We start from the raw sequence: 57,671 nt of genomic DNA, 5'->3' as shown, positions 1-57,671 counted from the left end.
TCCGCTCCACCACCACTACGGCTGCGTCATCCAAATGCGGCACCAACCTTGCAAGCACGGCGCTCAAAGCCGGCTCATCCAGAGGATACGGCGGATCAAGGAAGACCAGGTCCCACATATCCCCATCCCCCGCACGCTCCAAGAATGACTCCACCTTGGAACGATGAACCGAGACCCTCTTACCGCCCAGGAGTTGGTTCACCAGATCCGCATTCCGCTGGCAAACATCGCTTGCCTTGGCATCAAACTCCACCAGATCCACGGTCCGGGCCCCTCGGCTGGCACTCTCAATGCCCAGGGATCCAGAGCCTGCATAGAGGTCCAGGACCCGGGCATCGTCAATGATTGCCAAGGACTCCAAGCGGGAAAACAGCGCTTCCTTGACCCTGTCCGTAGTGGGACGCGTGGCCGTTCCGGGGACGCTGGTCAACGGGTTTCCGCCACCAACCCCTGCGATGATCCGACTCACAGGGCTTCTCCCGCCGCGCTCATCCGTGGACCTCTAACCGCGTTCAAGGAACGCCTCCTTCTCCGGGTTCAAATATTCATCAATCGCGGCGGCAAGTGCCGGCTGATGCCGTAGGCCAGGATCTTCCGACACCAGGCTCTGCGCGTCAGTACGTGCACGGGCAATGATGTCCTCATGCTCAAGGACGCGGAGCAACTTCAAGGTGGAGCGTCCACCGGACTGCGAAGCACCCAGAATGTCGCCTTCACGGCGGAGTTTCAAGTCCTCCTGGGACAGCTCAAAGCCGTCCGTCGTTGAAGCAACGGCATCAAGCCGGCGACGACTTGGGTGGCCGGGTTCCAGTGTGGTCACCAGAAGGCAAGTGCCCGGCAGGCCTCCACGACCCACCCGTCCGCGCAGCTGGTGAAGCTGTGAGATCCCAAAACGGTCGGCGTCGAGAATCACCATGAGGGTAGCGTTGTGGACGTCGACGCCCACTTCAATGACGGTAGTCGACACCAGCACTTTGGTGTTGTTGGCCGCAAAGGAAGCCATTGTCTCGGACTTCAACTGCGGATCCTGCCGCCCGTGGAGCGGCGCCACCGGTACGCCAGCCAGTGCCGGCTCGTCCAAAAGGCTTTCGACGACGGCGGTCACGGAGGCGAGCTCGCGCGCCGGGCCCTCGTCCGCGAGATCGGCGTCGTTTGGTTCCGTTTCCCCCGGGCTGAAGTCGCCGTCGTCGTCGGAGCCGATCTTGGGGCACACAACGTATACCTGATGGCCCGACTCGACTTCTTCGCGTGAACGCTTCCAAATGCGGTCTACCCAGCCGGGGTTCTCGGCCAGCCCCACCACATGCGTCGAGATCGGTGCACGCCCGGCCGGAAGCTCATCAAGGATGGAGGTCTCAAGATCACCGAAAACCGTCATGGCCACCGTGCGGGGAATCGGCGTGGCTGTCATAACCAGCAAATGGGGGGGCCGCTGCGCTTTGGCACGGAGGGCGTCGCGCTGCTCCACGCCAAAGCGGTGCTGCTCATCCACCACAATCAACCCGAGGTCCTGGAAAGTGGTTTTGTCGCTCAGCAAGGCATGCGTGCCAATGACGATTCCCGCATTTCCGGATGCCGCATCAAGCATTGCCTGTTTCCGCGCAGCGGTGGGCATGGAACCAGTCAGGAGCGTGACTTGCACGGCTTCCTGGGCGGAGTCACCGCCAAGCATGCCGGCACCGCCGAAGATGTGATCACGAGCCAGCTCCCCCAGCGTCTTGCGGATGGAGTGGAAATGTTGGGCCGCGAGGACCTCCGTGGGTGCCAAAAGCGCAGCCTGGCCACCTGCGTCCACAACCTGCAGCATGGCCCGCAGGGCGACGATCGTCTTGCCCGAGCCCACTTCACCCTGCAGCAGCCGATTCATGGGAGTGTCACGTCCGAGTTCTTCAGCCAGCGTCTTTCCGACGGCGGATTGGCCGGCAGTCAGCGTAAAGGGCAGGTTTTGGTCAAACTTACTGAGCAAACCGCCCACGCGAGGACGTCGCGCAGTGGCTTCCTCTGCAGCCAACTGGGCTCGTCTGCGTGCCAAAGCCGTCTGCAACACCAAAGCTTCCTGATACCGGAAACGTTCCTGGGCGCGTTGCCAATCCTTGGCAATCGCCGGTGAATGGATAAGCCGGTATGCCTCAGCCACACTCAGCAGCCCGTCCCGGCGGACGATGCTTTCCGGAAGCGGATCTTCCAAGGAGTCCAGGTCCATGGTTTGGAGCAAGGCAGTGATGACTTTATGGATGGACCAGCTGGTCAGCTTGGCCGTTGCCGGATAGACAGGGATGGGCATGGCCGCGAGCTTTTCGGGATCCATGGAACCCTCGGCTTCGGGGTCCTCATCCAGAAGAAGGAAGTCCGGGTTGGTTAAGCCCAGGGTCCCGCCGTAGCGGGTCACCTTTCCCGAGAACATGGCCCGACGGCCGGCCAGGAGTTCGGCCTTCGCCCGGAACCCGTTAAAGAAACTGACCTTCAAAGTTCCTGGAACACCGCTGCCGCCGGCTTCGTCCGTCACCACAACGTCGGTGATCGAACCTCGCCTGGCCCGCATTTGGCGTGTGCTGTTGGACAGCACACGGGCAATCAGCGTGACCTCTTCATCCAGCGGAAGATTGCTGATGGGTGTAAGTTCACCGCGGCTCAAGTACCTCCGGGGAAAGTAGTTCAGCAAAGCTCCGGCCGTTTTGAGACCCAAGTGCTTGTCAATGACAGCCGCCGAGCGCTTGCCGATCCTGCGTTCGAGGGGCAGGTCCAATTCAGTATTCATGCCGTGACTGGCCTGAGGCATTGGAGGCTTCGCTGATGCTGGTGGTTTCGCTGCCTGCCGGTTCTTCGGTGGCCAGGTCCTGGGCGGCCGCCTCCTGCACGTTATCACGGGGTATCGCCAGCTGGCTTACGGCGATATCCGTCGGCTCTCCCAGCGAACGTATGAGTGCGACGGCCGGCTCAGGGTCGGGGACATGCACATGGACGCGCCAACGGTAGCTGATCTCCACGCTCGACTCGTCGTCGTTATCATCGGCGCCCTGGGTACCGCCTACTTGGCTCATGATGACCGAATCACCCATTTCGTCCAGGCGTTGCCGGAGGATGGCCGCATTCAGCGGTGAGAGACTGATGGTACACATGACTTCCACGCCGTCGTCAGCCGGCATGTGTTCATGGATATGGGGATCCTGCAGTTTGTAGCCATGGAGGCCATCAAGCATCTCGTCCTGGAGTTCCTCGCCGAGGACGGCAGCACGGAGGCAGTCCAACACCAACAACATGCCCACCCCCCCTGCGTCCACTACATGCGCCTCGTGGAGCTGCGCGAGCTCATCTTCGGTCCGGACAACGGCCTGATAGGCGGCCTCCACCACGGCGTCAAGCGAGAGCCCCAAAGCATGGTTGCTGTCGTCGCCGCTTTGGGAGGCATCTACGGCTTGTGCAGCATGGGCGGCTGCTTCCAGGACCGAGAGCATGGTGCCTGCCACAGGTTCGCTCAAGGCCGACCAAGCCCGAATCTGCGCCCTGTGCAGCGCAGCGGCAAGCAGGGGCGCGCTGAGGCGCGACTTTCCGGCCAAAGGTTCGGCCGCGGCGCATAGGAACACAGCAAAAAGTGTGCCCGAATTACCGCGTGCTTGCTCCATGGCTGCCTGCCCCGCGCGGGACAGGACGGCACCGACATCGTTGCCTGTCTCCGTGGTGTCCGGTCCGGGTGCGCCCAGGGCAGCTACTGCCGCCCGCACGGTCAGATAGAGGTTGGTTCCGGTATCGCCATCCGCGACAGGGAAAATGTTGATCGCGTTGAGGCGGTCGCTGTGGTTGCCGAGGACCACCTCCGCCTTGCCGAGCCAACGTTTCATGGCGTGCGCATTCGCGGCGATCTTAGTCTGCAAAGTGATCCCATCCAACGGTGTCAGCAGTTTGCCCGGCAATCCGGACGCCACTGCCTGGCGGCTCGACAACGGCTTGCACCGAGCCTATCGCAGTGAAGCCCTGCGGAAGCTGAATTCCTGCCGGGAAGGTAGCAAGCAAACCGTGATCTTCTCCCCCGCCGAGCACCCACCTTATGGCTTCTTCACCCAGCAACGCAGCGGCTGGCTCCAAGGAGAGGGCGTGAATCTTCAATGCCACCGGATCGAAATCAAGGACCACGCTGCTGGCTCCGGCCAGGCGGCTGCCATCCCGCAGCAGGCCGTCGGAAATATCCAACATGGCCGTAGCACCCGTCTGCGCAGCCAAAGGTCCGGCAGCCAGCGGCGGCAACGGCCGGCATTGGTTGTCCACCAAGCTCCGCAACTCAGGAGAGAGACTCTCCAAGGGAATGTCGCTTTCCAACAGCGCCCAGCCGGCAGCTGCCCTTCCCAGAGTCCCTGAAATTGCCACGACGTCACCGGGACTGGCTCCGGACCTCAGCACCGGTGCCGCACCGCCAAGGGTTCCGACGACGGCGACGGTCACGGCCAGCTCGCGGCCCCGTCCGAGGTCTCCGCCGGCCACCGAACAATCCGGGGCGCCCAAGCCAACAATTGCCGCAGTGAGGCCATCGGCAAACGCTTCAACCCATTCGACCGGCGTTTCCGGTGGCATGGTGAGGCTTACCACCAGACTTGTGGCGCTGCCGCCCATGGCGTTGATGTCGCTGAGGTTTTGCGCCGCAGCCTTCCAGCCGACGTCGTAGCCTGTGGTCCGGTAACCATTTCGCCACTCAAGCCTGAAGTCCTGGTCCTGGGTTTGGGTGTCGATGGAGATCAGAGTCCGGCCATCCGGCGCTGAGATCAGCGCGGCATCGTCACCGGGCCCCAGCAGGACACCGGGGCTATGGTGCAGGCGCGGAAATATCCGGGCAAGGAGCTCGGACTCCGAAAGGTCTTGGACGGTCAATTGTTCTGCGGGCACTGCTCTCAACTCTTCTCTCGACACTGCACCACAATCTTCTCGTGACACTGCACCACGCTATCGCGATCCACCGACAGAATATTGCGGCGCTCCGCGTGGGGGTTGCTGCAGTGATGTGACCGGGACAATGCGAATCTGCCTGTCAGCGCTTGCGGGATAGGCTGGATGAATGCATCGAAAGACACTTCGCCGGACCGCTCTGACCATCACCCTGGCGTCCGTATCCGTTGCCGCTTTGTCGGCTTGCGCGGCTGCCGTCGACGTCACAGCCGCCGGCGACGCCGCCAATCCTGCCTGCGCACCAATGATGGTGGCCCTGCCGGACCAGATCGGTGATGCAGCCCTCCGCAAAACCAACAGCCAGGCCACAGCTGCTTGGGGTGATCCCTCGCAGGTCATTCTCCGATGCGGCGTGAACGTCCCCGGCCCCACCACGGATCGCTGCGTGAGCGTCAATGACATCGACTGGCTCATCAAGGAAGGCGACCCCGTCTACACCCTGACCACGTTCGGCCGCGAGCCGGCCACCGAGATCCTGATCGATCCGGTGAAACTGGAGGCGGCCAACATCAGTTCAGCAACTGTCCTGACCGAGCTGGCAGCCGCGGTTGGCAAGATCAAGGCAACCGGGAAGTGCGTGGGACAGGAAGACCTGCAGAACCTGCCGTCCGGCAAGTAGTGGCGGTCCTGCAGGCCGCGGGCTAGCGCAACCCGGTCTTGCGGGTCAGCGCAAGATGGATCAGTTCGTCGATCAAGTCCCCGTAAGACAGGCCGGATGCGGCCCACATCTGCGGGTACATGCTCTTTGGCGTGAAGCCCGGCATGGTATTGATCTCATTGATGATCAACTCACCGGCCGGGGTGTAGAAGAAATCGACACGGCTGAGGCCTTCCGCCCCCACGGCGTCGAAAGCGACGGCAGCGAGTTCACGTACCCGCGCGATTGCCTCATCGGGCATGTCAGCCGGGCAACTCAGGGCAGCGGCCCCGTCCTCAACATACTTGGCAGCAAAGTCGTAGAACTGATGCTCTCCGGCTGCCACCGCAATCTCGCCCGGCATTGAAGTGCGGGGGGCATCCGTGCCGCGTCCCTGAAGGACAGCACACTCGATTTCCCGGCCCACGATGCCGGCTTCAATGACCAGCTTCAGGTCGTGGCGGCGGGCTTCCTCGATAGCAGCGTTCAGTCCCTCCATGGCGTCGACCTTGGAGATACCCATGGACGAACCTGCGCGGGCAGGTTTGACGAACACGGGGAATCCGAGCTTGTCCACCCGCTTCCGAACAGCTTCAGCGTCAGTGCTCCATTCGCGGTCGGTGACAGCGACGTAGGGGCCAACGCTCAGTCCTGCCGATTCAAACACGACTTTCATGAAATGCTTGTCCATCCCGACGGCCGAAGCCAGCACGCCGGCGCCGACGTAGCGCGTGTCTGAAAGCTCAAGGAGGCCCTGGATGGTCCCGTCTTCGCCCCATGGCCCATGAAGCAACGGGAAGACGACGTCCACCGAACCCAGTTCCTGGGGAACCGCATTGGGTTCGGTCACGATGAGCTGATGCTCACCGCCCACTTCGGCCAAGGTCACGGTCCTGCCCGACGGCGCCACCTCAGGTAGCGCGGCAGAGCTCAAGGACCACTCGCTGGTGTCGCCAGCGGCGAGAACCCACTGCCCCGATTTGGCGATGCCAATGGGTATGACCTCGTATTTGTTCTTGTCGATCGCTCCCATGACTCCAGCCGCGGTAACGCAGCTGACGGCATGTTCGCTTGAGCGCCCACCAAAAAGAATCGCTACACGGGGGCGGCCGGTTGCGGGGGTGGATTGGTCAGTCACCATCAGTAGTCGCCTTCGGACTTCAGTGCCCGGGCCAACAGTCGTGGCCCAAGGTCATCAACGGACATTCTGCCTTCAAGCACCGCCACGACGGCAGCCGTAATGGGCATTTCAACATTTAACTTACCGGCGAGCTCGTGCACAGCCGGGCCTGATTTGATGCCCTCTGCTGTCTGTGTCATCTGTTCGGCAACTTGCTCAAGGCTTAGACCTTCGCCGAGCAACCTGCCGGCGGTGTGGTTGCGTGAGAGCGCTGAGGAGCACGTGGCAACAAGATCGCCGAGTCCGGCGAGCCCGGCCATGGTGTGGGCTTCTCCGCCAAGGGCCAGCGCAAGCCGGGACGTCTCGGCGAGTCCGCGGGTGATAACGGAAGCCTTGGTGTTGTCGCCCATCTGCCGGCCTTCGCAGATGCCCACAGCAAGCGCAATCACGTTCTTAACGATCCCACCAATTTCCACCCCTACAACATCAGTGCTGGTGTATGGACGGAAGTAAGGCGCCGTGCAGCACAGCGCTATGGCAGCAGCAGTGTCTGCGTCGCTGCAAGCGACAACCGAAGCCGTTGGCTGCTCCCTGGCGATTTCCATGGCCAGGTTGGGGCCCGAAACCACTGCAACGCGGGAGGCGGGAAGACCTAATTCCTGGGCAATGACTTCGCTCATCCGGGCATCAGTGCCCAGTTCCAGGCCCTTCATCAGGGACACAACCACAGCGTCCGGGGTAAGCAACGGCTTCCACTCCCCGAGCTGCGGCCGCAGGGACTGGGCCGGCACAGCGAGGACCACCAGGTTTGCATCCTTGAGCACTTCTTCCACATCCGTGGACGCTGTGACGGACGGCGGAAGCTCAATGTTTTTGAGGTACTGCTCGTTTCGGTGCAAAGAGTTGATCTGCTCCACGACTTCAGCGCGACGTCCCCAGATCCGGATGCTGCGCTCTGATCCGGTAGCTGCAGCGGCGTCGGCCAGCACCTTGGCAAACGTCGTTCCCCATGAACCGGCTCCCAAAACAGCCACAATGTCCGGAGTGTTGAGGGTGCTGTCCACTGCGGTCATTTGCTGTCCTCACCTTCGTGGGCATCAGGAGAACCGCCCTGGATGAAGCGGCCGTGCCTGGACTGCTTGTGGATGGCCGGATCCCAGCGTTCAGCCGGGGCCTCTTCGCCTCGAAGAGTTTCCAGGAGTTCCGTAATGGCGTCCATGATGACTTCAGTGGCCGCAGTCAATGTGGTGCGATCCAGCGGGCGGTCACTGAACGCACTGAGGTCCACTGGCTTCCCGATAAGCACCCGGACAGTTTTGCGGGGGAAGATGTGGAATCGCTTGGCATACCGGGGGAAAACCTCCTGGGCACCCCAGTGCGCCATGGGCACCACGGGCGCTCCAGTCTGCAGGGCAAGCCTGGCCGCTCCGGTGTGGCCCTTCATCGGCCACAATTCAGGGTCGCGGGTCAGTGTGCCCTCGGGATAAATGATGATGGCACCTCCGGCATCCACCACCTCTTTGGCGACGTGAAGCGAGCGGTTCGCTCCCGCCGTCGAGCGTTCAACAGGAATCTGCCGTGTGGCATGCAGCAGGGCACCAAGCACGGGGACTTTGAAGAGGCCCGTCTTGGCGAGGAAGTGCGGTGGCCGCTTCTGGTTGTACACCATATGTCCGATGACGATGGGGTCGATCTCGGTGCAGTGGTTTGGTACTGCGATGAAGCCTCCGGGTGGAAGGTTCTCCAGGCCATCCCACTTCTTGGCCATCAGGATGTTCATCAACGGGCGCGCAAGACCCGCCAGCAGCATGAACGTTGCACGGCTCTTGGCCGATTCCTTCAAGGGATCCCCCGCTACTTGGTGGTGGTGATATCGAAATCGGCGCCCAGACCGGCCAGCTTCTCAGTGAAGCGCTCGTAACCGCGGTTGATGATGTCGATGCCCGTAACGCGTGAAGTGCCCGTAGCGGCCAGCGCAGCGATGAGGTGGCTGAAACCACCCCGGAGGTCAGGGATGTCGATGTCGGTGCCCCTGAGCGGAGTGGGACCTGAAATCACTGCAGAGTGGTGGAAGTTGCGCTGTCCGAACCGGCAGGGAACACTACCCAGGCACTCGCGGTGCACCTGGATGTTCGCACCCATCCGTGCGAGGGCTTCGGTGAATCCGAAACGGTTCTCATAGACAGTCTCGTGGACGATGGAGACGCCCTCGGCCTGTGTCAGGGCAACCACCAGGGGCTGCTGCCAGTCCGTCATGAACCCCGGGTGGACGTCCGTCTCCAGGACGAGCGGGGAGAGCTTGCCGCCCTGGTGGTAGAAGCGGATGCCGTCGTCGCCGATGTCCATTCCGCCACCCACTTTGCGGTAGGTGTTCAGGAACGTCATCATGTCGCGCTGCGAAGCGCCCTCAACAAAAATATCGCCGCGGGTAACCAACGCCGCAGAGGCCCAGGACGCGGATTCGTTGCGGTCCGGGAGCGCGCGGTGGTTGTAGCCACGAAGGTCCCTGACGCCCTCAATCCGGATGGTCCGGTCGGTCTGGACGCTGATGATGGCGCCCATTTTCTGCAGGACCGCAATGAGGTCGATGATCTCAGGTTCCGTGGCCGCGCCAATGAGTTCCGTGATGCCCTCCGCACGAGTTGCGCTGAGCAGCACCTGCTCGGTAGCACCGACCGACGGGTACGGCAGCGAAATCTTGGCTCCATGCAGACCGTTCGGGGCGGAAATGTGGATGCCCCCCGGCCGCTTTTCCACCACGGCACCGAACTGGCGCAGCACGTTCAGGTGATAGTCAATGGGCCTGTCGCCGATCTTGCAACCCCCCAAATCCGGGATAAAGGCTTCGCCGATCGCATGGATCAGCGGTCCGCACAGCAGGATGGGAATCCGCGAATCGCCTGCATGCGCATCGATTGCGGTGCTGGAGGCGGTCTTTGCATCTTTGGGATCCAGGGTGAGGTCACCAGAGACGGGATCCTTCACAACGGTCACGCCGTGCAACTGCAACAGGCTGGTGACAACCTCGACGTCCTTGATTTCCGGCACGTTCCTCAGCACCGATGGTTCACTGCCCAGTAACGCCGCCACCATGGCCTTGGGCACCAGGTTCTTGGCACCGCGAACGGTCACACGCCCTGTCAACGGGACGCCACCGCGGATTGTCAGAACACTACTCATCTATACCGGTTTCCTCACGACTACTCGCCCCCCAAACTTACAAAGGCTCCAGCTAAGCATAGAAGCTCGCTTTACCGATCCGAAATGGAACCGCCCGGCGACCCGCGTATCGGGCTCCAACCCGAGACCGACGAAAAAGGACCGGCCGGCCCTCCCGAAGGGGGCCCGCCGGTCCGTTATCCGCAGGCTTGTGACCTCACATTCGTGGCTACAGGGCATCCACTTTTACAGGCAGCGTCTTCGGTTTGAAGGACGGGCGGGTGGCCTCGTACGCCGTGATGTCTGCCTCATGCTGGAGGGTCAGGCCGATGTCATCCAAGCCTTCCAGAAGACGCCAACGGGTGTAGTCGTCAATCTCGAACGGCGCAACGACGTTGCCGCACTCCACCGTTTTGGAGACCAGGTCAACCTTGACTTCAGTTCCGGGCTGGTTTTCCAGGACCTTCCAGATCAGTTCGATGTCATCCTGCGCCAGCTGGGCTGCCAGCAGCCCCTGCTTGCCGGAGTTGCCGCGGAAAATGTCGGCGAACCGGGAGGACAGAACGGCTTTGAAACCGTAGTCCTTTAACGCCCAAACAGCGTGCTCACGGGATGAGCCGGTACCGAAATCAGGGCCTGCCACCAGTACGGAGCCGGCATTGAAGGGGGCCTGGTTCAGGATGAAGGACTCGTCCTTCCGCCAAGCAGCGAACAATGCGTCCTCAAAGCCGGTGCGCGTGATGCGCTTGAGGTACACGGCGGGGATGATTTGATCTGTGTCCACGTTGCTCTGGCGCAGTGGAACGCCGATGCCGGTGTGGGTGGTGAATGCTTCCATGGGATCCTCCTAGACTGCGATTCCGGTCAGTGTGCCTGCGGCAGCGGACTCAAGGTCCGAAGGCGAACTCAGCGTGCCCCGGACAGCTGTAGCTGCAGCCACGACCGGCGAGACCAAGTGCGTGCGGCCGCCCTTGCCCTGGCGACCCTCGAAGTTGCGGTTGGACGTTGAGGCGCAGCGCTCCCCCGGTTCCAACTGATCCGGGTTCATGCCCAAGCACATGGAGCATCCGGCAAAACGCCACTCTGCGCCAAACTCCTTGAAAACTTTGTCCAGGCCTTCCGCTTCCGCCTCCAGGCGCACACGGGCGGAACCGGGTACCACCAGCATGCGGACGTCGGGATCTTTTGTACGGCCCCGAATGATGTCGGCGGCGGCGCGCAGGTCTTCGATGCGTGAATTGGTGCAGGATCCCAGGAAGACGGTGTCCACGCGGATGTCCTTCATGGGGGTGCCGGCTTCCAAGCCCATGTACTGCAGGGCGCGCTCGGCAGCTGCCTTGGCATTCTCGTCGCCAAAGTCCTCCGGCGACGGTACCTTGGCAGACAACGACACACCCTGGCCCGGGTTGGTACCCCAGGTCACGAACGGCTCCAGGGTATCGGCGTCCAAGTCGACCTCGACATCGAAGGTCGCGTCGGCGTCCGTGTTCAGCGTGTTCCAGTACTCGACGGCAGCATCCCAGTCGGCACCTTCCGGCGCGTGGGGGCGGCCCTGCATGTAGTCGTATGTCGTCTGGTCCGGAGCCACCATACCGGCACGGGCGCCGGCCTCAATGGACATATTGCAAATGGTCATGCGGGCGTCCATGGACAGCGCACGAATGGCAGAGCCACGGTACTCGAGAACATAACCCTGGCCGCCACCGGTCCCGATCTTGGCGATGACAGCGAGGATGATGTCCTTGGCGGTGACGCCCGGACGCAGCGTGCCTTCAACGTTGATGGCCATGGTTTTAAACGGCTTCAAAGACAGCGTCTGGGTGGCCATGACATGCTCCACCTCGGACGTGCCGATCCCCATGGCCAAGGCACCGAAGGCGCCATGGGTGGAGGTGTGGGAGTCGCCGCAGACCACGGTCATGCCCGGCTGCGTGAGTCCAAGCTGCGGTCCCACGACGTGAACGATGCCTTGTTCCTTGTCACCGAGGGAATGCAGCCGGACGCCGAATTCCTTGCAGTTGGCGCGCAGGGTTTCAATCTGTGTGCGGCTGGTCAGGTCCGCAATTGGCTTGTCGATGTCCAGCGTAGGAGTGTTGTGGTCCTCCGTCGCAATAGTGAGGTCGACCCGTCGGAGTTGCCGGCCAGCCAGTCGCAGGCCCTCAAACGCCTGCGGGGACGTCACTTCGTGGACGAGGTGCAGGTCGATGAAGAGAAGATCCGGCTGGGCATTGGCTCCTTCGCCTTCACCCTTGCGCACTACGTGCGCGTCCCAGACTTTCTCGGCCAGTGTCTTTCCCACGGCCTTGCTCCCTTCACTGCGGTTGGCTTGTTGCGTTGTTCTTGTTCCACTGAAGCAGCACCGCCGCAAAATAGGCCAGTGAAACAACTTGCATCTCAGATATTGAGACGGCAATATCATTACATGGACAATTCTAGTGGAGTCGGGGTCATTGATAAAGCGGCCCAAGTACTCGATGCTCTTGAAGCAGGGCCCACGACTCTCGCGCAACTTGTAGCTGCCACCGGCCTTGCCCGGCCCACAGTTCACCGGCTCGCCCTGGCACTGGTACACCACCGCCTTGTGAGCCGCGATATCCAAGGACGCTTCGTCCTGGGCAGCCGCTTGGTTGAACTTGCTTCAGCCGCTGGTGAAGACCGGCTCATCGCTTCCGCAGGCCCCGTCCTCATTCAACTCCGCGACGCAACCGGCGAAAGCGCGCAGATCTTCCGCCGCCAGGGCGATTGGCGTGTCTGCGTGGCCTCCGCCGAACGTCCCATCGGTTTGCGCGACACCATTCCTGTGGGCACACAGCTCTCCATGAAAGCCGGCTCCGCCGCGCAGGTCCTCCTGGCGTGGGAAGACCACGACCGCCTCCTGGAAGGGCTGCAAAACGCCCGCTTTACGCCCACCGTCCTGGCAGGCGTACGACGCCGGGGCTGGGGTCAGAGCCTCGGCGAACGCGAGCCCGGAGTCGCCTCGGTTTCAGCCCCCGTTCGTGGACCGTCAGGCCGGGTCATCGCGGCTGTGTCCATTTCAGGTCCGATTGAACGCCTCACCCGCCAGCCCGGCCGCCTTCACGCCGAGGTGGTCTGCAACGCCGCCCGGGTATTGACTGAAGCCCTTCGCAAGAATAACGACTGACGTGAACAGCAGCTACGCCGTCTTCCTTCGCGGCATCAACGTAGGCGGCATCAACATCAAGATGGCTGAGCTGACCTCAGCCCTCAAGGACTGCCCGTTCACCAAGGTCAAAACGCTGCTGGCCAGCGGGAACGTGGTACTGCAGAGCGAACTCAGCGCCAAGGAAGTCAAGGCCCAGTTCGAGAAATGCCTACGGGACAGGTTTGGTTACGACGCCTGGGTGGTTGTCCTCACCGCGGCGAGGGTTGGGGAATTGGTAGACGCGTGCCCGTACCCGGCGGATGACAAATCCACGCACAGCTACATCACTCTTGCCTCGGATACAGCCATGCTTGATGAACTCTTCCAGGCAGGCGAAGCTCTGGGTGGAGTGGAACAAGTGAGGCTTGGCCCGGAAGCCTCCGCTTGGCTGGCCCCTGCCGGTGGGACGTTGGATAGCCCGTTCAGCAAGCTCTCGGCCAAGGCGCGCTACAAAGCCGGCACTACTACCAGGAACCTGCGCACGCTCATCAAAGTCAGGGACGCAGCCGCAGCCCTCTGAGCTGCCGATTGCAAGTTGCTGTCGCTAACCCGAGCGCGCAGACTTTAGCGCCGCGTTGAACGCTTTCAAGCGAGTGATTTCCACTTCCACAGGCTCCACGATCCTCTGTTCGGCAACTGATGCCACCGCGGCCTTCAAGCGCTTCGCTGCCCTGGACGCCCTGACCCGCGCAGCCCAGCCTCCAAGGATCCTGCCGATGATGGCAAGGACAATCCCCAGCACCGCTCCCCCGGCGACCATGAGGGTAGGCCACGGCCACCCTTCCGTTCGGGGCACCTCGGGCACCGGCATCTGGAAGTAACCGAGGACGGCCAACACCCCCAACCATCCGAGGCCGCCAAGTGCAAGCAGAAGCGCAATCCATTGGAGGCTATTGAACAGGATCCACCACAGGGGACGTTTGCCCGCCAACAGGTCAGTGCCTGCGATAGCTTGATCCAACGCGTCAGGCAGCTGTTCCCGCCCGTCCCTTGCGGCACTGCGGATAGCTGCACGCCAAGGACCGGGTGCTCCTGCGGAGGCCTCGTCGGCGAAGTCCCTGACGGCCGCATCCGTCCTCGCCCGCTCGGGCGCGCCCGCAGGAGGCAGCGAGGTCCGGCTCAGCTCAGGCTTGGTGTCGTCCCTACCCAGGTTCAACCTGCGCAATGGATCGGGCCGGAAACGCAACAGCCACCGGGTGACGGGCCATCCGGTCCTCTTGGCCGACTCCCTCTTGTAGGATCGCTGCACGGCATCCACCACTACTGGTACGTTTGCCGCCGTCGAGAGTTCTGACGCTAGGCGGGCTTTCGCGCTGCCTTTGATGCCGCGGGCTTCGCCCTCGCCGGAGGCCCGGGTGAGTTCCCCTGCGGCCTTGGCCACGTCTGCTGCCAGGCGCTGTGTTGTCGCCTCCCGTTGGACCACCACGTTCCGGATGGCCCCGCGGAGGGTAGCGACGCCGTCGCCGGTCAGCGCTGAGGCACTAAGGACCCGAACCTTGCCCAGCCCGTCCCGCTCCAGAATGCCTTCCAAAGACTGCATCACGGCGGTTGCGTCGGTTGCACTGAGTCTGTCCACCTGGTTCAGGACAACCAGCGTGACTGCACCGTGGGAGGCCATGGGTCGAAGGAAGTCATTATGCACCGCGGCATCAGCGTACTTTTGCGGGTCCAGAACCCACACCAGGACATCCACCATGCCCACCATTCGCTGGACAATTTCCCGGTTTTCCACCCTGGTGGAATCGAAGTCCGGAAGATCCAGCAGCAACAGGCCAGTCTGCTCGTCCGCGAGCCCTGGAACCGGCGGGAGGGTATGCCGCTCTTTGACGTCCAGCCAGTCAAGCAACGGTCCGCTGCCTTCCTCGCCCCAGATGCCTGCCAAAGGTGCGGATGTTGTGGGGCGCCGCGCAGTGGCAGTTGCGAGTTCGCTGTTGGACACAGCATTGAACAATGACGATTTTCCGCTACCCGTCGCTCCGAAAAACCCCACCACAGTGTGCCCTGCCGACAACGACCGCCGGGACGTGGCACGCTCCAGGACCTCGTACACGGATTGCAGATCCGGGTCAGGGAGGACCCCTTCGGCCAGTTCCCGCGCCGTATTGAGCGATTCAAGCCTGCGCTGCAACCGGGACGATTCGCGGACCTGGCCATGGCGGCTCATGCGGCCCCCGCCAAGCGGCGCATTGCTTGGGCGTGCCGGGCGAGCTCATCCCCGGAGCCCGGATGGGCGGCTTCGAGGCGGTCGAGGAACCGTTGCCTCTCGTCATCCAGGAGCCGTTGGCACTGGGTGTGCAGATCATCCCTGGCCTGCTGGGCCAAGCGACGTACTGCGTCCTCACCGAAAACAGCCTCCAGCAGCTTCTGGCCGACGACGGCCGTTCCGCCTGCAATGCCGATCTCCAGGCCGCTCAGGCCTGCCGTCATGGAGAACACCACCACCATGAGCGCAGCGCCCAACCCGTTGACGCCGAAGGACAACCAGCGGGCCTGGGTTCGTTTTCCCTGGCCCTGCGTGCGGATCATCTCCATCAGTCCTTCCTGCCAGGATCGAATTGCTGCTGCGGCCTTCGCGTCGAAGCCCTCGCTGGTCCCGGAGAGATCATCGGAGCCAAGGAGTTCCCTACCAGCAGGGTCAGAACGCCAGCGTCGGTCCACGTTTTCGGCTGCGTTGGCTGCTTCGTCCAGGATCACTGCCTGCAACCCGGTCTCAATGGCGGTTTCAACCTTCACGGCCGGAGCCGGTTCGCCCCGGAAGAAGGCCCCTACACGGTCCCGCATCCGGCCGATGTTCTGCTCGAGTGCCCGGAAGAACTCCCCTGTACCCACGAAGTCCTGCCAGCGCGCCAACACTTCGCCACGGAGCAGTGCTCCATCCTTGGTGGCCTCCAGAATGCGCGACAGGGCTTGCTCGTACTCAGCGACGCACGTTGCCTGGAGGTCATGTGCAGCTGCGTCCTGGGCCGCGGCGGCACCTGCGATCCCCTCCAACCGGACACTGACGGCTTTGACTGCGCCATTGAGTGTTCGTCGGGCCACCTCTGCCCGTCCGGCCGCATTGGCTGCCAAGGCTCCCAGCCACCGACGCAACGCAATCACGGCCTCCTCAGGAAGCATCCCCAGCCCATCCAAGGCACTCTCCGGAACGACGAAAAGCTTGGCATCCCCCAACCCCTGCCGGTCGAGCATTGCCTGAAGGTCAGTCCTGACTTCCTCTTCTGCTGCAGCGGGCACGCGGTCAAGGACCACGGCCACGGTGATGTCCCGCGAAGCTGCGTCCAGGAGCAGTCGCCAGGGAACGGCGTCGGCGTAGCGGTTCGCGGTGGTGACAAATACCCACAGGTCAGCGGCAGCAAGCAGTTGGCCGGCAAGCCTGCGGTTGTCATCAGAGATGGAGTCGACGTCGGGCGCGTCCAGGAGCGCGATTCCCTGAGGCACTGATTCATGTCCCACCAGCACCAAAGAGGTGATGGACTGCGCGTCGGGAGCTGCCCCAGCCTGATGCGCCGGCAAAGGACTCGCTGACACGGTACCTCGAATACGGTCCAAGCTCGGCAGTATCCGATGACCTTCAAACCACCCTGCGTCCTGAGGATGGTGCAGGAGGATGGGTTGGCGGGTAGTGGGCCTTATAGCGCCGGCGCGAGTCACCGGGTATCCGATCAGCGCGTTGACCAGCGTGGACTTCCCGGCTCCCGTGGAACCGCCTACGACGGCCAGCAACGGAGCGTCCAAGCTGCGATAGCGGGGAATGACGTAATCGTCCAGCTGGGCCAGGGACTCACGGATCCACTGACGGGCTTCCCGCACCTCCGGCACCGCGAGCGGAAGGCTTGTGGCCGCTAGTTCCGCCCGGGCAGCTTCCAAGGTCTCGACGGCGGCTGCCGCGCCTAGGGCAGCTTGGGTAGCCCGGGGTGTCGTCTCATCATCATTTGCGGTCACAGCATCATCATGCCAGTCAGATCCTTGTCTCAGGAGCGAGGCAAGCATAGAGGGCAAAACCGGGGAAAAAGAAATCCCCCGGAACCATGGTTCCGGGGGATTTGTTGGTGACCCCAGCGGGATTCGAACCCGCGTTACCGCCGTGAGAGGGCGGCGTACTAGGCCGCTATACGATGGGGCCTTGCACTTTTTATCACCGTTTCCGGCGATCAAGCTGAATGAGTATTTCATACTTTCAGCTTCGCTCCAAATCGACGCCGCGACTTGAAACATCTGAATTTCCGCGTGTTTATGCGGATTTTCAGAGCTGGGATACCAGGACTCGAACCTAGAATGACGGTACCAGAAACCGTAGTGTTGCCAATTACACCATATCCCAAAGTGACTTTCGGACCGGAGTTCAGCGCTTTGGTTTCCCTCAGCTTTTCCCTCCGTGCCCCTCAGCACGAGTAATGACTCTACCCGAGTCTCGCCACCTGCACAAATCGGAAAGCCGTTACCTGCATCACACGATTCTTATGCTGGAGTAGGAGCCTTGGCCAGCAGCCGTGACAGGGAGTCCACTTGGCGTCCGGCGAAGTCTTCCACCGCTTCCCCTGTCCTGTTAAGCCACACGCCAATCAGGCCCGCCGCCGATGCGCCGTCGGCATCAAGCAACCTGTTGTCGCCCACATAGAGCGTCTCATCCGGTCGGGTTCCCAACAGGCGCACGCCTTCGAGGTAGATCGCCGGATCCGGCTTTGGCACACCTACTGTGTCAGTGCCCACAAGGACCTTGATCCTGGAGAGGCCGGCACCGTCCAGCTTGGCCCGCTGGTAATCATGCACATTGTTGCTGACGGCACCGTACGGAATCCCCGCGGCATCGAGTGCATCCAGCACGCCTTCAACGTCGTCGAAGGCCCGCACGTACGCCGTCTGGCGCTGGTGATACTCGGCCACCCACGTCCGGGACTCCTCGCCGTCCTGCAACTCAACGCCAAAATGTCCCAAAGCTGCCCGGCCACGCAGCAGCCTCTGCTCGTTGAACGTCAACTCGCCGGCCAGATACCGGTCGTAGAAGTGAGTAGTCTCGTGCGTAAAGATGCGCCCGAACTTCACCCACCCGGCCTGGTCCAGGCCGGGCAGGAGATGTTCGCTGACATCACGGAGTGCCGTGGTCATGGCGTACTCAAGGTCCACCAACGTGTCGTCGATATCGAACAGGACGCCGCGGATGGTGCCGAAACTACTTGAGATGGCCATGACTGGATCCGGTTCTAGCCGCGAAAGGCGCGGACACGGGCGAGTGAGGAGTCCTTGCCGAGGATCACCATGGATTCGAACAGCGGCGGTGAAATGCGGCGTCCTGAGATGGCGGTGCGCACAGGTCCGAACGCTGCGCGCGGCTTGATACCCAGGTCCTCAACCAAGGCCTTCTTGAGCGCCGTTTGGATATTCTCCGCGGTCCATTCCCCGATTGGCTCCAGCGCCGCCAAGGCAGCATCCAGCACTTCCTCCAAGTTCTGCGGAAGCCCCTTGCGGGCATCGTCCGCAACATCAATGGCGTCATCGGCCTTGAACAGGAAAGCCAGCATCTCGGGAGCTTCACCCAAGAGGGTGATACGTTCCTGGACCAAAGGAGCTGCCTCAGCGAGGATCTCTTCCTGCCGCGGAGTAAGGATTTCCCCCACGAAACCAGCAGCACGCAGGTAGGGTACCAACCGTTCCTTGAAGTCCTCAGGCGCGAGCATCCGCACGTGGGTTCCATTGATGGCTTCGGCCTTCTTGATGTCGAATCGGGCAGGGTTGCCCAGGACATCGTGGATGTCGAAGTTTGCCACGAGTTGCTCCACCGTGAAGATGTCCTCGTCCGCGCTCAGGGACCAGCCGAGGAGCGACAGGTAATTGAGCAGGCCTTCGGGGATAAAGCCACGCTCACGGTGCAGGAACAGGCTGGACTCGGGGTCGCGCTTGGAAAGCTTCTTGTTGCCCTGGCCCATGACGTAGGGCAGGTGGCCGAATTCCGGCATGTACTCGGCCACTCCAATGGCGTAGAGCGCACGGTACAGCGCAATCTGACGCGGGGTGGAACTCAGCAGGTCCTCGCCGCGCAGGACGTGCGTGATACCCATGAGGGCGTCATCCACGGGGTTCACCAGCGTGTAGAGCGGAGCGCCGTTGGCGCGGACAACGGCAAAGTCGGGAACGGAGCCGGCCTTGAAGGTGATCTCGCCGCGAACGAGGTCGTTGAACGTCAGGTCCTCGTCCGGCATGCGCAGGCGCAGCACGGCCTCGCGGCCCTCAGCCTTGAACTGGGCCACCTGCTCATCCGTCAGGTGCCGGTCGAAGCCGTCATAGCCCAGCTTCGGGTCGCGGCCGGCCGCCTTGTGGCGGGCTTCGATTTCATCAGGGGTGGAGTACGACTCGTAGACGTGTCCCCCGGCTTTGAGCTTGGCAATGACGTCCTGGTAGATGTCGCCACGCTGTGACTGCCGGTACGGCTCATGCGGTCCGCCAACTTCTACGCCCTCATCCCAGTTAATGCCGAGCCATTTCAAGGCATCCAGCAACTGGTGGTAGCTCTCTTCGCTGTCGCGGGCCGAGTCCGTGTCCTCGATGCGGAAGACCAGTTTGCCGCCGGTGTGGCGTGCATAAGCCCAGTTGAACAGGGCGGTACGGATCAGGCCAACGTGCGGTGTTCCCGTGGGTGACGGGCAAAAGCGTACGCGGACCGGAGTCTCGGCGTTTACGGCAGGAATGGCGCTGGAGGCAGCGTTCGACGCAGAAGCAGTAGTCATAGTGGTTCCAACTTTACCGCTTGGGATTGCATCAGTTTCCCGGCTGGAAACGTTCGACGGCGGCACCCGCCTTTCATGTGCGAGGCGAGTGCCGCCGTCGAGGTTTGGCGTCTTGAGGTTTTGCAGGGAGCCTAGCGGCGAACCACCGGGTTGGAGAGCCGGCCAATGCCTTCGATCTCCACTTCAAAGCGATCGCCCTCGCTGACCAGGCCGACGCCGGCGGGGGTACCGGTCATGATGACATCGCCCGGAAGCAGGGTAAATGCGTGCGAAACGATCGAGACCAGCTCGCGTACGCCGCGGATCATCTGGTTGGTGCTGCCATCCTGGCGGAGTTCTCCGTTAAGCCGGCCCTGAATGGCCAGGTCCTCGTGGTCGAGTTCGGTTTCGATCCATGGACCAAGCGGCGCGGAGGTGTCGAATCCTTTGGCACGGGCCCACTGAAGGTCTGTTTTCTGAACGTCGCGTGCGGTGAGGTCGTTGCCGCAGGTGTAGCCGAAGATGACGTCGTCCGCACGGTCCTCGGGAACGTCCTTGCAGATCCTGCCGATGACTACGCACAGCTCGGCTTCGAAGGAAACTTCCTCCGAGAACTCAGGCAGGATGATGGGATCGTTGGGGCCGATCACAGAGGTGTTGGGCTTCAGGAAGAGCAGCGGTTGCTGGGGAACCTCGTTGCCGAGTTCGGCAGCATGCTCCGCAAAGTTCCTGCCAACTCCAATGACCTTGCTGCGGGGAATGATCGGTGCGAGGAGTCGTACGTCTTCGAGCTTGTGCTTCACGTGGGTACGTTCGACGCCATTGAAGAAAGGGTCGCCGTTGATGACAGTGATTTCCTCACTGCCGGGCTCGCCTTCAACAACGCCGTAAAGGGGATCAGAATCAACTACAAACCGGGCGATACGCATGGGCTCAAGCCTACAGTCCGGGTTCAGCTTCGGAGGTAATCCAACTGGGCTGCGACGGAAGTCTCCGCCGCCCACCTGACCGAAGGGTCGACGTCGGGATAAACCGCATCAGTGACCGCCGCGATGGAGGCCTCCACTCCGAGGTGTCCCAGCGCCGTTCGGATTTGCCCGAGCCTCTGCTCACGATGCTCACGGTACTCGCGGCACTTCCCGTCCAAGGCCGGGAGCACAGGCCCATGTGCGGGCAGCAGTGTTGCGGGCCCCAGCGCTTCCAGCCTGTCCAAGCTTGCAAGGTAGTCCCCCAGCCGGCCATCCGGATAGTCCAGCACGGTGGTGCCGCGCCCCAGGATGGTGTCGCCGGTAAGGACGGATCCGGCAGGGCCGTCATCCGGGAGATGGAAGCAAACCGAGTCAGATGTGTGGCCCGGGGTCGCCAGCACGTGGACTTCAACGCCACCCGCCGTCAGCACTTCGCCATCCATCAAGGGCTCACCACCGTGGCAATGCTCCGGCAATACAGCACGGACCGGTGCCCCGGTGATCCGGTGAAAACGCGCAGAGGCCTCAGTATGATCAGCATGCCGATGCGTAATAAGGACTACATCCACAACCCCTGCCGATGCCAGGACAGCCAAGTGTTGTTCGTCTTCAGGACCCGGGTCCACTATGGCGACGTATGGGGAACCCGGGGCGCCAATGACATACGAGTTGGTACCGTCCAGGCTCATCGGGCCAGGGTTCGGGGCTAAGTGGAAACGGGTGAGGTCGCTGCTGCGCTGCAGGGAAGGTGGGTCATTGGTGGGTGGGTTACCGGAAGTCGCCATTGATTCTGAAGTCACTGTCCCATCTTGGCACTGAAACACCCCTCACTCACATCCCAAGCCCTACTAGCATGATCCGCGGATCTCAATAATCCAGATAGTGGACTATTTGCCGGCAGTTTCCACTTCTTGACGTATGTGATCGTACACTCCCAGTAAGTAGTGAGTTCTTCCACTCACTCGATTTATCTCCAGGGGGAAGCATGGTTCATCCGGTTATGCGACGCGTGCAAGGTACGGCAATCACAGTATTGATTCTCGGGCTTTCCTTAACTGCGTGTTCCGGCAAGACCCTTCGGGTCGACGGTAAAGAAGTCCAAGGCTTTGACAAGTCGATCGCCGCTCTGGACGACGCCTGGAAGCAAAGCGTTACGGACGGCGTGAAAGCCAGCATCAGCGAAGGCGATGGTTCTCGCTGCTACGGTCAGGTCAACGGCGAGGTGCTCGCCAGCAAGGCCATCTGCGGTCCGGTCCACTATCTTGGCAGCGACGAGACTACTTGGGACACCGTCTCCCTTAAGACCGTCCCCGGAGACTCGTTGGAAAAGATCAGAACCGAGAAAGACTCCGGTTTCTACACAGGCCAGAAGAACGATAACTCCACCCTGTACCGACCGGATGGAAAGCAACCCCCGAACAACCCCGACATTCCGGAACCGGATGCTGAGACAGCTGATTCGGGGCAGGCCATCTGGATCCAGAACTCCGGTCCGCAAGCCCCCACTGGTTCATCAACCGATGCGGAGAAAGCTACGATGATCGTCACGCCAGATGCGATGATCATGCTGCAGGCCCCCAAAGTCACCGACCGCATTGGCGGCCCTTTGGATCGTCGCAAGGCAGGAGACGGCCACAAGTTCGGTTCACTCATGCTAGGTCTCGCGGACTCAGGGAGCAACACCGGCGGGGGAAAGAGCGGCCCGGAGAGCAAAACAGTGCTTGCCTTCACCGCTGGCGGCAAGAGCTACAACGTGGGCAAGCCGCAGAGCGGGACTCTGGCCATGTCAGTTCCGGGGGACGGAAAGGACTTGGCCCTCACAGTCACCTACGAAGGCAAGACACAGACATTGTCGCTTGCTGACGGTACTCTCGACTCAAAGTCCAGCGCCCTCACCTACTACGACGGCTACGATTCCACCTCGGCAGGCTCAGGCAAAGTAGGGGACCTGAAGATCGAGAAGAACAATGGTTTCGACCTGACATTCTATGGAACCAGCTACACCGCTGAACGTCTTCCCTACGACCCGGCAGTCGGCTGGGCGCCGGAAGGGAAGACTTGGTTGAAGATCAGCGGCAACCCCAGCATTAGCGGGATGCAGTGGCGTCCGGATAAAGGTTACGACAACGGCTACTACACCGTAACTCAGGATATTGCTCTGGGAACCGTCACGAATGTCAGCGGTGAGCCGTTCACCGTAGATCTCACATCTCACCAGGGACAGCAGGCTTCCGGCGGAATCTTCGGCAGTTCCAACGGAGTTAATGCCATCTTTGAGGTTCCTGCAAAGGCAAAGGACTTCAATGCTTCATTCACTCTTCGCGCCACCGGAACCCTCAGGAAAGATCAGTCCAATAGTTCAGCACCAGCCAGCGGAACCTTCGACAGTCCGGTGAAAGACCTCCAGTTCACATTCCCGCAGGACAACGGCAAACAAGGCTGATTAGCCTCAGAATGTATCCATCACAGGCGTTCAAATCGGTAGCGGGAAATTTTCTAAAACTGAGCGGCGGCCCTTCCGCTTGTTGCCAGGTGGAAGGACCGCCGTCGTAAGTTTTGTTTGCCGAAAGCTAGACCAGTCGGGTCAGCCAGCCGTGGGTGTCCTCCACGGTTCCGGTCTGGATACCCAGGAGCTGCTGGCGGATGGCCATGGTGGTATCGCCGGCCTTCGCGTCCTCGGAGCCGATGAATTCCGTGGCGTCCTTGAGCACACCGATCGGGGTGATCACTGCTGCTGTGCCGCAAGCAAAGACCTCGGTGATCTCGCCGGAGGCAACGCCGTCGCGCCACTCGTCCAAGGTGATCTTGCGCTCGGTAACTTCGCGGCCCATGTCCTTGGCCACCTGGATGACGGACATGCGGGTGACGCCTTCAAGGATCGTCCCACTCAGGGCGGGAGTGACCAGGGAGCCGTCCTTCATGACGAAGAAGACATTCATGCCGCCGAGTTCTTCCACGGCGTCGTCATTGAAGTGGTCCAGGAACAGTACCTGCTTGCAGCCGTTGGCTTCGGCTTCCTGCTGCGCGATCAGTGACGCTGCGTAGTTGCCGCCGCACTTGGCCGCACCGGTACCACCACGACCCGCACGGGCGTATTCGCGGGAGATCCAGATGGAGACGGGCTTAAGCTCGCCGCCGAAGTAGTTCCCGGCAGGAGAAGCGATGACACGGAACGACACTTCGCGGGCAGCACGCACACCCAGGAACGCTTCCGTGGCGATCATGAACGGGCGCAGGTAAAGGGCTTCACCATCACCGGAAGGAACCCATTCCTTGTCAGCCTGCACCAGTTCGCGGATGGCGCCCAGGAAGTACTCCTCGGGCAGCTCCGGCAGGGCCAGGCGACGCGCGGACTTGTTCAACCGTGCCGCGTTGGCTTCAGGACGGAAGGTCCACACGGAACCGTCAGCGTGACGGTAGGCCTTCAGGCCCTCGAAGATCTCCTGGCCATAGTGCAGGACCGCAGCCGACGGATCCAGGGAAATGGGTCCGTAAGGCTCGATCCGGGCGTTCTGCCAACCGCCATTTCCATCGGCGTCAACCTTGTAGTCAACGACGGCGGTGTGGTCGGTGAAGTAATCGCCGAAGCCCGGGTTCGCCAGGACGGCTGCACGCTCCTCAGCAGACTTCGGGGTATCCGAAAGCTGCTGGCTGAATTCGACGCCATGGGCAGTCTGAGTCATGTTTCCTCCACAGTCAGCTACCTGGCAGGGCGAACCGGGCCCAAAAAGGGTGTGGTTCAGCGATGGACCAGGGAAGCAGGTAAATAATTCAACACAAGCTTACGCCTGAGTAATGGGCCTAAAGTGCGGCTGCAATGGCATCGCCCACGGCAGCTGTGCTGCGCGGCCCGCCGGTGCGGCTTTCGACGTCGGCGACTACTGCCGCCTCGATCTTGCGGGCCGCCGTGGAATAGCCAAGGTGGTCCAGGAGGAGCACCGCGGAGAGGATGGCCGCGGTGGGATCGGCTTTCTGCTGTCCGGCGATGTCCGGGGCTGAGCCGTGGACGGGTTCGAACATGGACGGTGCCGTGCGGTCCATGTTGATGTTGCCCGATGCCGCCAGGCCGATGCCGCCGGTGATGGCAGCGGCGAGGTCGGTAAGGATATCGCCGAACAGGTTGTCGGTGACGATGACATCGAAGCGGGATGGGTCGGTCACCATGAAGATGGTGGCGGCGTCGATGTGCAGGTAGTCGTGGGTGACCTCCGGGAATTCCTGGGCCACGGCCTCGACTGTCCGCTTCCACAAGTGCCCGGCGAAGACCAGCACATTGTGCTTATGGACCAGCGTGACGTGCTTGCGCGGACGCTCGCTGGCGCGGCGGAAAGCATCGCGCACTACGCGCTCCACGCCATGTGCCGTGTTGAGGGAAACTTCCGTGGCCACCTCGTGGGGAGTGCCGCCGCGCAGGGTGCCGCCGTTGCCCACATAGGGACCCTCGGTTCCTTCTCGGACCACAATGAAATCGATGCTGCCGGGGTTTGCCAGGGGGCTGCCGACAGTGCCGTACAAACGGGAAGGCCGCAGGTTCACATAGTGGTCCAGGCTGAACCGGAGCTTGAGCAGCATCTCACGTTCGATGATGCCGGAAGGGATACGGGTATCGCCCGGGGCTGCGCCCACTGCTCCAAAGAGGATGGCATCGCGGGTGCGAAGATCTGCCAGAACCTCGTCCGGGAGGGTCTCGCCAGTCTCAAGCCAGTGCTGTGCACCAAGCTTGTAGTTGGTCAGTTCAAGGGAGACGCCTTCGGCGGCGACAGCCTTTTCCAGGACCTTGACGGCTTCGGCGATGACCTCGGGGCCAATGCCGTCGCCAGGGATGACAGCGAGATTGATGGACGTTGCACTCATAGCTCTATCTAGCCAAGCAATCCACATGCTGGTCAAAATCGTCTCACTCCTCGAACAGTCCGTAAAGGTGTGCCGCGGAGGAGAGTCAGACCACGGCATGATGCCCACCCGGGAGCAAGCACATAGAGTCATAGCGTGGACAGAAGGCACGAGATATACGAGTGGTTCCGGATCAACCGCTTCAAAGTTGATATGACGGCCACGTGCCTCCTCATTCTCCTCTTTGGTCCCGTCTATCTGATCGCGGACCGGCCATGGCTGTTCCTCTTATCCTGCAGCCTCCTGTTGCCCCTCGCCTGGCGACGCACCCGCCCGGCAGTGGCGGCCGGCGTCGTGATCCTGGTGTGCCTCATCCAGTGGGCGGTGGGCGCCGAACCCGTCGCCGGACAAATTGCCGTCCCGTTGGTCATCTACGCCACAGCTGCCTACGGCCCCACGTGGGCGAGCCGAACGGTTCTCCTGGCCGGACTGCTGGGCGGGGTCATGCTCACTACCCGGCTCTTTTCAACCACGGTCGAGTCCGGCATCCTGGGCCTCACCATCGGCGCGCTTTATACCGTGCTTATCTGGATGCTGGTGCTGGTGAGCTGGACGCTGGGCGACCTTACACGCGTACGCCGGCTACAGCTTCAGGCCCTTGAGGACCGCACACGGCGACTGGAAGTTGAGCAGATGCAGGAGCGGAAACTGGCTGCTGCCGATGAACGTTCCCACATTGCCCGGGAAATGCACGACATCGTGGCCCACTCGCTGTCCGTCATCATCACCCAGGCAGACGGGGCCAGGTATGCTGCCGCTGCCAAGCCCGAACTCGCTACCGAAGCGCTGGCCACGATTGCAGCCACGGGCCGGGATTCGCTGGGCGAAATGCGACGATTGCTGGGCATCCTCCGCTCCGACGACGACTCCCCTACCCGCCCGCAGCCCCGGCTTTCGGACCTGGACGAACTCCTCCTCGGCTTCCGCGCCGCTACATTGCAGGTGGCATTCGAACAGATCGGCGTACCCCGCAGGGCCCTTCCGGCCGGAGCGGAACTCACGGCTTATCGCATCATCCAGGAAGCCCTGACCAACGTCATGAAACACGCAGGACCTAAGGCGACGGCAAGTGTCACCTTGATGTGGCAGGCCCGCGGCCTGCAGCTGGAGATCATCGACGACGGCCGGGGCGCCGCTGCTGATCCGCCCACGGCAGGCGGCGGTAACGGGCTCCGGGGAATGGGTGAGCGCGTCTCCCTCTACGATGGTTCCTTGACCGCAGGCCCTGAACAGGGCGGCGGGTTCCGCGTGTCCGCTTTTATCCCGTATTCGGAGGCCTAAGCCATGCCTGAAGTTCCTGCGCCCATCCGGGTGGCACTCGTTGATGACCAGCACTTGGTTCGATCGGGTTTTGGCATGCTCATCAATTCACAGCCGGACCTTGAGGTAGTGGCCGAGGCAGGCAACGGGATCGAGGCCGTCCAGGCCCTGAACGCCACTGCTGCCGATGTGGTCCTGATGGATGTCCGCATGCCTGGAATGGACGGCATTGAAGCGACCCGCCGCATTCTGGAACAGGCAGCGGCACAGCCTGCCGGTTCTCAGCGGGCCGATGTCAAAATCGTGGTGCTCACCACCTTTGACCTGGACGAGTACGCCCTTGCCGCCATCCAGGCAGGCGCCAGCGGATTCCTCCTCAAGGATGCACCGCCGGAAGAACTGCTCGAGGCCATCCGCACCGTATACCGCGGAGACGCCGTGATTGCCCCTTCCACCACCAGGCGCCTGCTTGACCACGTGGCGCCACTGCTGAGGACCCAGACTCCGGAGCAGACTGAGCATGCTGCCGCCGTCGATCGCCTTACGGCCCGCGAGCGCGAGGTGTTCCAGCTGATCGCGCAGGGACTATCGAATCCGGAGATTGCAGCGGCTCTGTTCCTCTCCGAGGCCACGGTCAAGACTCATGTGGGGCATATCCTGGCGAAGCTCGGCGCACGGGACAGGGTGCAGGTGGTAGTCATTGCGTATGAGACCGGTGTTGTAGCTCCCGGGACCTAATGCTCAGACCACGGTATGAGCAACCCTTCCGGATGATGGGCCCTTGGCCCGATCCGGCAGGGCGGCCCGAAACATAGCGTGGAACCATGACAACATTCACGTCTCTCCCCCACCCGTCAGGAACCAACCGGCCGGCAGGCTCGCAAGACGCCCGGGCTCGTCCCGCTGTGGAGGCTCATGAGCTGACCAAGAGCTACGGCCGGGCTGATACCACCGTCACTGCGTTGAACAAGGTGTCCGTGAGCTTCGATGCCGGAAAATTCACTGCCATTATGGGACCGTCCGGTTCCGGCAAGTCCACCCTGATGCACTGCCTTGCGGGTCTGGACACATCCGATTCCGGACGGATTGTGCTGGGCGGCACTGAACTGACGGGGCTTAACGACCGTCAGCTCACCGCGCTCCGCCGCGAGCGGATCGGTTTCGTTTTCCAGGCGTTCAACCTGGTGCCCACCTTGACTGCCGAGCAGAACATCACGCTGCCGCTGGCCCTGGCAGGAACGACCGCCGACGCCGGGTGGCTGGATACCGTCGTAACAACACTTGGGCTCAAAGACCGTTTGAAGCACCGGCCCCATGAGCTCTCCGGCGGCCAACAGCAGCGGGTGGCTGTTGCCCGCGCACTACTGACGCGTCCCGACGTCGTGTTCGGTGATGAACCCACCGGCAACCTGGACTCAAGAGCTGGCGGAGAGGTCCTGGCATTGCTGCGCAGGAGCAGCCAGGAGATGGGACAAACCATCATCATGGTCACGCATGATCCTGTGGCAGCCAGCTACGCGGATCGCGTGGTATTGATGAGTGACGGTGGCTTGGTGGGCGAAATTCATGATCCCACGGCGGACTCCGTGCTGGCTGCCCTTGGCAAGCTGGGGGCATAAGGCATGCTGCGTGTTGCCCTTTCCCAATTGACCACCCATTTCCGGCGGTTCGTCGCCATTGGGCTAGCCGTCATGTTGTCTGTCATGTTCCTCTCGGCCACGCTCATGGTGGGGGCGAGCACCAATGCGTCCCTGGGCGCGAGCATCGGCGAGGCGTACCGCAATGCCGATGTTGTGGCTACCTCCAGGAACGGAGAACCGTTCACCCAGGCCGCGGTGGACGCGGCGGTTTCGTCGCCCGCGGTCCAGGACGGCTATGCCGAACGTTCCACCTACGTCACCTTCGTGGCTGGCGGTGGTGAACAGTACGGTCGGCTACGCAATGCCGCACCGGCATCCTTGGAGGGTGTGGTGATTTCCTCCGGATCCATGCCAACGGGTGCCTTGGAAGCGGTCATTGACGTCAAGACGGCCGAGCACCTGGGTCTCACGGTCGGCAGCACCTTGGAGCTGCGGGGTGCAGGACCAGTCAAGACCGCGAAGGTGACCATTTCCGGCCTGATGAAGGCCACCAACGACCCCTTCTCATCCTCGGCTGCCCAGCTGGTGGGTTCCGCGTCCGTCCTCAACGCGGTCCAGGACGCGGGCGCCGGATATTCAGGGCTTCAGTTCGTACTCAAGCCCGGGGAAGACGTCTCCACCGCGAAGGACTACATCGCCCGGCGCATGGAAGCAGCAGGGGCTATTGACCCGGTGCTGGAAACGGCGCAGGAGAAAGTCACGTCCACGGTGGCCATGCTCAGTGCCGGCCAAGACCAACTGACTGTTGTCCTTCTCGCCTTCGCTGGCGTGGCCATCCTCGTTTCCACCCTGGTGGTGGCCAATACGTTCTCCGTCCTGGTGGCTCAACGGACCAGGGAATTGGCGTTGCTCCGATGCCTGGGAGCCGGCCGGGCACAGATCCGGGGGTCAGTCATGTTGGAGGCCGTCGTTGTCGGTTTCATTTCCTCCGTCCTGGGCGTGGTCGCTGCCACTGGTCTGATGACCGGCTTGATTGCGTGGGCCAAGTCCCAGCCTGAGCAGGCGTTCGCTACGTTGGCGGTACCGCCGTCGGCCATCATTGCCGGCCTGGTGGCCGGAACGTTACTGACCGTCGTGGCTGCGCTGGTACCCGCGAAGGCGGCCACTGCGGTCGCTCCGCTTGCCGCCCTCCGTCCGGCCGACGACGCCTCCGTAGGCAATCGTCGCGGCAAGGTCCGATTGGTCCTGGGCTTGGTGGCCCTGCTGGGCGGAGCAGCGTTGCTGGTGTACGGCAGCATGAATGTTTCTTTGCTGGTTGCGCTGCTCGGTGGTGCGGCCTCGTTTGTGGGCATACTCCTGTGCGCTACGCTGTTCATCCCCTCCGTGGTGGCGCTGGCCGGCCGCTTGGCTGCGCCGGCAGGTGTGCCTGGCAAACTCGCCGCAGTCAATGCGACGCGTAACCCTGCCCGCACCTCCGCTACTGCCGCTGCGCTCCTGATCGGCGTCACCTTGGTCTCACTCATGATGACCGGGGCGGCAACATCCAGGCATGCGTTCAACGACACCTTGGCGGAAAACTACCCGGTGGACCTATCGGCTGAGACCGCCGTGGACGGGGCCGATCCGGCCCAAGCACTATCCCGGATCAAAGGACTCGACGGTGTCAGCGGTGCAGTGCTCCTGCAGCCAGTGGGAACACTGACCACTGCAGTGGCGTCCGACGGCGGTGCAACCGTCTACGGTCTCTCCGCCTCCGAGGCCGCTTCCGTGGTGCGCGATAACCACCTGAAGCCGTCCCCGGGCACCGTTTACCTGCCTGAGGATTCTCCGGAAGGCCCGGCAAGCATCACGTCCACGTCCGGTGCCGTTTCCCTCAATGCCAAAGTCCTGCGTACCCGCCACGTGCCCGCCTTCATTGAAAGCTCCAGCATCTCCGCCGGGGCGCTGCCGGAAACGCCGGGCATGGTGTGGGTGAAACTGGATGATTCCGTCTCCGGGGACCGGGTTCAGGCCCTGCAGAAGGAGATCGCGGCAGCCTTGGGCGTACATGAGCGCACTGTCAGCGGGGCCGCAATTGAGCGGGTGACCTTCAACAGCATCATCGATGTCCTGTTGCTGGTAGTCACAGGACTCCTGGGCGTTGCAGTGGTGATCGCTTTGATCGGCGTAGCCAATACGTTGTCGCTCTCAGTCCTGGAGCGGACGCGGGAAAACTCCTTGCTCCGTGCCCTTGGACTTACCAAGGGCCAGCTCCGCGGGATGCTGGCAATCGAAGCGGTGCTCGTCGCCGGTGTGGCCGCAATCATGGGTGCAGGCTTGGGCATCGTCTACGGCTGGCTCGGCGCGCAAGCAACCCTGGGAGGCGTAGCCACTGTTGTTCCCGCAGTGCCGTGGCTCCAATTGGCCGCGGTTTTTGGGGTGGCAGTGGTGGCTGGGCTCCTGGCTTCAGTGATTCCTGCCCGGCGCGCGGCACGGTTGTCACCGGTGGAGGGACTGGCCACCGCCTAAACGCCCGCCCGCCTCATTGCACTCACAAGAAACGCTCTCTCACTAGCCCGGTTGGACCGGAAGGAAGTGAGAGAGCGTTTCATGTTTAAGGCTGTTATGTGACAGAGGGTCTATGCCTCGGCGGGTTCCTCGTAACGCGGGAAGAGCGGAGCCGGCGCGGGAAGTTCAGTACCGGCAACGATCGGTGTGGCGATGGCGGCGAACTGACGCGACTCACCTTCCGGTTGCCCGAGCACCTCAAGAAGCTTCGCGGACGACGACGGCATGACCGGCTGGGCGAGTATCGCCACAATGCGGACAACCTCCAAGGTGACGTACAGGACCGTGTTCATGCGATCTATATCCGTCTTGCGCAACACCCACGGAGCCTGTTCTGCAAAATAAGCATTGCTGTCGCCCAGGACAGTCCAGATCGCCTCGAGCGCCCTGCTGAATTCCTGCTTGTCGAAGGCGGCACGGGCGGTCTCCAGCAGTTCCCCGGCCTTCGCCAGCAGAGCGCTGTCCTCGGGGGTGAACGCTCCGGGAACCGGAACCTTGCCGTCGCAATTCTTGGCCACCATGGACAGCGAACGCTGGGCAAGGTTACCGAAGTTGTTGGCCAGGTCCGAGTTCATGCGGCACACAATGGCTTCGTGGTTGTAGTTGCCGTCTGCCCCGAAGGGAACTTCACGGAGGAAGAAGTAGCGGCAGTGGTCCAGGCCGTACTGCGCCACAAAATCCTGCGGCGCCACAACGTTGCCCAAGGATTTGGACATCTTTATTCCGTTGTTGGTCAGGAAGCCATGGATCATGACCCGCTTGGGCAGTTCCAGCCCGGCGCTCATGAGGAACGCGGGCCAATAAATGGCGTGGAAGCGTGAGATGTCCTTGCCAATGACGTGGACATCGGCGGGCCAGAACTTTTTGAAGGACTCAGACTCGATGTCCGGGTAGCCGACGCCGGTCAGATAGTTGGTGAGCGCGTCAACCCAGACGTACATGACGTGCTTTTCGTCGCCCGGAACCGGGACGCCCCAGTCGAACGTGGTACGGCTGATGGACAGGTCTTCCAGGCCACGCCTTACGAAGCTGATGACCTCATTGAAACGGGATTGCGGCGCGCCGAATTCAGGCTGTTCCTCATAGAGGGCAAGGAGTTTGTCCTGGTAGTTGGAAAGCCGGAAGAAGTAGCTTTCCTCAGCCGTCCAGGTGACAAGCGTGTCCGTCTCCTTGGAGTAGCGGAGACCGTCCTCCTTGACCACGGTATCGTCCTCGACGTAATAGGCCTCGTCGCGGACGGAGTACCAGCCCTCGTACTTGGACAGGTAAATGTCGCCGTTGGCTTCCATCTTCTTCCAGATGGCCTGCGAGGCGGCGTAGTGGTCCTGATCCGTGGTGCGGATGAAACGGTCGTGGGATATCCCCAGGTCTTGGCTCATCTGCTGGAACGCTGCCGAGTTGCGGTCAGCGAGCTGCTTGGCAGTGATGCCCTCTTTCTCGGCCGACTGCTGCATCTTGAGTCCGTGCTCGTCCGTCCCGGTCATGAAGAACACCTCATGGCCGTCAAGGCGCTTGAAGCGCGCCATGGCATCAGTCGCGATGACCTCATAGGCGTGGCCAATGTGCGGCACACCATTGGGGTAGCTGATTGCGGTGGTGATGTAGAACGGGGATTTCTCTGGAGACGTCACTCTAAGAAGTTACCTTTTTTTGGGATGAAAAAGCTTAGTTAAGTTCTGTCAGCGTATCGCTGAGCCGTACCAGCTCATGGTCGTGGGAGGCAACCATGACGGCAATGCCATCGCTGGTGGTGTCCTTAAGAATGCCGATGATGCGGTTGGCTGCCGCGCGGTCGAGGCTGGCCGTGGGCTCATCCACCACCAGGACGCGGGTTCCCAGGATCAACGCGCGGGCAATCGCTACACGCTGGCGTTCGCCACCGGAGAGCTGGGCGGGACGGTGACGCATGCGGCGTCCGAGGCCCACCAGGTCCAGGAGGTCCTTGGCCATCTCAGTACGCTGCTCCACTTCGCCATCGGGCACAGCGGGGAGCAGGACGTTCTCCAATGCGCTCATGCCGTCGATCAAGGCACCGCCTTGGTCCACGTATCCAATCAATGCCCGGCGGCGGTCCGCGATCTCGTCGTCGCCCATGGTGTCCAGCGCCTGGCCCTCCCAAAAGACCTTGCCCGACGTCGGGAGCGTAAGTCCAGCGCTCACCGTCAGGATGCTGGTCTTACCGGAGCCGCTTCGGCCGGCGATACAGTGCATCTCGCCGGCATGCAGTGTGAGATTGAAGTCGTCTACAACGTCCACTTCCTCGGCGCCGCCCTTGTCACCACCGTAGTGGATGGTGACCCGACTCAGTTCCAAGGGGGTTGCGTGATCCGTTGCCCTCACGATGGTGTTGGCACGGGTCTGCAGCGACTCTTCCGCGGATTCCGGGGTGGCCGCCAGCTCGGGGTTGAGGTTGTCAGTCATTTGACTACTTTCGTTGCAATCGGAATCCAGCAAATTACGGCCAGCAAACCGGCCAGCCCGGCCCAAAGAGCCGCGTAGGGAGCCAGGAGCAGTCCCAGTCCCAGGGCGCCGAGGACACCCAAGGGAAGTGCCACGGTGCCCACAAGTGCGTTTTCAAAGAAGCGGACCTGGCCAAGCATGTCCGGGTTCCAGCCCATGGCGCGCAGGGTACCGAGGTACTCCCGTTTGGCGTGAAGTTCGAAGCGGCCGGTGACCAAAGTCAGGAGGAGGCCAACAACCACGCCGAAAACTGCGAGGATGACGCTCGGCAGTGCGATGCTGGCTGCGGCCAGACCGCTCAAGGCACTGGCGCCGGCTGCGCGGGGAATGTCGATCAGGAGAGCAATCAGGGCACCCACTGCTGCACCGAACACACCGACCGCCACGGCCAGAGAGATCGAGTTGAAGCGGTTTGTGGTGAGCTGCCTGTTGGCGAACGTCAGGGGCGAGTCCACTGTCACCAGGCGTTCATCGTGCTGCGGTTCCTGATCAATGACCACTCGGTGGCGCAGCTGTTGGGCGGCCAGCAATGCGGCAGCGCTGTAGATAACAAGCATCGTGACCGAGACGATTACAGTGGCAACGTTCCAGCTCAACAAGCTAAGAATGACTCCTGCTGCTGCGAGGGCAGCAGCTCCCACAGCGAATTCTTCCAAGACCCAGGAGCGGATCCGTTTCTGCGTCCACCCCATGGCGCGGAGAATTCCGGCTTCGCTTCGGCGTTGGCGGATATAGCTGACTGTAGAAGCACCGGTAAGAAGAGTTGCCCCCAGCAGGGTCAGGAACAGCAGGGTGATATTGGTACCGGTAAGGGAACCCGAGACGGCGTCGGCCGCATCCTGACGTACCCAGGACTGCTGGACGGTGCCCAAGGGTGATTCCTTGCCGGCGTCGTCCTTGCTGTAGCCAGGGACAAAGATATTGGCATCTTCACGTGCTGAACCAGCCACGACGGTAGCCTCAAGTCCGAGCTCGCGGATCTGGGTGGCCAGCTTCTCCACTTCAGGCTGTGCCGTCTTCCAGTTGCCGTTTGCAGAGGCCTTCACACGGATGGCGTCGATGACATCGGCATTGCTGTCGTAGCCACGCGCTGCTGCGAGGCCGTAGTAATCGGTAATGGCGCCTGCGGACTGGCTCACCAGACCTGTAGCGCTCAGGGACGGCTTCAGTTCCGCGCCCTCCACCTTTTTGCCCTCAGCGTCCTTGCTCAGCGTCATCGGCGTCGGGTCATAGCCACCCAGGGGCAGCTTGTTGACGTCGCCGGCAGCAGCCTTGACCGCGGCAGGATCGAAGGTGCCGTACACCATTGGCAGCGGCGTGGCCGGCTTCTTGCCGGTTTCGAGGTCTTCGCGGTAGGAACGCTCCTCAACCGGCTCACGCTGGGTTTGGTCTACAGGTGCCCCGAAGGAGGACTTTTCAGGGAGACGGTTTACCGTTACCCAGTCCCCCGGTGTGGCGCTCTTCTCAGAGGCGCCGTTGGACGCTTCGTCGCCGTCCTTGTATTTTGGAGCGGCGGCAAATGCCGTGCTCCAGGTGGCCGGGTTGTACAGACCCTGGCTGAAGGAGGCCGTGCTGCCCAGCAATTTGCTGTAGTCGGTAGATCCCGGCCATTCGAGGGCAAACGGCGACTTGGACACGAACGGGAGATAGTCCTGGTCCAGGGACCGTGTCACGGTTCCCACGTCATTGACCACCTTGCCGTTTGCGTCCAGTTCCTCGATTTTAACCGAGTATTTCAGATCAAGGGAGGTACCGGAACGGACAATCAGCGGGATGGCTTTGGATTGGTCAGTTAGAAGGCCGTCGCGCTTGGCCTGCTGGTACTGCGTCATCAGCGGCGCCCAGTATTTTAGCTTGACCCCCAGGAAATCCGGCCCTTGTTCCAACTGGTCCATGCTGAGGCCGGTGGTGAAGAGACTCTCGAAGTGGCGTCCGATGGCACCGGCGTCCCGGGCATCTGCCGGAGGAGCTTTCTCAAGAGGTGCCAGGAAATCTCCCGCTGAGCCCAGCAGCGCCCGCTCAGCGGCGGGGTCCACGGCTACCACGGACTCTGTCACCTCAGGCGCCAGCGGAAGCGCCACGGTGAGGTTGAAGAGATTGTGCTCCGAGCCCAGGGCCGGGGCCGGGAACTTGACGCCTGTCTCGCCCTCGGGGCCCGCGATTCGAACGTTGGTACCCCCCGCAGTCTGTTCCTCGATCAGCCGGCCCTTGCCAAGGGTGCCTTCAGCGCTGGTCTTGAAAAGGGTCTGCTGGTTCGCTCCGTCCGAGCTCGTGGCCGAGGCGGTCAGGCGGTACCTTTTCGGGGAATCAGGCAGTACGGATTCGGGGGCAGGCCACTTGCCGGGGTCCATGGCGGAGGGATCCCCTGCCGTCATCGCGCCGGCAAGGCCTGCGTTATAGCCGAGGTAGTCCATGGCGTTCAGGCGCGGGGCCTCAAGGTTTTGCGATACACGCGAGACCAGGCTGATGGGAGCGGCCACGGACGTTTGGTCCATGGTCCGGATCTTCTCCAACTGCTCAAAGCTGATGCCGCCTTGGCCGTTGGCAATTTCCGGTTGAATCAATGCACCGCCGTCGCCATCTCGTGGCTGGTCAGGTTTCGCCTGGACCAGGATGTCGTAGAGTCCCCGCGAGTTCTCGTCCACTGTCCTGTTCAGAGCCGCCTGCGACTGGCTCTGGACGAGGACGGACAAGCACATGGCGACGATCAAAATGGCCGCGGTCAGCAGCAGCACACGGCTTCTGATGAACCTTTGGACGGCGTTCATTGGGCTCCCTGAGACCTTGATTGCGGGCGCGCACACGCGCACCGTAATTCCTCAAAAAACACAGAGGAATACCGGGCTGTATGTGCAAAAAGTTGTAGCCGGCCTGCTGCCGGGTCCGATTCCCGGACCCAGCCATTGTAAGCAGACCGGCCACTCCTGCGTGCCAAGGTGTGTCGCCGGCACGCGAACCTAGCTGATGAGGATCAGTGCTAGTCCTCCAGGTCCACCTCGCGGACCATCTCTGCGCCGATACCGGCCTTGATGGCTTCAAGTACCTGCTGGGGAACGGAACTGTCGATGGTCAGGAGCGCGAGAACCTGGCCGCCTTCAGTCTGGCGGGCCACCTGCATTCCGCCGATATTGATGTTGTTCATGCCCAGGATATGTCCGATGGTACCGATCACACCCGGACGGTCCGCGTAGGCCACAACAACCAGGTGCTCGCTGATGGGGATCTCGACGTCGTATCCATTGACGCCGACCAGCTTCTCCACCTGCTTCGGACCCGTCAGGGTACCGGCAACAGAGATCTGGGAGCCGTCGCTGAGGGCACCACGGATGGTCAGGACGTTGCGGTAGTCCTCGGCATCGGGGGTGGTGATCAGCCGGGTGTTGATTCCGCGCTGTTCGGCGATCACCGGTGCGTTCACGTAGGAGACCTGTTCCGTCACCACATCGGCGAACACGCCCTTCAGTGCGGCCAGTTCGAGCACCTTGACGTCCAAGGCAGCAATTTCGCCGGCGACCTCGACGTCGATCTGGGTCAGGGACGCGTGGGTCAGCGCAGTGAAGATCCGGCCGAGCTTTTCGATCAGCGGGATGCCCGGGCGTACATCCGGAGCGATGACCCCGCCTGCAACGTTTACGGCATCGGGCACCAGTTCACCGGCAAGGGCAAGGCGGACCGACTTAGCCACCGACACGCCCGCCTTCTCCTGCGCCTCATCCGTGGACGCACCGAGGTGCGGGGTAACAACCACGTTGTCGAGTTCGAAGAACGGCAGGTCCGTGCTGGGTTCCTTGACGAAGACATCCACGCCGGCACCGGCGATCTGACCTTCCTTCAGCGCGGTGTAAAGGGCTTCTTCGTCCACAAGGCCGCCACGTGCCACGTTGATGACATAGGCGGATTCCTTCATCTTGCGGAACGCGTCAGCGCCCAGCATGCCTACAGTTTCCGGCGTCTTGGGCATGTGGATGGTGATGAAGTCGGAGTTTTCCAAAAGGTCATCCAAGGTCACCAGCTTGACGCCCAGCTGGGCTGCACGAGCGGCCGTGATGTAGGGGTCATAGGCGAGGATCTCAGTTTCGAATCCCTGCAGACGTGCTGCTACCAGAGCGCCGATGCGGCCCAGGCCGATGATTCCGATCTTCTTCTCGAAGAGTTCAATGCCGGTGTACTTTGAGCGCTTCCACTCCCCGTTCTTCAGCGCCGAGCTGGCCTGGGGAATGTGGCGGGCGAGGCTCAGGATGTGGCCCACCGTGAGCTCTGCGGCTGACACGATGTTGGACGTCGGGGCGTTGACCACCATGACGCCTGCCTGCGTTGCGGACTTGATGTCCACGTTGTCCAGCCCCACTCCGGCGCGGGCGATGACCTTGAGGTTCTTGGCCGCAGCGATGGCTTCGGCATCCACCTGGGTGGCCGAGCGGACCAGGATGGCGTCCACGTCGGCAATGGCGGACAGCAGCTGGGAACGGTCGGCGCCGTCGGTCTGTCGGATTTCAAAGTCCGGGCCCAATGCCTCGACTGTGGCGGGCGAAAGTTCCTCGGCGAGGAGGACGACGGGTTTGCTGGCTGACACGGGGTGGCACCTTACTTTGGACAACTTTGGACAGAACTGGACAAGGAGCGGATGCGTGGCCCGGGGTACGGCGCCCGGACCAGCCCAGAATATCGAATCCGGGCAGGGTTTCCGGTGCCGGGGAGGGATGTTACGGCCGGACCGGTAGTTGTTGTGAAGAAGTTCACAGCCAAGGTGGCTGATCAAGACGGTGGGGAATTACTGGAGAAACGACGACGCCCGCCCGGCTGTGTTCACCGGACGGGCGTCGTAGTGCGCGGGCGGTCAGGCCAGCGCCAAAGGATCAGCGGGCTGCGGAACCTTCAACGTAGTCAGCGTCCTGCTGCTGCCAGGAGAACAGGGAGCGCAGTTCGCGTCCGACCTCTTCGATCGGGTGCTGCTCAGCCTTGGCCCGCAGTTCCTTGAACTCCGTGCCACCGTTGTCCTGGTCGTCGATGAAGCGCTTGGCGAAAGCACCGCTCTGGATGTCGGCGAGGACAGCCTTCATGTTTTCCTTCACCTCGGGGGTGATGACGCGCGGGCCGGAGACGTAGTCGCCGTACTCTGCGGTGTCGGAAACGCTCCAGCGCTGCTTGGCAATGCCGCCTTCCCACATGAGGTCAACAATGAGCTTGAGCTCGTGGAGAACCTCGAAGTAGGCGATCTGCGGCTGGTAGCCGGCTTCGGTCAGGGTTTCGAAGCCGTACTGGACGAGCTGGGAAACGCCGCCGCAAAGGACGGACTGCTCGCCGAAGAGGTCGGTTTCGGTCTCTTCGGTGAAGGTGGTCTTGATGACGCCGGCGCGGGTTCCGCCGATTGCCTTGGCGTAGGACTTCGCCAGGTCCCAGGCGGAACCGGAGGCGTCCTGCTCAACAGCGATGATGTCCGGGATTCCGCGGCCGGCTTCGAATTCGCGGCGCACGGTGTGGCCCGGAGCCTTCGGGGCGATCAGGATAACGTCAACGCCGGCCGGAGCTTCAATGTAGCCAAAGCGGATGTTGAAGCCGTGTGCGAAGGCAAGTGCCTTGCCCTCGGTCAGCTTGTCCTTGATGGAGTCGTTGTAGATCGCACGCTGGTGCTGGTCCGGTGCCAGGATCATGATGACGTCTGCCCATTCGGCAGCGTCCGCAACGTTCTTGACAGTGAAGCCTGCATCCTCGGCCTTTGCGGCCGACTTGGAGCCGTCCTTCAGCGCAATAACGACCTCGACGCCGGAATCGCGCAGGTTCAGTGCGTGGGCGTGGCCCTGGGAGCCGTAGCCAACGATGGCTACCTTGCGGCCCTGGATGATCGACAGGTCAGCGTCGTCGTCGTAGAACATTTCAGTCACTTGCGTAACTCCTCTTGAGTGGTTTTTCGTAGATATTGATAGTGGTGCTGCGGTACTGGACGCAAGGCTCACGCGGAGCGGAGCGCCCTGTCACTCATGGAGCGGGATCCCCGTCCAACGGCCAAGGTGCCGGACTGCACGATTTCACGGATGCCGAACGGCTCGAGCACTGAGAGCAGTGCGGCGAGCTTCTCGGGGGTACCGGTTGCCTCAATCACCAACGAGTCTGTGGACACGTCGACGACGGCGGCACGGAACAGGTCTGCAGCCTGGGTAACCTGCAGACGTGTCGCGGCATCCGCACGTACTTTGACCAGGATGTGGTCACGTTGTACGGAAGATTCGGAAGTCAACTCAACAATCTTGATGACGTTGACCAACTTGTTGAGCTGCTTGGTGACCTGTTCGATGAGGTCGCCGTCGGCGTCGACGACAACCGTCATGCGGGACATGCCAGGGACCTCAGTCGGTCCCACAGCCAAGGAATTGATGTTGAACGCCCGCCGGGCGAAGAGGCTGGCCACGCGGGTCAGCACGCCGGGCTTGTCTTCTACCAGAACGGACAGTGTGTGACGGCTCATGCCTAGTCCTCCTCTTCCCATTCCGGGGTCATGTTGCGGGCAACCTGAATCTGGTCGTTGCTGACGCCCGAAGGCACCATGGGCCACACCATCGAGTTGGGGCTGACGACGAAGTCGATGACCACGGGGCGGTCGTTGATTTCGAGTGCCTTCTGGATGGTGGCATCGATGTCTTCATCGCGCTCACAACGCAGTGCTGCGCAGCCGTAAGCATCGGCCAGTTTCACGAAATCCGGAATACGGACGGTGTCGTGGCCTGTGTTCAGGTCCGTGTTTGAGTAGCGACCCTCGTAAAACAGCGTCTGCCATTGGCGGACCATGCCCAGCGAGGAGTTGTTGATGATGGCGACCTTGATCGGGATGTTGTTGATGGCGCAGGTGGCCAGTTCCTGATTGGTCATCTGGAAGCAGCCGTCACCGTCGATGGCCCAGACCACGCGGTCCGGTTCACCAACCTTGGCGCCCATGGCTGCCGGAACCGAGTATCCCATGGTTCCTGCGCCGCCCGAGTTCAGCCAGGCGTGGGGGCGTTCATATTTGATGAACTGCGCGGCCCACATCTGGTGCTGTCCCACTCCGGCCACGTAGATGCCTTCAGGACCCGTCAGTTCGCCGATGCGCTTGATCACGCGCTGCGGGGCAGTAAGCCCGTCCTCGGGTTCCGTCCAACCCAGCGGGTAGGTGTCGCGAAGGTTACCCAGGAAAGCCCACCAGGAGTCCAGGTCCGGCGTCCCACTCAACTCAAACTGCGTCTTCACGGCCTCGGTGAGTTCCGGGATGATTTCCTTGACCGAACCAACGATCGGGACGTCGGCCGTGCGGTTCTTGGAGATTTCCGCGGGGTCGATGTCCGCATGGATGACCTTGGCAAACGGGGCAAAGGTCTTCAGTACGCCGGTGACCCGGTCATCGAACCTTGCGCCGAGCGTGATCAGGAGGTCGGCCTGCTGGAGCGCAGTCACGGCGGACACGGAACCGTGCATTCCGGGCATGCCCACGTGCTGCGGATGCGAATCAGGGAAGGCACCGCGCGCCATCAGCGTGGTGACTACCGGAGCGCCGGTAGCCAGCGCGAGTTCCATCAGTTCTGCGGAGGCGTGGGCCTTGACTACACCGCCACCCACGTAGAGGACCGGCTTGCTTGCGGCAGCGATCAACTTGGCCGCTTCACGGACCTGCTTGTTGTGCCCGCGCACTACGGGGCGGTAGCCGGGCAAGTCCACCTTCGGAGGCCAGGAGAAAGTCATCTGGCCAACCTGGGCGTCCTTGGCGATATCCACCAGGACAGGTCCCGGGCGGCCCGTGGACGCGAGGTGGAATGCCTCTGCCATGACGTGCGGGATGTCATTGGGGTCCGTAACCAGGAACGAGTGCTTGGTGATGGGCATAGTGATGCCCACGATGTCCGCTTCCTGGAAGGCATCGGTGCCGATGACTCCGCTGGACACCTGGCCGGTGATGGCCACCATCGGCACAGAGTCCATGTGGGCATCCATGATGGCGGTAACGAGGTTGGTGGCACCGGGTCCCGAGGTGGCGATGCAAACGCCAACCCGTCCGGTAACCATGGCGTAGCCTTGCGCGGCGTGGCCGGCTCCCTGTTCGTGACGGACCAGGATGTGATTCATGCTGGAAGCCATCAAGGGGTCGTAGGTGGGCAGGATCGCGCCACCGGGCAAACCGAAAATATCGTCCACGCCGAGTTCTTCGAGCGAACGGACAATTGCTTGTGAGCCGGACATCACCGTTGGGGGTACAACGGTGTTCGGCCCAAGTACAGGAGAGAGAGGTGCAGCAGCGTCGACGACGACGGCCTCAGCCGTACGGTCGACCTTTTCCGGAGCTTTGTGGGCTCCAGCGGACTTTGCAGCCATCAGCGAGGGGCTGATCGGCGATCCTTTGCTCATCGGACTCTTCCTTAGTGGATCTACATAGATGGGTCTTGCTTCGGGGAATAAAAAAACCCCTCAGCCTTCCGGCTCTTCGAGGGGTTTGCGCGTGACGGTTCGTTACCAGTCGGGCTAAGCCACGCGCTTGGTAAGGACGACGATGCCGACGGTAACGAATGTGATCATGCGTTCAGTGTTCCCTCTAAGTGAGATACGTGTCAATTGACCACTATCGTATCTCACTATTTGGACAGCCATGTCCGCCTGCCGGACTCCGGCCGTCCCGTGACAGCCGGAGTCCACCGCAGGAATTATCCGCAGTACGCCCCGGTGGAGGCGCTGTGGACCAGCTTTGCGTACTTGGCCAGCACGCCCTTAGTGAACTTCGCGGGCAGCGGCTCCCAGCCCTCTTTCCGGGCCTCGAGCACCGCTTCGTCCACCAAGAGGTCGAAGGAGCGTGCAGCGATGTCCACACGGATGCGGTCGCCGTCCTCCACGAAGGCGATGGGACCGCCGTCCACCGCTTCAGGCGCAACGTGGCCAATACACAGGCCCGTCGTACCGCCGGAGAAACGGCCATCGGTGAGCAGCAGGACATCCTTGCCAAGGCCTGCGCCCTTAATGGCTCCGGTGATGGCCAGCATCTCGCGCATACCCGGGCCACCCTTGGGGCCCTCATAGCGGATCACCACGACGTCGCCCTTGTGGATTTCGCCATTGTCCAACGCATTGAGTGCGCCTTGCTCCCGCTCGAAGACGCGGGCTGTTCCTTCGAAGACGTCAGCATCGAAGCCGGCACTCTTCACTACGGCGCCTTCGGGAGCCATGGATCCGTGGAGGATGGTGATGCCACCGGTCTTGTGGATCGGGTTGTCCAGTGCGCGGAGGATCTTGCCGTCAAGGTCCGGAGGGTTGATCGAGGCAAGGTTTTCGGCGAGCGTCTTGCCCGTAACAGTGAGGCAGTCACCGTGCAGCAGTCCGGCGTCGAGGAGTGCCTTCATGATGACCGGCACGCCACCGATCTTGTCGACGTCGGTCATGACGTAGCGGCCGAAGGGCTTGAGGTCCCCCAAGTGCGGGATCTTGTCGCCGATGCGGTTGAAGTCGTCCAGCGTCAGCTCAACTTCGGCTTCGCGGGCGATCGCCAGCAGGTGAAGCACGGCATTAGTGGAACCGCCGAAGGCCATGGTGACGGCAATGGCGTTCTCGAACGCCTTTTTGGTCATGATGTCGCGGGCCGTGATGCCCAGGCGCAGCAGGTTTACTACCGCCTCGCCGGACTTGCGTGCGAAATCATCGCGACGGCGGTCTGCCGACGGCGGCGCGGCTGAACCAGGAAGGGACATGCCCAGGGCCTCGCCGATGCAGGCCATCGTGTTGGCCGTGTACATGCCGCCACAGGCGCCTTCACCCGGACAAATGGCCTTTTCGATGCGTGTGAGGTCTTCCATGCTCATTTTGCCGGCGGCACAGGCACCCACTGCCTCAAAGGCATCAATGAGGGTGACTTCCTTCTCCGAGCCGTCTTCAAGCTTGACCCAGCCCGGCATGATGGAGCCGGCGTAGAGGAAGACCGATGCGAGGTCCAGACGGGCTGCGGCCATGAGCATGCCGGGAAGGGACTTGTCGCAGCCCGCCAGGAGCACTGAGCCATCGATGCGCTCGGCCTGCATCACTGTTTCCACGGAGTCAGCGATGACCTCACGGGAAACCAGGGAGAAGTGCATGCCCTCATGGCCCATGGAAATACCGTCCGAGACTGAAATGGTGCCGAACTGCATCGGGAAACCGCCCCCGGCGTGGACGCCCTCCTTGGCGCCCTGCGCAAGGCGGTTCAGGGAAAGGTTGCACGGGGTGATTTCGTTCCAGGAACTGGCAACACCAATTTGGGGTTTGGCGAAGTCGTCGTCTCCCATGCCGACGGCACGGAACATTCCACGGGCAGGAGCTGCGTGAATGCCGTCGGTCACCACCCGGCTGCGGGGTTTGATGTCCGGCGTGTTGTCTGTCGCAATTTGGGTGGTGTCACTCATGGTCCAAAGTCTATGTGCACGGGGCAACTACCAACGTCCCAGCACGCCGGGTTAAGCCCATACCCCCGAATGTTGCGATTTTGCGACCTGGGCTGCAAAGAGCTGCAAAGGACGGCACGGTCCGGATGGCTCTACTCAGGTGATGGGACGTGATTCGTTCAGTTCCTTGGCGATAGCCGCGGCTTCACTCTTGAGCATGTCCAGGACTATGGCGATCGTGGCGCGGGCGGCAACCTCCTGCCGCGACAAAGCCACTATGCTTCTACTCGCTTTCACTTCTGTGAGCGGCCGAAGAACCAGCCCGCGCCGGGCACTTGCCCGGGCCGTATATCGGGGCAGGAGGCAAATGCCGTGCCCCGCGCCCACCAAGGCCTCAAGCACCCTGAGATCCGGGTATCTCTGCCCCCTTAGGGCCTGTCTTCCCGCATGGAGTTCGATCTGGCGAAGCACCGTGTCGAACGGAAACCCCTCCGGGACACCGATCCACGGGTAGTCAACAACATCCTCCGGGCTCAGCCGGGCTTTGGAGGCCAAAGGATGCCCGGCGGGCATGGCGACGTCCAGCGCTTCCTCCAGCAGCGGCACCACAGTCAGGCCCCTCTTGGCAAAAACCTCGGGCCCGTCCACGCTGTGCGCCAACACGATGTCGTAGTCCGCCACCAAGGGAGCGAAGTGGGCCGTTCCCGGATCCTCGAAGTGAGCCTCGAAGGTCAACCCATCCACAGCGGCAACCTGGTGCAGCACTCCCGGGAGCAGCATTTCCGCTGCACTGGGAAAGAAGGCTACGGAAACACGCGTTTGCCAACCCTTACGGTACGTGTCAATGGTGGACTCCGCCCTGGCCATGGCTGTGGCAATATCCGATGCTGCTGCCGCCATGGCCAGTCCCGCTTCGGTCAATTGGACGCCGCGGCCCACCTTCTCCACCAGGACAACACCGATCTCCGCCTGCAGTGTTTTGAGCTGCTGGGAAACCGCGGAAGCTGTGACATTCATGGCTTCGGCAGTAGCACCCACACTTTGCCGGTCTGCCAATTCGCGCAGAATCTGCAGCCTTTTGAAGTCCATGGAGCCAGACTAGGCGACGTCACGGAATTACCGGGCCACGAATTTTTTCGATCCCAATATAGTAAGTAAGCTGACAATTCCAAGCGAACCAGCAGGTCAAAGGCTGGACAGCCCATAAGCAGGCACGTAACGTCGGGATTACCACGAGCTGCACCCCTGTGAGCAGAAGGGCCTCCATCATGGACTGGTTAATTTGGGTCATTGTCATTGTTTTGGTCGTCGCGATTGTTTGGTGGCTCATGAACCGCAACAAGACGCGAAATACCACCTCAAGCCAAGCTCCCACGAATGATCGCTTTTCCGGAGTTTCCAGCACGCGCGCCCCGGCGGCGACCGAGCCCAGCAACACAGCCTCCATGCCGGATGCCGGAGTAGCCGCAGCAGGCGTGGCTGGTTTGGCAGGGGTGACCAACCTCGGCAAGACGGCCGCGGAGGGCAGCGGCCCGACCGTCGACGAACCACGCGTTGCCGAACCCGACACCGCCGGGCCCGACACCGCCGAGCCCGACACCGCCCAATCCGCCACCGCCCAGCCCCGACTGTCCGAGGAAAGGCACGGAGCCTCCCCCGTCACAGGCGGTGGTGGGGACGAGCCGCTTACCGCCGTCGACAACTCCGCGGCAAACGACGCCTCCGGCGTTGAGCCGACCGCAACGCCCGGATTGACCGTTCCGGAACCTGTCATCGCGGCCCCCGCTGTTTCCGAACCCGTGATTGAGGAACCAGTGGTGAACGAACCGGTGATAGACACCGACGCGAAGGTTCACGCCGCCGACGCCGGTAACGCCGACGCCGGTGACGTCGACGACTGGCGTGCGGGTTCTCCTGCGGCAAGCTCTCCCACAGGCACCGATGCGGCAGCCGCCGATGAGGCAGCCGATAGAGCGGAGTGGGAATCCTCCTGGACGGACCAGAGCGGCACGCCTGTCCATCACCACGAATACACCGGTGCACACTCACCAACCCTGCCGGGCGCCGAGTCTGCAGCAGCCGAGTCCGCAGCGGCCGAAGATTCCGGGGGCACCGGACACCTGGCAGTCGAGCACCCCTATGGCACGGGCTCCTCCAGCGCTCCCGGGGACGCTTATCCCGTCAAGGCCAGCGCCTCGGCCATGACTTACCACGACGAAGACACCGCCGGATATGACGATGCTGAGGCCGATGTGTGGTTCGAATCGTCCGCGTATGCCGAAGCTGCCGGTTTCCGGCCGCCCCGCCGCAGCCGGCACTAATTCCCGGCCAACGGCTTCCAAAAGACTGCGTTCAAACACACCAGCAGGCAGGAACATGGGCAGGCACTCTTGGAAACGTGGTGAGGGACTGGTGCCTGCCTCTGCACTCGCCTTGATCCTGGCCCTATCCGGGTGCACGGGCAGTCCATCGTCCCCGGGCACCGCGGCCACACCGAACGCTTCCATGGCACCCGGCACTCCGACGACACCCGGCACTCCAGCGTCACCGCCCGCCCCAGAAGTTGTTCAGAAGCTCGACGTCGGACTGCAGCTGCCTTGGTCGGTGGTCTTCCTGCCGGACGGCACAGCCGTGGTGTCCGAACGCGACTCCGCTCAGCTCAAGAGCATCCGGGACGGCCAGGCCACCACCATAGGCGAGGTATCCGACGTCGACCCCGGCGGGGAAGGCGGACTGCTGGGTCTGGCCCTATCGCCAGGCTTCTCAACGGACGGCTGGCTCTATGCCTACTTCACTTCACCGAGCGACAACCGGATTGCGCGGATGAAGCTGACCGGAGATCCCAGTGGTCAGCTGCGCTTGGGCGAGCCTGAAGTGATCTTCTCCGGAATGTCCAAGGCTTCAACCCATAATGGCGGCCGGATCCGCTTTGGCCCGGACGGTTTCCTCTACGTGGGCACCGGCGACTCGCAACGCCGGGAGCAACCGCAGGATACGAACGCCTTGGGCGGCAAAATCCTTCGCCTCACCCCGGAAGGGCGCCCGGCGCCGGGAAATCCTTTCGGTGACAACCCCGTCTACAGTTACGGACACCGGAATGTGCAGGGCTTGGCCTGGGACAGTGGCGGACGCCTCTGGGCCAGCGAGTTCGGCCCGGATGTGGACGATGAACTGAACCTGATCACCCCGGGCGGCAACTACGGTTGGCCCACGGTAACGGAAGCGCCTGGCCGAAGCGGCCTTATCGACGCGAAGGTAGTCTGGCCATCAACGTCCGACGCGTCACCGAGCGGACTCGAGATCGTGAACGGTATTGCCTACACCGGGGCCCTTCGAGGCCAAAGGCTGTGGGCGGTTCCACTGGACGGCGAGAACACCGGCGCCCCTGTGGCCTATTTCACAGCACAGTACGGAAGGATGAGGGACGTAGCCCGGGCTCCCGACGGCACCCTCTGGGTCATCAGCAACAACCGAAACCCTGATTTTGCGCTGATTCTGAGGACTGGATCCTGAAGCCGCGGGCGCTAAGGTGCCGATTTCACTCTTGGGCGGAAGTCGTGTAGAGTTACATGTCGTTGCGGAGATCGCCGGGGAAAGAAAAGCTCCCGGGTTGGATCAAAATCAACAGATGCACCTCTAGCTCAACTGGCAGAGCAATTGACTCTTAATCAATGGGTTCCGGGTTCGAGTCCCGGGGGGTGCACTAAATAAAAGGCCTTGGAGTGAAAATCACTCCAAGGCCTTTTTTGTTGCTCAAGGCCTTCTAAAGCCGAGCCTTTTCCAGGGCGAGCAAATGGCGTGCGTCACGCATTGCCCTTTGTGGTCTTTAGGAGCCCAAAAGTCGTGTATAGTTATTTGTCGTTGCGGAGGTCAACGGGGAATGCGAATTCTTCGGATAGGCCCGAAACAATAGCTGCACCTCTAGCTCAACTGGCAGAGCAATTGACTCTTAATCAATGGGTTCCGGGTTCGAGTCCCGGGGGGTGCACCACAGAGGAAAGGCTCCGGATCGTAGACACGATCCGGAGCCTTTTTGTTGCTCTGCCGGAGCTTCCCGAAGGAAACCCCGGCCACAGGCGTTCGTCAGACGCGAGGCAAGTCGGTGTCAATCTCGTGGGATTCCTGCTCCGGCGCCGGCAAGCCCGCCAGCCCCCGCACGACGATCCGAAGTTCCTCTCGGAGGCGGGCGGTGTCCACCGCGACAGGCGACAAGACATCCTGTTCAAGCTTTACCGCTTCAGCAAGAGCTGCGATGCCGGCGTCGGTGAGGGTCACCACGTGACTTCTGCGGTCGGAATCACTGCGTTGTCGCGTGACGTGCCCATGCAGCTCAAGCCTCGCAAGAGTGGTTCCCATTGTCTGGGCCTTGACCCGCGCAACTTCGGCTAAGGCCGCCTGCGTAATGGCACCCTTGGCAGCCAATACCTGCATGGCAATGACACCGGCGTGGGTAAGGCCGATGGACTTCAATTTTTCGTTCCACGAGATTTCCACCAGGCGTGCAGCTGTCGAAAGCAAACGGGTGGTGGGCCATCTCTCCATATCTGGCATGCCGACAGTATATGCGCGGAAGCGGTGAGGACGCGGCTTCTCCCACTAAACTGGGAAATCGCGATCACTGGCAAGGAGCACATTTTGGCTGAACGACTTATCCCGGGAGACATCGCCCCGGACTTCACACTTCAGGATGAAACCGGCAAAAGCGTGAGCTTGTCGGGCCTCCGGAGGCGGAAAACCATCCTCTACTTCTACCCCGCTGCTTCCACCCCCGGATGCACCAAGGAAGCATGCGATTTCCGCGACACGCTTGGTTCCCTGCAGGCTGCCGGATACCAAGTTGTGGGAGTCTCCCCCGACCCCCTCAAGGCACTTGCCAAGTTCAGCGAGGAGGAACAGCTGACCTTCCGGCTGCTCTCGGACGAGGACCACGTCGTAGCCGAGGCATATGGGGCATGGGGCGAGAAAAAGAACTACGGCCGCAGCTACATGGGGCTGATCCGATCCACCTTTGTGGTTGATCCCGATGGAAAGATCTCCCTCGCCCAATACAACGTCCGTGCCACAGGGCACGTGGCCAAGCTTCGGCGGGATCTTAAGCTGGACAAGTAACGGGTACACTGGAGGCCGGTATATGGCAGTGGCGGTCCATCCAGGCGGCCGGTTGCCAGCCAGCGCGAGTGGTGAAATTGGCAGACACGCAGGATTTAGGTTCCTGTGCCTTCGGGCGTGGGGGTTCAAGTCCCCCCTTGCGCACAGATACCTGAATACCCCCGGTTGCAGGACCGGGGGTATTTTTTTCCTCGAGCAGCCGGGGGCATCCTGATGGTGCGCTGGGAAGTGCACTCAGGACGTTCAACTAGACTGGAACGCGGTCTGGCCGAAGCCGGCCACAGCATTCCAACCGGCTTGAGGGGACAAGAGTGGCAAGCAACAAAATGCGGCGCCTAAGCATTCAGTTCGGAGCTGCCTTACTGGCTGTGGGACTGGCAGGGTGCACCGGAATGCCGGGGCCCGCACCGTCTTCGTCCACCACCAACTCCCCCGCTGAGCCCTCCGAAACTTTCAACTTCGGCACGGCATCCATGCCCTTGGGCCTCGATCCTGCCATGACCGCCGATTCGGAGTCATACCGCGTCACCCGCCAGGTCCTCGAAGGACTCGTGGGAGTCGATGGCGAGACAGGGCAAACCACCCCCCTCCTCGCCACGGAGTGGAAAGACAGCAACAAGGGGCTGAGCTACGACTTCAAGCTCCGCTCCGACGTCACGTTTCACGATGGAACCCCCTTGGACGCAACCGCGGTTTGCGCCAACTTCAACCGCTGGTTCACCTTCCCCGAGGACCTGAGAAAACAAGCGCCCGGGATTTCGTTCCAAAGCGTCTTCAAGGCTTACTCGGACCAGCCGGTGTTCTCCATCTTCAAAGACTGCAAAGTGGTCTCGGCCAGCGATGTCCGGATCAACCTGACCCGCCCTTTCACCGGGTTCCTCCAGGCATTGACACTACCGGCGTTCGCAATATCTTCCCCGGCAGCCCTGGAGGCGCAGAAAGCCAATGTCCTTGACCAGGTCCGCAATGGCCAGGCCATCTCCAGCTACGCCAGCCATCCTGTAGGCACTGGTCCGTATGTATTCACGGAGTGGGACGAGAAGAAGATCACCCTGTCCAGCTACAACGGCTACTGGGGCAACAGGGGCCAGATAGCAACCATAAACTTCATCCCCTACGATCGCGCGGAATCGCGCCAACAAGCCCTTCTGGACAACAAAATAGACGCCTATGACCTTGTGACGTCCGGGACCTTTGACCAATTGGTCAAGAAGGGTGTCCAGATCATCCAGCGTGACCCTTTCTCTGTGATGTACCTCGGCATCAACCAGGCTGTCGCACCGTTGGAGAAGCCCGAAGTACGCCAAGCGATTGAAATGGCGATCGACAAGGAGGCGCTGATCCGGAAGTTCTTCATCGACAACACCTCCCAGGCATCACAGTTCGTGCCACCAAAGCTCAGTGGCTTCAACAACAATGCTCCCTCCCTGGGGTACAACCCGGAGAAGGCTAAGGAGCTTTTGAAGAAGGCCGGCTACAAGGGAGAAGAGCTCAAGTTCTACTATCCGCTTAACGCAACACGGGCCTACATGCCCACCCCGGAAAAGATCTACGCCGAAATCAGCCGCCAACTCGTCGCTGTCGGCTTCAACATCAAGCCGGTTCCCATCGATTGGGAAGACGGCTACCTCCAGAGGGTACAGTCTGCCGGGGACCGAGGCCTCCACTTGCTCGGCTGGAACGGCTCTTATGCGGATGCGGACAACTTCCTGGGGCCCCTTTTCGGCGAGACCCGCGCAGAGTTCGGATACGCCGACTCGGAAGTCTTCCACAAGATAGAACGTGCGCGGGCCATGCCTGAAGGCGACGACCGCAATGCCCAGTACCAGTCCATCAACGCAGAGATCGCGGCGTCGGTACCGGCTGTGCCTATCGCCTTCCCCATCTCGGCACTGGCGCTGTCCAACAAGGTGGAAAGCTATCCGGCTTCCCCGGTCCTCAACGAAGTTTTCACAAACGTCCGCCTAAAGCCTTGACGATTCGCCGCAATTTCAGTATTGAGTCTGCGCGGGGATATTCTGTGACAGCCAGTGCCGCCGCTAACGGAGATTGATCGTGACCTTCATTTCCAAGACTCAACATGCCGACGTCGTCCTTATTGGCGGTGGAATCATGAGTGCCACCCTTGGTGCGTTCATCAAGCAACTTGAACCCACCTGGACCATCTCCCTGTTCGAACGACTCGATGAAGCAGGGCTCGAGAGTTCCGGACCCTGGAACAACGCCGGCACCGGCCATGCTGCGCTGTGTGAGCTTAACTACTCCCCTGCGGCAAAGGACGGATCGGTAGACCCGTCCAAGGCCCTGCACATCAACGAGCAGTTCCAGCTTTCCCGCCAGTTCTGGTCCCACCTGGTGGACAGCAACGTCATCGGGTCTCCCAAGGGCTTCATCAACACCGTCCCGCACATGAGCTTCGTCATTGGCGATGACCACGCAAACTTCCTCAAGACCCGGTACGAGGCCTTGAAGCCCAACACGCTGTTCCGCAGCATGGAGTACACCGAGGATCAGGACCGGATTGCCAAGTGGGCACCGTTGATCGTCAACGGCCGCGACCGCAAGCAGCGCGTTGCAGCAACCCGTGCGGCTGAAGGCACCGACGTCGATTTCGGCGCTTTGACCCGTGAACTGACCGGCTACCTCCAAAGCAGCGGCGCCGAGGTCAACTACGGACACGACGTCACCAACATCAACCGGGCAGCCGGCGGTGGCTGGGATCTCTCCATCAAGCACCCCAAATCAGGCGAGCACGGCCGCATCCACGCGAAGTTCGTCTTTGTGGGCGCCGGCGGCGGTGCACTCCACCTGCTTCAGGCCTCCGGCATACCCGAGAGCAAGGGCTACGGCGGCTTCCCCGTGTCCGGCCAGTTCTTCCGCTGCACGGACGACGCCATCACCTCCCGGCACAGTGCAAAGGTCTACGGCCAGGCATCCGTGGGCGCGCCACCCATGTCCGTTCCGCACCTGGACACCCGCTACGTGGATGGCAAGCGTTCCCTCCTCTTCGGACCCTACGCCGGTTTCTCCACGAACTTCCTGAAGACCTCCAGCTACCTGGATCTTCCCCTGTCCATCCGGCCCGGAAACATCATCCCCATGTTGGCTGTGGCCAAGGACAACATGGACCTCACCGCGTACCTCATCAAGGAGGTTGCCAAGCGGCATGAGGCCAAGGTGGAGGCGCTGCGCGAGTACTACCCGGAAGCAGCCGGGGACAAATGGGAACTGATCACCGCCGGCCAGCGTGTACAAATCATCAAGAAGCACCCTCAAAAGGGTGGCGTCCTGCAGTTCGGCACCGAAGTCATTGCCTCACGCGATGGTTCCATCGGCGCCTTGCTGGGCGCTTCGCCGGGCGCTTCAACCGCAGTGCCCATCATGATCGAACTGTTGCAAAAGTCCTTCCCCAAGAACTTCAAGGGTTGGCAGTCCAAGCTCAAGGACATGATGCCGGGCTACGGCGTCAAGCTCAACGAGAATCCGGACCTGGCCGCCGAACTGGAAGCAAGCACCGCCAGGTCCCTGCAATTGGAAGTGGCCAACGCCATCCAAAGCTAGGCCATACCCGGGGCTGCGGCCGGTTCCCTCAGCCGAATCGTTACGTAGACCGCAGGAGTCAATGCAATGTTCCGCTTGGCCAAACTGTCCCTGGGAAACCGGGCCCTGATCGCGCTGATCACCGTCTTTGCGGCGGTGTTCGGCGTGATCACCATGGGATCGCTCAAGCAGGAACTCATCCCCTCCATCGAGTTTCCGCAGATCACCGTGGTGACCTCCATGCCCGGAGCCTCCCCGGAGGTTGTGGACAAGCAGTTGAGCCAGCCGCTGGAAACAGCCCTGAACAGCGTCGAGGGGCTCGAGTCCACCACTTCGACGTCCCGCAACGGCGTTTCGCAGATCACCATGGTGTTCACGTACGGATCCAATCTGGACCGGGCACGCAACCAGATTGACCGGGCGATCTCCAACGCCAAACGGGTACTGCCGGCCGACGTCGAACCCCAATCCATCGCCGGCAACATCAGCGACTTCCCGATCGTCTATTTGGCGGTCTCCTCTGACAAACCGCTGAGCGAACTCAACGCTGACCTCCTGAGGCTCAGCGTTCCCCGCTTGCAGAAGATCGACGGCGTCCGCGGCGCCGATGTGACCGGCGGCTCCAGCCAACACATCCTGATCCAGCCGCGCCCCGCGGATCTTGCAACAACAGGCGCTTCGGTCCAGTCCATCAGCAATGCGCTGAAGAACAACGGCACCCTGGTTCCTGTCGGCACCATTGAAGATCAGGGCAAAACCCTGTCCCTCCAGCTAGGAAGCCCCGTGGATTCCCTGGACATCATCAAGGGCCTTCCTTTGGCCGGCACCAAGAGTGCTGCAACCATCGGGGCTGTGGCGGACGTCAGCATCGAGGACGACGCCGCCACTTCCATCACGCGGACCAACGGCAAACCCACCCTGGCGCTGTCCGTCACCAAGAAGCCCGAGGGCGATACAGTAGCCATTTCACATGCGGTGCGCGACGCCGTCGGGCCCATGGAAGAGGAGCTCGGCAACAACGCGACTTTCACGCAGGTCTTCGACCAAGCACCTTTCATTGAGAAGTCCATCAAAGACCTCACCACCGAAGGGCTCCTCGGCCTGGGCTTCGCGGTCGCGGTTATCCTGGTTTTCCTGATGTCGGTTCGCTCCACGTTGGTCACGGCCGTGTCCATCCCGTTGTCCCTGCTCATCACGTTCATCGGCATCTCAGCCACGGGTTACTCGTTGAACATCCTGACCCTGGGTGCCCTCACCATTGCGATCGGACGCGTGGTTGACGATTCCATTGTGGTGATCGAGAACATCAAGCGGCATCTAAGCTACGGCGAACACAAGTTGACAGCCATCCTTACCTCCATCAGGGAAGTCGCCGGGGCCATCACGGCTTCCACCTTGACCACTGTGGCCGTATTCCTCCCGATCGCATTCGTGGGTGACCTCGCCGGTGAGCTGTTCCGGCCCTTCGCCTTGACCGTAACCATCGCGCTGTTGTCATCACTGTTGGTTTCACTGACGATCGTCCCGGTCCTGGCGTACTGGTTCCTGTCCTCTCCCCGAAAAGGAGCTGAGGCACAAACCTCCCCCGAGGAAGCTGCCGGGAAGGCCAGGGAGGCCGAGCAGCGGAGTCGCCTCCAGCGCGGTTATCTTCCCATTCTCGCGAAGACTCAGAAACATCCGGTCATCACTTTGTCTGCAGCGGCTTTGATATTGGTGGCCACTATCGCCGTCTCGCCACTCCTGGCCACGGACCTGTTGGGCCGCTCCGGAGAGAACAGCATGACAGTGCGCCAGGTCCTTCCTCCAGGCACGAGCCTTGAGGCCACAAGCGATGAAGCATCCAAGATTGAGGACTCCCTCAAGGGCATCAACGGCATCAAGGACGTGCAGGTCACCTCGGGAAATGCCCAAACCGGCTTCGCTGCCCTCACATCTACCGGCTCGTCCAACTCCACGTTCACCATAGTCACCGATGAGAAAGTGAACCAAACAAAACTCCAGGACGAAGTCCGCAGCAAGTTGGAAGGAGCCGCCGGAAAAGTCACGGTGGGATCCCAGCAGGGTGGATTCGGAACTTCCTCTACGGTAGACATCACCATCAGGGCGGCGAATTCCGCTGGCCTGCAGACGGCAAGTGATGCCATGGTAAAGGCCATGGAAGGGGTCCCGGGCAGCTCCGAAGTTGCCACGAACCTTGCATCCAAACAATCGGTGGTTCAAGTCCGCGTTGATCGCGCCAAAGCAGTTGCCGCGGGCTTGACGGAAGAGCAAGTAGGCGCCTTCCTCGCATCCACCGTAAGCCCCATTCCGGCCGGCACCGTCCGGATCGAGACCAACGACTACCCTGTGCAAATCGGCGAGGGCACGCGCTTTACCAGCATTGCCGCAGTCCGGGCCCTCCAGCTCCCAACAGCCCGCGGTAGCGTAGCGCTGGAGACAATTGCCGCCGTCGAGCAGGTTGATACTCCCGTATCAATCACCAGCAGCAATGGGCAGAGGACCGCGAGGGTCACCGTGACGCCGTCCGGCGCCAACCTGGGCAGCGTCAGCGCGGCCGTGCAGGAACGGCTGGCAGCTGTGGAACTGCCTGCAGGGGTCACGGCAACGATCGGCGGTGCCACCACCCAGCAGGCTGAGTCCTTCCGACAGCTTGGCCTGGCCCTGCTGGCCGCCATCGCGATCGTCTATGTGATCATGGTGGCTGCGTTCAAGTCGCTTATACAACCGCTGATCCTGTTGGTCTCAGTACCGTTTGCGGCAACCGGAGCCGTGGGTTTGCTGTTGGTGACCGGGGTTCCACTGGGCCTGCCGTCACTGATCGGCATGCTGATGCTGGTGGGCATCGTGGTCACCAATGCCATCGTGTTGATCGACCTCATCAACCAGTACCGCAAACCACATGACGGCAGCCAGGGCATGAACGTTGCCGATGCCATCACGCACGGTGCCCGCCAGCGCCTGCGTCCCATCCTCATGACCGCATTGGCTACTGTCTTCGCCCTGACTCCCATGGCGTTGGGCCTCACGGGTGGCGGCGGGTTCATTTCGCAGCCGCTGGCAATCGTCGTGATCGGTGGACTGGTGTCCTCCACAGCACTGACGCTGGTCCTGGTTCCGGTCCTCTACAAGCTCGTGGAAGGCCGCCGGGAGAAGAAGGACCTGCTAAAGGCCCTGCAGGACAAGCCGGCGCCAAAAGCCGGTGACGGACCGGGTGGCAGGGGCGACAACGGAAGCAACGGATCGGGCGGGTTCCAGGATTGGACCACTGGCATGATCCCCCGCGTTACGGGCCGCCGCGCCGCCCATAATCCCGCAGAATAGCGAACCTATCCACTGAAACAGTCTTGAGGGCAGGGCCGGGAACAATTCCCGGCCCTGCCCTGTTACAGGAATCGATACATGCAAATGCATCTAGTTTGCGGTATACTGTTTACAGAGCCCGGGACCTCGGGCAGGGAGAAAGGCACATCATGCAGATCGGCGTATTCAGCGTCAGTGACATCACCACTGACCCCACCACGGGCCGCACGCCCACGGAGAACGAGCGCATCAAGGCCTCCGTTGCGATCGCGAAAAAGGTCGAAGAAATCGGCATGGATGTCTACGCCTTGGGCGAGCACCACAACCGGCCCTTCTTCTCCTCCTCCCCCACCACCACGCTTGCCTACATCGCAGCCCAGACCGAGCGCATCACGTTGTCCACGGCCACCACGCTGATCACCACCAATGACCCGGTCAAGATCGCCGAAGACTTCGCGATGCTCCAACATCTCTCCGATGGCCGCGTGGATCTGGTCCTCGGCCGTGGCAACACGGCGCCGGTGTACCCCTGGTTCGGCAAGAACATCCAGGACGGCATCGAACTTGCCATCGAGAACTACAGCCTGCTCCGCAAGCTGTGGGATGAGGACACTGTCAACTGGTCGGGCAAGTTCCGCACACCACTGCAGAACTTCACCTCCACCCCCCGGCCGCTCGACGACGTCGCTCCCTTCGTGTGGCACGGGTCCATTCGCACGCCGCAAATCGCAGAAGTTGCCGCATACTACGGCGACGGTTTCTTCGCCAACAACATCTTCTGGCCCAAGGAGCACTACCAGCAGCTGATCGGCCTCTACCGTGAGCGCTACGAGCACTACGGACACGGCAAGGCGGACCAGGCAATCGTTGGCCTTGGCGGACAGTTCTTCATGAGGAAGAACTCCCAGGACGCCGTAAAGGAGTTCCGACCGTACTTCGACAACGCGCCGGTCTACGGCCACGGTCCGTCCCTGGAGGACTTCACCTCACAGACTCCGCTGACTGTTGGCAGCCCGCAGGAAGTCATCGAGAAAACGCTGACCTTCCGCGAGGCCTTCGGTGACTACCAGCGGCAGCTGTTCCTGATCGACCACGCCGGTTTGCCCCTGAAGACTGTGCTGGAGCAGCTGGATCTCTTCGGCGAAGAGGTCCTGCCGGTACTCCGTAAGGAATATGCGGCCATGAAGCCTCCACACGTGCCGGATGCACCGACTCACGCCTCTCGCGTCGCCGCCGCGTTGGAAGCCAAGGTCAGCGAATCCGCCGCTGCCGGTGCTGCGGGGCAGGACGCCTGATGTCCAGCCCCTCGGCGTCTTCTGCCGTTCGCCTCGCCGCCGAAACCTGGGAGTCGTTGTTCCGCTCCCAGGTGGCGGTGATGCGGAAGCTGCAGTCGGGACCGGCATTCAAGACCCTGCCCGTCAAGGAATACGATGTCCTCTTCACGTTGTCCAAATGCCCTTCCGGCCAGCTTCGGCTCAATGAAATCAACGACAAAGTCCTGCTGAGCCAGTCCAGCTTGAGCCGCTTGGTGGATCGCTTGGAGAAGCGCGGTTTGGTGGAACGAACAACAGCGCCCGACGACGGCCGTGGAGTGCTGCTCTCACTCACCCAAGCGGGCAGCGAGCTTCAGAAATCCATCGGCCGCGAACACGTGCGGGACATCGCCCACTTGGTGGCGCCTGCCCTTACAGCCGAGGAGCAGCAGGAACTGATGCGGCTGACGGAGAAGCTCCGCGCTTCGGTTGTGGGACACTGACGCAGGTCGGGGGAAATTAACGCAAGCTGATGAGCTCCCGGGGGTCCTCCCCCGGGAGCTCGCCGTTAACCGATGCACTGACTTTGAGTGTCTTCAAGGTCAGGCTGCCGCCCACGGTGGACAGGAACGCCGTATCCGATGAATCGCGTCCGGCAGTAATGCGGAGCATGGATTCGCGG

The 57,671-nt window shown here is 61.8% G+C and carries 45 protein-coding genes and 5 tRNA genes (2 of these 50 running past the window's edge); 19 read left to right on the top strand and 31 right to left on the bottom strand.

Annotated elements, in window-relative coordinates; translation table 11 throughout:
• The 4 genes in view from rsmD to thiL are tightly spaced (at most 33 nt apart) and all read right to left on the bottom strand, a layout consistent with a single transcriptional unit that may run on beyond the window.
• Positions 1–469 carry the 5' portion of a 16S rRNA (guanine(966)-N(2))-methyltransferase RsmD gene (rsmD, locus tag ACLRGI_RS03315; RefSeq protein WP_419200292.1) on the bottom strand. It extends 98 nt beyond the left edge of the window, so the window shows 469 of its 567 coding nt (coding positions 1–469); the start codon lies at positions 467–469; its stop codon lies off the left edge, out of view.
• Positions 470–502: 33 nt separating this feature from the next.
• The gene (locus ACLRGI_RS03310; protein ID WP_419200291.1) at positions 503–2,758 is read right to left on the bottom strand and encodes an ATP-dependent DNA helicase RecG; all 2,256 of its coding nucleotides are present in this window, start codon (positions 2,756–2,758) and stop codon (positions 503–505) included.
• Positions 2,748–3,839, bottom strand: a complete 1,092-nt coding sequence (locus ACLRGI_RS03305; RefSeq protein ID WP_419200290.1) for a DAK2 domain-containing protein — start codon at positions 3,837–3,839, stop codon at positions 2,748–2,750. The genes ACLRGI_RS03310 and ACLRGI_RS03305 overlap by 11 nt, the downstream gene beginning before the upstream one ends.
• Positions 3,840–3,861: 22 nt before the next feature.
• On the bottom strand, positions 3,862–4,875 hold the full coding sequence (gene thiL, locus ACLRGI_RS03300; RefSeq protein ID WP_419200289.1) for a thiamine-phosphate kinase: 1,014 nt from the start codon (positions 4,873–4,875) through the stop codon (positions 3,862–3,864).
• 169 nt (positions 4,876–5,044) lie between these two features.
• On the opposite strand from thiL, the gene ACLRGI_RS03295 reads away from it, so the two are divergent.
• Positions 5,045–5,554 (top strand): DUF3515 domain-containing protein, encoded by a 510-nt coding sequence (locus tag ACLRGI_RS03295; protein ID WP_419200288.1) that lies wholly within the window; start codon positions 5,045–5,047, stop codon positions 5,552–5,554.
• A 22-nt stretch (positions 5,555–5,576) separates the two neighbouring features.
• Here ACLRGI_RS03295 and ACLRGI_RS03290 read toward each other — a convergent pair whose 3' ends face one another.
• The 6 genes from ACLRGI_RS03290 to leuC form a co-directional block, all read right to left on the bottom strand.
• The gene (locus ACLRGI_RS03290) at positions 5,577–6,713 is read right to left on the bottom strand and encodes a D-alanine--D-alanine ligase family protein (protein ID WP_419200287.1); all 1,137 of its coding nucleotides are present in this window, start codon (positions 6,711–6,713) and stop codon (positions 5,577–5,579) included.
• On the bottom strand, positions 6,713–7,765 hold the full coding sequence (locus ACLRGI_RS03285; RefSeq protein WP_419200286.1) for an NAD(P)H-dependent glycerol-3-phosphate dehydrogenase: 1,053 nt from the start codon (positions 7,763–7,765) through the stop codon (positions 6,713–6,715). The genes ACLRGI_RS03290 and ACLRGI_RS03285 overlap by 1 nt, the downstream gene beginning before the upstream one ends.
• Positions 7,762–8,535, bottom strand: coding sequence for a lysophospholipid acyltransferase family protein (locus tag ACLRGI_RS03280; RefSeq protein WP_419200285.1), 774 nt, complete (start codon positions 8,533–8,535; stop codon positions 7,762–7,764). Before ACLRGI_RS03280 ends, ACLRGI_RS03285 begins: the two co-directional genes overlap by 4 nt.
• Positions 8,536–8,546: 11 nt before the next feature.
• The gene (murA, locus tag ACLRGI_RS03275) at positions 8,547–9,872 is read right to left on the bottom strand and encodes a UDP-N-acetylglucosamine 1-carboxyvinyltransferase (RefSeq protein ID WP_419200284.1); all 1,326 of its coding nucleotides are present in this window, start codon (positions 9,870–9,872) and stop codon (positions 8,547–8,549) included.
• A gap of 208 nt (positions 9,873–10,080) precedes the next feature.
• Positions 10,081–10,689 (bottom strand): 3-isopropylmalate dehydratase small subunit, encoded by a 609-nt coding sequence (gene leuD / locus ACLRGI_RS03270; protein ID WP_419200283.1) that lies wholly within the window; start codon positions 10,687–10,689, stop codon positions 10,081–10,083.
• Between the two features lie 9 nt (positions 10,690–10,698).
• The gene (leuC, locus tag ACLRGI_RS03265) at positions 10,699–12,150 is read right to left on the bottom strand and encodes a 3-isopropylmalate dehydratase large subunit (RefSeq protein ID WP_419200282.1); all 1,452 of its coding nucleotides are present in this window, start codon (positions 12,148–12,150) and stop codon (positions 10,699–10,701) included.
• Positions 12,151–12,273: 123 nt separating this feature from the next.
• Here leuC and ACLRGI_RS03260 point away from each other — a divergent pair, with 123 nt between their 5' ends.
• Together ACLRGI_RS03260 and ACLRGI_RS03255 are read left to right on the top strand one after the other, a co-directional pair.
• Complete coding sequence (locus tag ACLRGI_RS03260; RefSeq protein WP_014922101.1) at positions 12,274–12,993, top strand: IclR family transcriptional regulator; 720 nt, start codon at positions 12,274–12,276, stop codon at positions 12,991–12,993.
• A gap of 1 nt (position 12,994) precedes the next feature.
• On the top strand, positions 12,995–13,534 hold the full coding sequence (locus ACLRGI_RS03255) for a DUF1697 domain-containing protein (protein WP_419200281.1): 540 nt from the start codon (positions 12,995–12,997) through the stop codon (positions 13,532–13,534).
• Between the two features lie 24 nt (positions 13,535–13,558).
• Here ACLRGI_RS03255 and ACLRGI_RS03250 read toward each other — a convergent pair whose 3' ends face one another.
• From ACLRGI_RS03250 to ACLRGI_RS03215, 8 genes are all read right to left on the bottom strand, one after another.
• Complete coding sequence (locus ACLRGI_RS03250; RefSeq protein WP_419200280.1) at positions 13,559–15,178, bottom strand: GTPase; 1,620 nt, start codon at positions 15,176–15,178, stop codon at positions 13,559–13,561.
• Positions 15,175–16,956, bottom strand: coding sequence for a dynamin family protein (locus ACLRGI_RS03245; protein ID WP_419200279.1), 1,782 nt, complete (start codon positions 16,954–16,956; stop codon positions 15,175–15,177). Before ACLRGI_RS03245 ends, ACLRGI_RS03250 begins: the two co-directional genes overlap by 4 nt.
• A gap of 105 nt (positions 16,957–17,061) precedes the next feature.
• Positions 17,062–17,137 (bottom strand) — tRNA-Glu (locus tag ACLRGI_RS03240).
• 126 nt (positions 17,138–17,263) lie between these two features.
• Positions 17,264–17,335 (bottom strand) — tRNA-Gln (locus tag ACLRGI_RS03235).
• A 137-nt stretch (positions 17,336–17,472) separates the two neighbouring features.
• Complete coding sequence (locus ACLRGI_RS03230) at positions 17,473–18,201, bottom strand: HAD family hydrolase (protein ID WP_419200278.1); 729 nt, start codon at positions 18,199–18,201, stop codon at positions 17,473–17,475.
• Between the two features lie 14 nt (positions 18,202–18,215).
• The gene (gltX, locus tag ACLRGI_RS03225; RefSeq protein WP_419200277.1) at positions 18,216–19,736 is read right to left on the bottom strand and encodes a glutamate--tRNA ligase; all 1,521 of its coding nucleotides are present in this window, start codon (positions 19,734–19,736) and stop codon (positions 18,216–18,218) included.
• Positions 19,737–19,867: 131 nt separating this feature from the next.
• Complete coding sequence (locus tag ACLRGI_RS03220; protein WP_419200276.1) at positions 19,868–20,644, bottom strand: fumarylacetoacetate hydrolase family protein; 777 nt, start codon at positions 20,642–20,644, stop codon at positions 19,868–19,870.
• A 23-nt stretch (positions 20,645–20,667) separates the two neighbouring features.
• Entirely contained in the window at positions 20,668–21,468 is an 801-nt protein-coding gene (locus tag ACLRGI_RS03215) for an MBL fold metallo-hydrolase (protein WP_419200325.1), read from the bottom strand.
• Between the two features lie 200 nt (positions 21,469–21,668).
• Here ACLRGI_RS03215 and ACLRGI_RS03210 point away from each other — a divergent pair, with 200 nt between their 5' ends.
• Complete coding sequence (locus ACLRGI_RS03210) at positions 21,669–23,126, top strand: hypothetical protein (protein ID WP_419200275.1); 1,458 nt, start codon at positions 21,669–21,671, stop codon at positions 23,124–23,126.
• 127 nt (positions 23,127–23,253) lie between these two features.
• Here the strand turns inward: ACLRGI_RS03210 and ACLRGI_RS03205 are convergent, their stop codons facing one another.
• Together ACLRGI_RS03205 and ACLRGI_RS03200 are read right to left on the bottom strand one after the other, a co-directional pair.
• Positions 23,254–24,366 carry a branched-chain amino acid aminotransferase gene (locus tag ACLRGI_RS03205; RefSeq protein ID WP_419200274.1) on the bottom strand — a complete coding sequence of 371 codons (1,113 nt, stop codon included), beginning with the start codon at positions 24,364–24,366 and terminating at the stop codon, positions 23,254–23,256.
• A gap of 118 nt (positions 24,367–24,484) precedes the next feature.
• Positions 24,485–25,537 (bottom strand): 3-isopropylmalate dehydrogenase, encoded by a 1,053-nt coding sequence (locus tag ACLRGI_RS03200; protein ID WP_419200273.1) that lies wholly within the window; start codon positions 25,535–25,537, stop codon positions 24,485–24,487.
• A gap of 135 nt (positions 25,538–25,672) precedes the next feature.
• Between ACLRGI_RS03200 and ACLRGI_RS03195 the strand changes: the two genes are divergently transcribed.
• From ACLRGI_RS03195 to ACLRGI_RS03180, 4 genes are all read left to right on the top strand, one after another.
• Positions 25,673–26,857: a sensor histidine kinase gene (locus tag ACLRGI_RS03195; RefSeq protein ID WP_419200272.1), complete on the top strand. Its 1,185-nt coding sequence runs from the start codon at positions 25,673–25,675 to the stop codon at positions 26,855–26,857.
• 3 nt (positions 26,858–26,860) lie between these two features.
• A complete protein-coding gene (locus ACLRGI_RS03190) occupies positions 26,861–27,574 on the top strand; it encodes a response regulator (RefSeq protein WP_419200271.1) in 714 nt (237 codons plus the stop codon).
• An 86-nt stretch (positions 27,575–27,660) separates the two neighbouring features.
• Entirely contained in the window at positions 27,661–28,455 is a 795-nt protein-coding gene (locus tag ACLRGI_RS03185) for an ABC transporter ATP-binding protein (protein WP_419200270.1), read from the top strand.
• Between the two features lie 3 nt (positions 28,456–28,458).
• Positions 28,459–30,924 (top strand): ABC transporter permease, encoded by a 2,466-nt coding sequence (locus tag ACLRGI_RS03180; protein WP_419200269.1) that lies wholly within the window; start codon positions 28,459–28,461, stop codon positions 30,922–30,924.
• A gap of 110 nt (positions 30,925–31,034) precedes the next feature.
• Here ACLRGI_RS03180 and metG read toward each other — a convergent pair whose 3' ends face one another.
• The 9 genes from metG to ACLRGI_RS03135 form a co-directional block, all read right to left on the bottom strand.
• Entirely contained in the window at positions 31,035–32,594 is a 1,560-nt protein-coding gene (metG, locus tag ACLRGI_RS03175; protein ID WP_419200268.1) for a methionine--tRNA ligase, read from the bottom strand.
• A gap of 34 nt (positions 32,595–32,628) precedes the next feature.
• Complete coding sequence (locus ACLRGI_RS03170) at positions 32,629–33,384, bottom strand: ABC transporter ATP-binding protein (RefSeq protein WP_419200267.1); 756 nt, start codon at positions 33,382–33,384, stop codon at positions 32,629–32,631.
• Entirely contained in the window at positions 33,381–36,191 is a 2,811-nt protein-coding gene (locus ACLRGI_RS03165) for an FtsX-like permease family protein (RefSeq protein WP_419200266.1), read from the bottom strand. Before ACLRGI_RS03165 ends, ACLRGI_RS03170 begins: the two co-directional genes overlap by 4 nt.
• Before the next feature lie 209 nt (positions 36,192–36,400).
• Positions 36,401–37,996 carry a phosphoglycerate dehydrogenase gene (serA, locus tag ACLRGI_RS03160; RefSeq protein WP_419200265.1) on the bottom strand — a complete coding sequence of 532 codons (1,596 nt, stop codon included), beginning with the start codon at positions 37,994–37,996 and terminating at the stop codon, positions 36,401–36,403.
• A 283-nt stretch (positions 37,997–38,279) separates the two neighbouring features.
• On the bottom strand, positions 38,280–39,305 hold the full coding sequence (gene ilvC, locus ACLRGI_RS03155; protein ID WP_026540216.1) for a ketol-acid reductoisomerase: 1,026 nt from the start codon (positions 39,303–39,305) through the stop codon (positions 38,280–38,282).
• A gap of 68 nt (positions 39,306–39,373) precedes the next feature.
• Positions 39,374–39,886, bottom strand: coding sequence for an acetolactate synthase small subunit (ilvN, locus tag ACLRGI_RS03150; protein WP_011775174.1), 513 nt, complete (start codon positions 39,884–39,886; stop codon positions 39,374–39,376).
• A gap of 2 nt (positions 39,887–39,888) precedes the next feature.
• Positions 39,889–41,793, bottom strand: coding sequence for an acetolactate synthase large subunit (locus tag ACLRGI_RS03145; protein ID WP_419200264.1), 1,905 nt, complete (start codon positions 41,791–41,793; stop codon positions 39,889–39,891).
• 293 nt (positions 41,794–42,086) lie between these two features.
• A complete protein-coding gene (gene ilvD / locus ACLRGI_RS03140; protein WP_419200263.1) occupies positions 42,087–43,808 on the bottom strand; it encodes a dihydroxy-acid dehydratase in 1,722 nt (573 codons plus the stop codon).
• 135 nt (positions 43,809–43,943) lie between these two features.
• Positions 43,944–44,876, bottom strand: a complete 933-nt coding sequence (locus ACLRGI_RS03135) for a LysR family transcriptional regulator (protein WP_419200262.1) — start codon at positions 44,874–44,876, stop codon at positions 43,944–43,946.
• 179 nt (positions 44,877–45,055) lie between these two features.
• On the opposite strand from ACLRGI_RS03135, the gene ACLRGI_RS03130 reads away from it, so the two are divergent.
• The 4 genes from ACLRGI_RS03130 (at position 45,056) to ACLRGI_RS03115 (ending at position 47,778) form a co-directional block, all read left to right on the top strand.
• The gene (locus ACLRGI_RS03130) at positions 45,056–46,108 is read left to right on the top strand and encodes a sunset domain-containing protein (RefSeq protein WP_419200261.1); all 1,053 of its coding nucleotides are present in this window, start codon (positions 45,056–45,058) and stop codon (positions 46,106–46,108) included.
• A gap of 55 nt (positions 46,109–46,163) precedes the next feature.
• Positions 46,164–47,300, top strand: coding sequence for a PQQ-dependent sugar dehydrogenase (locus tag ACLRGI_RS03125; RefSeq protein ID WP_419200260.1), 1,137 nt, complete (start codon positions 46,164–46,166; stop codon positions 47,298–47,300).
• Between the two features lie 117 nt (positions 47,301–47,417).
• Positions 47,418–47,490, top strand: a tRNA-Lys gene (locus tag ACLRGI_RS03120).
• Positions 47,491–47,702: 212 nt separating this feature from the next.
• Positions 47,703–47,778, top strand: a tRNA-Lys gene (locus tag ACLRGI_RS03115).
• A gap of 92 nt (positions 47,779–47,870) precedes the next feature.
• Here the strand turns inward: ACLRGI_RS03115 and ACLRGI_RS03110 are convergent.
• Positions 47,871–48,338 (bottom strand): MarR family winged helix-turn-helix transcriptional regulator, encoded by a 468-nt coding sequence (locus ACLRGI_RS03110; RefSeq protein ID WP_419200259.1) that lies wholly within the window; start codon positions 48,336–48,338, stop codon positions 47,871–47,873.
• Positions 48,339–48,422: 84 nt separating this feature from the next.
• Here ACLRGI_RS03110 and bcp point away from each other — a divergent pair, with 84 nt between their 5' ends.
• From bcp to ACLRGI_RS03075, 7 genes are all read left to right on the top strand, one after another.
• Positions 48,423–48,896, top strand: a complete 474-nt coding sequence (gene bcp / locus ACLRGI_RS03105) for a thioredoxin-dependent thiol peroxidase (RefSeq protein WP_419200258.1) — start codon at positions 48,423–48,425, stop codon at positions 48,894–48,896.
• Between the two features lie 62 nt (positions 48,897–48,958).
• Positions 48,959–49,040: transfer RNA gene (locus ACLRGI_RS03100), tRNA-Leu, on the top strand.
• A 167-nt stretch (positions 49,041–49,207) separates the two neighbouring features.
• On the top strand, positions 49,208–50,872 hold the full coding sequence (locus ACLRGI_RS03095) for an ABC transporter substrate-binding protein (protein WP_419200257.1): 1,665 nt from the start codon (positions 49,208–49,210) through the stop codon (positions 50,870–50,872).
• A 79-nt stretch (positions 50,873–50,951) separates the two neighbouring features.
• Positions 50,952–52,457 (top strand): malate:quinone oxidoreductase, encoded by a 1,506-nt coding sequence (locus ACLRGI_RS03090; protein WP_419200256.1) that lies wholly within the window; start codon positions 50,952–50,954, stop codon positions 52,455–52,457.
• 66 nt (positions 52,458–52,523) lie between these two features.
• The gene (locus ACLRGI_RS03085) at positions 52,524–55,757 is read left to right on the top strand and encodes an efflux RND transporter permease subunit (RefSeq protein WP_419200255.1); all 3,234 of its coding nucleotides are present in this window, start codon (positions 52,524–52,526) and stop codon (positions 55,755–55,757) included.
• 149 nt (positions 55,758–55,906) lie between these two features.
• Entirely contained in the window at positions 55,907–57,031 is a 1,125-nt protein-coding gene (locus ACLRGI_RS03080; protein ID WP_419200254.1) for an LLM class flavin-dependent oxidoreductase, read from the top strand.
• Positions 57,031–57,492, top strand: a complete 462-nt coding sequence (locus ACLRGI_RS03075) for a MarR family winged helix-turn-helix transcriptional regulator (RefSeq protein ID WP_419200253.1) — start codon at positions 57,031–57,033, stop codon at positions 57,490–57,492. The genes ACLRGI_RS03080 and ACLRGI_RS03075 overlap by 1 nt, the downstream gene beginning before the upstream one ends.
• Before the next feature lie 16 nt (positions 57,493–57,508).
• Here the strand turns inward: ACLRGI_RS03075 and ACLRGI_RS03070 are convergent, their stop codons facing one another.
• On the bottom strand, positions 57,509–57,671 hold the 3' end of the coding sequence (locus ACLRGI_RS03070) for a transglutaminase-like domain-containing protein (RefSeq protein ID WP_419200252.1). The gene runs 644 nt beyond the window's last position; the window shows 163 of its 807 coding nt (coding positions 645–807); the start codon falls outside the window, past its right edge; it ends in the stop codon at positions 57,509–57,511.

It is taken from the genome of Paenarthrobacter sp. PPS72, from assembly GCF_048537125.1.
Classification (GTDB): Bacteria; Actinomycetota; Actinomycetes; order Actinomycetales; family Micrococcaceae; genus Arthrobacter; species Arthrobacter nitroguajacolicus_E.
The sequence above is the reverse complement of the archived record's forward strand: the minus strand, read 5'-3'. Positions and strand labels throughout refer to the sequence as shown.

Coding starts and splice junctions, on each gene's coding strand:
- ilvD (WP_419200263.1), bottom strand. CDS start 43,808: ATGAGTGACACCACCCAAATTGCGACAGACAACACGCCGGACATCAAA.
- ilvN (WP_011775174.1), bottom strand. CDS start 39,886: ATGAGCCGTCACACACTGTCCGTTCTGGTAGAAGACAAGCCCGGCGTG.
- gltX (WP_419200277.1), bottom strand. CDS start 19,736: ATGACTACTGCTTCTGCGTCGAACGCTGCCTCCAGCGCCATTCCTGCC.
- ACLRGI_RS03290 (WP_419200287.1), bottom strand. CDS start 6,713: ATGGTGACTGACCAATCCACCCCCGCAACCGGCCGCCCCCGTGTAGCG.
- ACLRGI_RS03260 (WP_014922101.1), top strand. CDS start 12,274: ATGGACAATTCTAGTGGAGTCGGGGTCATTGATAAAGCGGCCCAAGTA.
- ACLRGI_RS03085 (WP_419200255.1), top strand. CDS start 52,524: ATGTTCCGCTTGGCCAAACTGTCCCTGGGAAACCGGGCCCTGATCGCG.
- ACLRGI_RS03170 (WP_419200267.1), bottom strand. CDS start 33,384: ATGACTGACAACCTCAACCCCGAGCTGGCGGCCACCCCGGAATCCGCG.
- ACLRGI_RS03185 (WP_419200270.1), top strand. CDS start 27,661: ATGACAACATTCACGTCTCTCCCCCACCCGTCAGGAACCAACCGGCCG.
- ACLRGI_RS03145 (WP_419200264.1), bottom strand. CDS start 41,793: ATGAGCAAAGGATCGCCGATCAGCCCCTCGCTGATGGCTGCAAAGTCC.
- ACLRGI_RS03110 (WP_419200259.1), bottom strand. CDS start 48,338: ATGCCAGATATGGAGAGATGGCCCACCACCCGTTTGCTTTCGACAGCT.
- ACLRGI_RS03215 (WP_419200325.1), bottom strand. CDS start 21,468: ATGGCGACTTCCGGTAACCCACCCACCAATGACCCACCTTCCCTGCAG.
- leuD (WP_419200283.1), bottom strand. CDS start 10,689: ATGGAAGCATTCACCACCCACACCGGCATCGGCGTTCCACTGCGCCAG.
- ACLRGI_RS03295 (WP_419200288.1), top strand. CDS start 5,045: ATGCATCGAAAGACACTTCGCCGGACCGCTCTGACCATCACCCTGGCG.
- ACLRGI_RS03230 (WP_419200278.1), bottom strand. CDS start 18,201: ATGGCCATCTCAAGTAGTTTCGGCACCATCCGCGGCGTCCTGTTCGAT.
- ACLRGI_RS03205 (WP_419200274.1), bottom strand. CDS start 24,366: ATGACTCAGACTGCCCATGGCGTCGAATTCAGCCAGCAGCTTTCGGAT.
- ACLRGI_RS03210 (WP_419200275.1), top strand. CDS start 21,669: ATGGTTCATCCGGTTATGCGACGCGTGCAAGGTACGGCAATCACAGTA.
- ACLRGI_RS03075 (WP_419200253.1), top strand. CDS start 57,031: ATGTCCAGCCCCTCGGCGTCTTCTGCCGTTCGCCTCGCCGCCGAAACC.
- ACLRGI_RS03135 (WP_419200262.1), bottom strand. CDS start 44,876: ATGGACTTCAAAAGGCTGCAGATTCTGCGCGAATTGGCAGACCGGCAA.
- ACLRGI_RS03200 (WP_419200273.1), bottom strand. CDS start 25,537: ATGAGTGCAACGTCCATCAATCTCGCTGTCATCCCTGGCGACGGCATT.
- ACLRGI_RS03285 (WP_419200286.1), bottom strand. CDS start 7,765: ATGACCGCAGTGGACAGCACCCTCAACACTCCGGACATTGTGGCTGTT.
- ACLRGI_RS03180 (WP_419200269.1), top strand. CDS start 28,459: ATGCTGCGTGTTGCCCTTTCCCAATTGACCACCCATTTCCGGCGGTTC.
- murA (WP_419200284.1), bottom strand. CDS start 9,872: ATGAGTAGTGTTCTGACAATCCGCGGTGGCGTCCCGTTGACAGGGCGT.
- ACLRGI_RS03190 (WP_419200271.1), top strand. CDS start 26,861: ATGCCTGAAGTTCCTGCGCCCATCCGGGTGGCACTCGTTGATGACCAG.
- ACLRGI_RS03125 (WP_419200260.1), top strand. CDS start 46,164: ATGGGCAGGCACTCTTGGAAACGTGGTGAGGGACTGGTGCCTGCCTCT.
- ACLRGI_RS03305 (WP_419200290.1), bottom strand. CDS start 3,839: ATGAAACGTTGGCTCGGCAAGGCGGAGGTGGTCCTCGGCAACCACAGC.
- ACLRGI_RS03220 (WP_419200276.1), bottom strand. CDS start 20,644: ATGCGTATCGCCCGGTTTGTAGTTGATTCTGATCCCCTTTACGGCGTT.
- ACLRGI_RS03310 (WP_419200291.1), bottom strand. CDS start 2,758: ATGAATACTGAATTGGACCTGCCCCTCGAACGCAGGATCGGCAAGCGC.
- ACLRGI_RS03080 (WP_419200254.1), top strand. CDS start 55,907: ATGCAGATCGGCGTATTCAGCGTCAGTGACATCACCACTGACCCCACC.
- ACLRGI_RS03130 (WP_419200261.1), top strand. CDS start 45,056: ATGGACTGGTTAATTTGGGTCATTGTCATTGTTTTGGTCGTCGCGATT.
- ACLRGI_RS03250 (WP_419200280.1), bottom strand. CDS start 15,178: ATGAGCCGCCATGGCCAGGTCCGCGAATCGTCCCGGTTGCAGCGCAGG.
- ACLRGI_RS03165 (WP_419200266.1), bottom strand. CDS start 36,191: ATGAACGCCGTCCAAAGGTTCATCAGAAGCCGTGTGCTGCTGCTGACC.